This is a genomic window from Pseudomonas sp. IT-P258 (assembly GCF_949767825.1).
In the GTDB taxonomy this organism is placed as follows: Bacteria; Pseudomonadota; Gammaproteobacteria; order Pseudomonadales; family Pseudomonadaceae; genus Aquipseudomonas; species Aquipseudomonas monachiensis.
In genome coordinates, this window is record NZ_CATKPU010000015.1 from 56799 (window position 1) to 113632 (window position 56834).

Consider the following 56834-nt stretch of genomic DNA (forward strand, 5'->3'; position numbering starts at 1 on the left):
CCCGAAGGACGAGGAGTGCATGGCCTATGCCGAGTCGATCCAGGGTAGCGGCCGGATGGTCGCCGCCGAGGCGCTGGAATCGGTGCAGACCGCCACCACCGTGCGCATGCGCAACGGCAAGATGTCGATCACCGATGGGCCATTCGCTGAAACCAAGGAGCAGTTGGCCGGTTTTTATCTGATCGATGCCAAGGACCTCAACGAAGCCATCCAGGTCGCCGGGAACATTCCGGCGGCCCGGGTCGGCAGTGTCGAAGTGCGCCCCGTTCGGCAGTTGAATCCTTAAGATGCCGGGGCTGCCGGTTCAGGCGCAGGTCGAGCGGGTCTATCGCGAAGACTCGCGGCGCATTCTTGCGACCCTGATTCGCTTGCTGGGGGATTTCGACCTCGCCGAAGAGGCCTTGCACGAGGCGTTTTTCATCGCGGTCGAACGTTGGCAGCGTGACGGCGTGCCGGACAATCCGCGGGCCTGGCTGGTGTCCACCGGGCGCTTCAAGGCCATTGATGCCCTGCGCCGGCGCGCGCGTTTTGCTGCGTCGCAGCCTTTGCTGATCGCGCAACTGGAGGCGCTGGAACAGGCCGACTGGAGTGATGAAGACGTGGAAGACGATCGCCTGCGGCTGATCTTCACTTGCTGCCACCCGGCCCTGGCGGCCGACGCACAAGTGCCACTGACGCTGCGGGAGGTCTGCGACCTGACCACGGAGGAAATCGCCCGGGCCTTTCTCTCGGCCCCGGCCACCATCGCCCAGCGCATCGTGCGCGCCAAGGCGAAGATCCGCGACGCGAAAATCCCTTATCAAGTGCCGACACTCGCTGAGCTGCCCGAGCGCCTGGACAGCGTATTGCGGGTGATTTACCTGGTGTTCAACGAGGGATACTCGGCGTCCATCGGGGCCGAACTGATCCGCGAGGATTTGACCCGCGAAGCGATCCGTCTCGGCCGGTTGCTGGTGGAGCTGCTGCCGGAGCCTGAGGTGATGGGCTTGCTGGCGTTGATGTTGCTGCACGAGTCGCGCCGCCCGGCCAGGACCTCGGTCAGCGGCGAGCTGATTGTGCTGGACGAACAGGACCGTTCGCTGTGGGACGCCGGGTTGATCAGTGAAGGCTGCACGCTGGTCGAACAGGCGCTGACCATGGGGCGATTCGGACCCTATTGCCTGCAAGCGGCGATCGCGGCGGTACACGCCGAAGCCCCGACGGCGGGGGAAACCGATTGGCCGCAGATTGTCGGTCTGTATGACGTCTTGCTGCGAGCGGTGCCGTCGCCGGTGATCGAGTTGAATCGTGCCGCGGCGATATCGCAACGCGATGGTCCACTGGCGGGGCTGACCTTGGTCGACGCCATCCTGGAGCGGGGAGAACTGCTCGACTACCATCTGGCGCATTCGGCGCGGGCGCAGTTCTGTCGGCAATTGGGCCGCAAGCAAGAGGCGCGGGCTGCGTGGGAGCGGGCGCTGGCGTTGACCCGACAAGAGCCGGAGCGGCGGTTTATCGAAGAGCGGCTCAAGGCACTGGATTGATGTGTCCTTGCTGGCCTCTTCGCGATCCGACTTGCTCGCGAATGGCCGCGCCGCTATTCCAGCATCTTGCCCAACAACCAGCTACCCGCCGGCCCCGGCGGATTCAGCCGCGACCACAACGCATCCACCGACACCATTTTCGGCCAGCCGCGCACCACCAGTTCCCGCAGCGTGTCGGGCCCGAACCGCTCGACCAGCCAGCGGGGCAGCGGCGCCCAGCCGAATCCGCCCTGGGCCATTTCCAGCAGCATCAGATAACTCGGCGCCGACCAGACGCGGCCCTTCGCCCGACTTTCATAGGGATTGATGATGGTGGCCAGACGCAGTTCGCGGTGTAGCTGCAGTACGTCCCGGTCGACGTAGTCCAGCGTCGCCAACGGATGAGTCGGGGACACGAACAAGGCGATTTCCGTGCGCTCGTCCACCGTTGAACTGACCAGGTCCGGCGGGTAGCTGTCCTGCATTTCGGCGAAGGCAATTTGCGCCCGACCGCTTTGCACCAGGGACATCAGGTCATCGCATTCGGCAATCAGGCATTCGAGTTCCAGGTCCGGGTAACGCTGCTCGAAGGCACTGAGCGCGGCTTCGAAGCGGTCCGACTGATAGGTATCGGACAGCGCCACCGTCAGCTTCGCTTCCACCCCTTGGGACAGTTGGCTGGCGGCTATTTCCAGGCGACTGGTGGCGGCCAGGATCTCTTCGGCCCGTTGCAGCATGACGTGCCCGGCCGGGGTCAGCCCGGGCTTGCGGCTGCTGCGGTCGAACAGGGTCAGGTTCAGGTCGATTTCCAGGCTGGCCACCGCCGCGCTGATGGTCGATTGACTGCGGCCCAATTTACGCGCCGCGGCGGAAAACGAGCCTTGGGTCGCGGCTTCGACAAACGCCAGCAACACTTCGTGAGAGGCCATGAACTATCGCCCTGATCGATGGTTATTGGTTATGAAGTATCGGCTGGAAGACGGATCATGGCAATCATCGTCACCCAAGGGAGTTCGGCCATGAGCGCCAACAAATCCATTACTGAACGTATTTTCCAGGCCATCGGCTTCGAACTGCTGGCCATCCTGATCTGTACCCCGTTGCTGGCCTGGATCATGGACAAACCGATGTTGGACATGGGCGCTGTGACCATCGCCATGGCTGCCCTGGCCCTGGCCTGGAACGTGGTGTTCAACGGTATGTTCGACCGGATGCTCAAGCGCTTTTCCATCGTCCACAACGCCTGGGTCCGTGTGGTGCATGCGCTGTTGTTCGAAGGCGGTCTGGTCGCCCTCGGCGTGCCGCTGATCGCCTGGTGGCTGAATGTCAGCCTGTGGCAGGCGTTCGTGCTGGATATCGGTGTGTTGCTGTTCTTCCTGCCGTACACCTACGTCTACCACTGGGCGTATGACGTGGTTCGGGAGCGGATGCTGGTGACTCGCGAGGTTTGCTGAGTCGTGTTTTTGCGGCGAGGGGGCGGGTCAGAGGTCTGAGACCTGCCCTTGTGGGAGCGAGCAAGCTCGCTCCCACAGGTATTGCATCAGATTCCAGGTCTTTGGATCAGACGTGGAAGTAACCCACGCACGAATCGAACGGCAGGCGCTTGAGTTCGATCTTGTTCAGGTCGAGCACTTCACGCAGGGCCTTGGTTTCGCCCGGGAAGTTGCGGTAGGCGACTTCGTCGAGCACCACGATCGCGCCTTTGGGCATGTACGGCAGGAAGGTTTCCAGCGCGACTTTGGTCGACTCGTACAGGTCGGTGTCGAGGATCAGCATGGCCACGACCAGGTCCGGACGAGTCTTGACCCACTCCGGTACGGTCTTGACGATGTCGCCCTTGACCAGCTCGCAACGCGGAATGCGGTTGACCGGGCGCAACAGGTCGTTGGCGTCGATCATGTCCTGGATCAGCGACTGGTCGGTGTCGGCGAACATGGTCTCGTTGACGTCGGCCGGGTCTTCTTTCTTGTCGATGCTCTGGAAGCCTTCGAAGGTGTCGAAACCCACGATCGAGCGGTTGATCGCATACGGCTCGAGAATCATCGACAGGTGCATGTAGAGCATCAGCGAGTTGCCCTTGTACACGCCGCACTCAATGATCGCGCCCGGTACTTCGGCGACTTTCTTGAACAGTTCCATACGCGACAATGCGGCGGTCACGCCAATGCGGTTGGCGAAGACGAACGGCGCGTCGGCCACGTATTCGGCATCGACCCGTTTCAGGACGTTGGTACGGGTTTCGTTGTACTGGGCTTCGGCGGGCGTGATGCGACGCTTGGTCATTGCGGGATTCCTCGGAAATTCGAAAAGTCGTGGACGTGGAAGTAGTCTTTGAAACCGGCGCCGACATCCGGGCAGGCGCTGTCGACGTTGATCGCGCCGCGCTGCTGCTTGAGGTCGTCGAGGTGCATCAGGCGAAAGTCCACGCTGAAGCGGGTTTGTTGCGTGTAATTGGGCACGGTGCCGTGCAGGTGCGAACCCGAGAACACCAGCATCTCGGCGGTGTTGCCGGCAATGCGCAGCTCAGAGGCGTTGTTGATCGCTTCAGTGGGTACCGGGTGCTGGCGCGCCTCTTCCTTGACGTTGTCCTTGGCGCGCTGGCGTTGCACGTCGATCCAGTCGGACAGGCTCCACTGCGCCGAGGTGTTTTTCACCGGGACGTCGAAGTAGGCCGGGTTGATCATCATGGTCTGCTCGGGCTGGATCGTGTAGACCGGCATCCAGGTATTGATCTGGCAGTCGACACCGCCGTACCAGGTATCGCGATGGGGCTTGTAGGCGTAGCTGACGCCAGCGTGCAGGTAGTCGTAGTTGGGCACGACACGGATGCGCGGTACGTCGAAAATGAATTCCTGCGCAGCGCCACCGATTTCGTCGGTGAAGCTGCGGATCAGCTCCTTGGCGCGCAGGCTGTTGGTGAACTGACCCTTGAGGCGAGTCACCAGCACCACGAACTCTTCCACCGGCATCAGCGTGTGCAGCGCCTGGTGGTTGGTCTCGCCATCGAAGGCGGCGGTGATGCTTTCCTGGGCAAAGGCACAGAGTTCCTTTGCCGCTTTCAGTTCGGTGTTGAGGAAGATGTCGCCAGCGTAGATCGCACTTCTGAAATCAGTGTGTTTGTGCAACTGATTGATGAATAAGTTCACGGTTCTCACCCAGGAATACTTTGGCTCTCTTAAGAGTCGGCAACACGCGGACAAACTGAAGTGCCAACTTTGAACGAAAGCACAATGCCTTTGCCCGCCGCGGTGCGTTCAATAATCCTGCTGCTTGCGAAACGCCCAGCGCCCGGCGATCACGGTAAAGGTTGCGACCAGTGCCACCAGGATCCAGAAACCCTGCGGGTCGCCGGCCAGGGGAATGCCGCCGACGTTCATGCCGAAGAAACCGGCGATGATATTGATCGGCAGCGCCAGCACTGTCACCACCGTCAGGGTGAACAGCGTGCGGTTGGTCTGTTCGTTGATGTTGGCGGCGATCTCTTCCTGCAACAGCTTGATCCGCTCACCCAGTGCCGTGAGGTCGTTGATGATCAGCGCGAACTCCTCGGTGGATTTGCGCAACTCCTTCACGTCTTCCTTTTGCAGCCATTGCGGCGGCCGGTTGAGCAGGCGCAGCAACGAACCCGGTTCCAGCGCCAGCAACCGTTGCAATCGCACCAGCACCCGTCGATTGGCACCCAGCTCGGCGCGGTTGGTCGACAGCCGTGAGGACAGCAATTCATCTTCGATCTGATCCACGCTCTGACTGGTCTTGCGCACGATCTGGGTCAGCACTTCACCCTGGTCGCGGAGCAAATGCACCAGCAACTCCAGCGGGGAGCGAAAGCACTCCCGGGCCTTTACCGACGAGCGCAATTTGTCCACCGAGTGCAGCGGTTGCAGGCGGGCGCTGATGATCAATTGGCTGCGGGCGCACACCCATAGGGTCGAGACATCCGAGGAGACCATGTTGCTGAGGTTGAACACCACGTCGTTGACCACCGCCAGCAATGCGGAGTCGACATGCTCGATACGTGTCGAGCGAGAGCCTTCGTGCAGCGCTTCGAAAAACTCCTCGGGCAACTCCAGATGGCTTTTCATCCAGCGCTCGCACGCGGCGTGGGCGAGGTTCAGGTGCAGCCAGAGAAATTGCTCGTCGCTTTGCGGCTGTTGCAGGTATTGCAAGGCCTCGGCGGAATTGATTTCCCGACCGGCCTCACCGGGGCGAAAGCTGAAACCGTAAAGCAGGCCGAACAGATCCGTGTCGCGATGGCTTTGATCGATGCTGTGGTTCATGAGGACTCGCAAGGGGAGGCGCCTGTCACGTTTTTACAGGTTCACGTGAGCGGCATCATCGCAAGCGCTGATGACTTTTTTGTGACGCTCAAAAAACGCAAAAGCCGCGCGATGTTCCCATCGCGCGGCTTTTATTTGTTTCGGGATTACTTGTCCTGTTTGTTTTCCAGGACCTTGCCGTTGGAGGCATCGATGTCCACATCCCACTCGACGTTCTTGGCGTCACGCAGTTCGACTTCGTACTCGTAACCGTTGAAGTGGTTGTCCAGCTCGGTCTTGGTAATCGTTGCACCCGGGTGCAGATCCAGCGCGATCTTGTTCAGGTCTTCCAGTGGCTTGATCTTGCCGTCCTTGACCAGTTGCGGGATCTGATCGACCCGCACATCGGCCTGGGCCAGGCCGGCGGTGAGGGTCAGGGTTACAGCGGCAAACAAAGCAGTCAGGGTCTTCATGGGCTTCTTTCCTTGGGTGATCCGTTCAAGTGAGATCAGGTTAGCCTGTGTAACTTAATCCACCCTTAAAACCCCCGGCATGTCTTGCATCAATCCCTGGTGGGAGCGTGGCTTGCCCGCGAAAGCGGAGTGTCAGTCAACGTGGATGTTGAAGCTGATGGCCCTATCGCGAGCAAGCTCGCTCCCACAGGTTTTGCGCAATTGTGGATCAATACCCATTGTTCTGTAGCACCTGCGCCACACTCGCCGCCGCCGGGCGTTTATAGAACTTCAACAACTCACTGGCGCGATTGGTGAAGATGCCGTCGACACCGGCGTCCATGACTTTGCGGTAGTCCACCGCATCGTCGATGGTGTAGGCGTGTACCAGCAGGCCCTGGTCGTGGGTGTATTGGTTCATCCAGGGTTGCACCAGATCCGAGTAGCTCTGGTCGCCACCCTGGGTCAGTGCAGCGGACGGGCCGGTGCCGATGGCGCCCTGGGCCTTGGCGTAGTCGACCCATTGCTGGAATTCGGCCTTGTCCTTCGGTTGCTGTCTGGCGTAGTACGCGGCTTTATCCTGTTCGCCGGACTCGGCAAATGTCACCTTTGACTTGGGCTCGATACTGCCTTCACCGACCCACAACAGCAGGATCTTCGGCACCTTCGGCATCTCCTTTTGCAGCAGTTCGAGGCTGCTCTTCTCGAAGGTCTGCAGGACCACCTTGCCTTTGCCCTGGCCGACCGCCAGCTCGCTTTTTGCCAGTTTCGAAGCGGTCGGGCTCAGCCAGCCACGGTCCTGAAGTTTTTCCTTGAGGTCGTGTTCGATGCCGGGAAACTGCTTGGGTTCCTTGGTCTCGATATACAGGCCGGGCTTGTGCAGGCTGTTGCCCTCGGCGATGTCGATGATTTCATCGAGGGTCAGGATCTTCAGGCCCGCGAAGGCGGGACGTGCGCGATCCGGGTACGCGGCATTGAACCAGCTGCCCGCGTCCAGGGTTTTCAGTTCGGCCATGGTGAACGCATTGGCGGGGCTGTCCTTGCGCTCGGGGAATTTGCTGACGACGTCGGTGGTGCGTTGCAGATTGTTGTCGTGCAGGGCGAACAGCACGCCATCCTTGCTGCGCTGCAGATCCAGCTCCAGGTAGTCGGCGCCCAGGTCGCGGGCAGTCCTGTAGGCGGCGGCGGTGGATTCTGGCGCATCGAACGACGCGCCACGGTGGGCGATCACCGCTGGATGCGGAATGCCCAAGCGGGTCGCCAGTACCGAGGGGCCAGGTTCGCTGGCGGCCTGTGCGTGGCCGAGACCGAGCAACAGGCTCAGTAACAGGGCGCTTTTGGTAAAGGTTGCGGGCATGGTCGAGATCCTTTCGCAATAAGTGAGCGGTCCCTTTTAACAATTCATCTTTGCAGGCGCTATCGCCAGGCCGACATAAACCTGTCTAAAGCTGATTTTCGTCAGCGCTTTTGTGCGCCCGTTTGCAGTACGCTGGGGCCCTGCAATTTCCCCGACAGAGGGAAACGCAGGCCCTGCGTGCAAACCAATGATCACCATTGCGGGGTTTACCATGCGCATCACTTCCCAGCTCATCTGCCAGGCTGCCGACCAACTCAAAGGCTTTGTCGGCCTCAACCGCAAGACCGGGCACTACATCGTGCGCTTCAGCGAAGACTCGTTTGGCATGGACGTGGCGGACGACGGCATCATCCCGACCAGCGAATTCGTCTGGGCCGCGGGGCCTGAGCAAACCATGACGCTCAAACGCGAATTGATCCAGTTGTTGCTGGACCAGAACATCGATGACCGGATCAACATCACCGAGCCGTTGCGGGTGTACATGAGCCGGCGGGAAGTGCCGGAGATTTCGGCGGTTCGCAGTTTGGTTCGGGGGTGAGTTTTTGCGGTGACTGTACTGGCCCCATCGCGAGCAAGCTCGCTCCCACAGTAGATCTTTGTCGCGCACAAATGTTGTGACCGACCGGGATCAAAATGTGGGAGCGAGCTTGCTCGCGATGGCGGCCTGAAGAACTCTAAATCAGTTACTGATTGAATCCGTAAGCCCGCTCTACCCGGCACACCCGCGTATGACACCGCGCATACCAGGTCGAGCGCCCACGCTCGCGAATGGCCGCATGCTCAGGATGATGCTTCCACGCCAGAATCGCCGCTTCACTGGCCCAGTACGACACCGTAATCCCAAGCCCATCCTCGCCCCGCGCCGACTCCACTCCAAGAAACCCCGGCTGTTCACGGACCAGTTCCAGCATCCGTGCAGCCGCATCGGCGTAACCCTGGTCACCCTCGGTACGCAGTGAGGTGAAGATCACCGCGTAATAAGGCGCAGCTGGCGTATCGGCGATCATGACGAGCGCCCCGCACAGGCTTCGACAAAGGTGCCAACCAACGGCGGCAAGATGCCCTTGAGCGCTGCCCGCTCGGGCTGGAACAAGGTCGCGACAAAGAATGGATGATCACCGAGTTCGACCGCCCGCAGTCCGTGTTCAGAATCGTGGCCGACGGCGTGAAGTTCGCGCTTGAGCAACTCCTCTTCGAACTGCGGATTCATCCCATAACGACAGCGATAGCCTTCACGAATCTCGGCGTTTTCGTACGCCTGGGCAATCAACGAGCCTTCCTGTAAATGAATGGTATCGACGGCCTCCACCAGTGAGCACGCCAGCGGTGTCAGCAGCGCTCGCGCGGCATCGGGATTTGTCTCGGCGTGTTCGGCATCCGACCAGCCCAGTACATTGCGTGCATATTCCAGCACCGCGTGTTGAAAACCACCGCAGGTGCCGAGGAAAGGTCGCCGTTGTACGCGGGCAAAGCGGATCGCTTTTAATGCGCCGTCCGTGCTGCGGTAAGGGCTGGCCGGTACACACCAGAAACCGTCGAATCTGTGCAACGGTGTCTCGGCGCTGATTTCATCGGTGGCCAGCCAATGCCATTGCACGTTCAGGCCGCTGTGTTCAGCGGCCTTTTCCAGAGCTACAGGAATGGCCTGGTGGGCGGTGACTTGCGGGTCGTAGTCGCCGATCAGGGCGATGCGAATCGGGCGGGTTTCCATGTGGGGCCTCTGCACTTGTTGATTGCCGGTGCCCACTATAGATTGGCGTTCACGCACTCAATATTGGCGTTTATCCAAGTGATCAATGCAGCGACGCACTATCGACTGGACTACCCGGACCTGGCGCTGATCCTCGCCCTGGTGCGCGGCGGCTCTCTGGCCCGGGCCGCGCAACTGCTCAAGGTGGATGTCTCGACGGTGTTTCGAGCGGTGCGCCGGCTGGAGGCTGCGCTGGGCCAGCAACTGTTCGAAAAAAGCCGCGCCGGTTACCTGCCCACCACCCTGGCGCAGTCCCTGGCGGAACAGGCCGAGCGCGCTGAGCAGGCACTGGAGGCGGCGCGCATCGGTGTGGAGCAGGGCGGTGAAGTGATCAGCGGCATCGTGCGCCTGACCTGTACCGATTCGGTCCTGCAAGGTTTGCTGTTGCCGGCGCTGGCGCAGTTCATGCCGAACTATCCGGCGCTGACCCTCGAGCTCAGCACGTCCAATGATTTTGCCAACCTCAGCCGTCGGGATGCCGATATCGCCCTGCGCCTGACCCGCACGCCACCGGAGCATCTGGTGGGACGGCAACTGGCGGATATTTCCTACCGAGTGTGTGCCAGTGAGCGATACCTGCAAACGGTCAATAGCACTGACCTGGCCTCATTGACCTGGATCGCCCCGGATGACTTCCTGCCTGATCACCCGACCGTTACCTGGCGTCGCCAGGCCTTGCCGGGCGTAACGCCGGGCTATCGCTGCAACAGCATGCTGTCGGTGACCGAGTTGGTCAGGGCGGGGCTGGGTGTAGCGGCGTTACCGGACTTCTTGATCGGCGACGGTTTACAGCCGCTGAGCGAACCGCTGCACGGATACGACACTGCGCTATGGCTGCTGACCCGTCCCGACTGCCGCGCCTTGCGCTCGGTGGTTACCTTGTTCGATGAGTTGGGGCGGGCGCTGAAACTGCCGTGAAACCGTTCAAGCCTTCGGCTTATCCTTGCGCACGAACTGCTGGTGCATTTCCGTTGTGAGGTTTTCGATGCGCTCGGTGAGGGTCTTGGTCATCTCTGTGAGACGGGTGTTCTGCTCGAGCAACTCCAGCAGTTGCGCAGAGTTTTTCGCGGCCTCCGCCTGCCGCTCACTGTTGGCGGTCGCCAGCGCTTCGCGGTGCTGCGCATCGGCATCGGACTGGGCTTTGTCTCGCGCGGCCTGACGCGTCTGGGCCAACAGAATCAATGGCGCGGCATAGGCCGATTGCAGGCTGAAAGCCAGGTTGAGCAGGATGAACGGGTACGCATCGAAGTGGGTGAAACCGGAGAGGTTGAGGCACACCCAGATCACCACGATCAGCGTTTGTGCGCCGAGAAAGGTCGGTGTACCGAAGAATCGTGCAAAGGCTTCGGCGCGCAAGGCAAACTTGTCATTGCCAAAGGTCGGTGCGAGGTGGGCATGAGGGCGATGGAAACGCAGGTGATCGACGTGGGCGGCGGTTTCGTGGCTGGTGGTCATGATGCTCTCTGTCTGGCGCTGGGACTGAAGCTCACTATAGCCTCAGCGCCGGTTTCATTCTGAAACACATCGTGCCGTTCAAATCCGAGTCATCAATCCTTCTAACACCACCTTCGACCTTGTCATTTATTGCAACTGATAGCAGGCCAGAAACATGTCCAGCGCGGAATCCGCCACCGTGTGTTGCTCCTTGGCTGACAAGCTGGGTTGCCCCATGGAAATCTGCGGCCAGAATGCAAAAGACTTGAGCAGGCCATGGATCTGTTGAGCGGCGAATTCGGGAGCTACGGCTTTCAAGCGACCATCGGCCTGAGCGGCACGAATCCATACCGTCAACCCTTCTTCGCGTTCGCCCATTCGCGCCACCATATCCTGCGCCCGCTCCGGGGAATGAATCGTCGCCGCTATCGCCACCCGCGCCAGGTCGAGAAAATTGTCATCGCCCAACATTTGCAGCTTGGCCATCAGCAATCCGCGCAATTGCTCGCGCAACGGCAGGTCGGGGCTGTAGGTCGCTTCCTGTTCTGCCGTCACCCGGATCCATAACTGATTGAGGATCTCGGCGAACAACTCTTCCTTGCTGGGAAAGTGGTTGTACACCGTGCGCTTCGACACACCGGCAGTGGCAGCAATCTTGTCCATGCTGGTGATCTCGAAACCGTTTTCACGGAATTCGTTGATCGCGGCTTGAATGATCGCTTGGCGTTTTCGGTCGGTGAGGCGCTGTGGAGCTGTCATAAGTACGCTTCGGCAGGGGAGAAGGTGGGAATTACACTCAGTAGTTTACTTGTCATCGACTTTGATGCAACCTAGAAACTACACTGTACAGTGTAATGTTTTGTTAACCCTGCCCAGCAAAAATAGAACGTCCGGCTGATGCGTGCGTGCCTTGGCCATTTATCGTCCCAAAACGGAAAGTCGCGCGATGCGCGGTTTTTCTGGAGTCATTCAGTCATGGCCAATTCAAACTCCCCGGCGGACAACGCCTCCACACCTGAAGCGTCCCGACAGGCCCAAGGGCAGTATCAAAACTTCACACCGGTTCAACGTTTAAGCTTTGGCAAAACCATGGGCATCCTGTGGACCGCGCTGTTCCACAAACCGCAGAACACCCGCCCAAGCTCACCCGTGCCGGTGCAAGCGCTGACTCAAGCCGCGCTGATCGCAGCGCCCAACCACAGCGTCTATCGTCTGGGCCACTCCACGGTGCTGCTCAAGCTGCGCGACAAATTCTGGATCACCGACCCGGTCTTCGCCGAGCGCGCCTCCCCCGTGCAATGGGCCGGCCCCAAGCGTTTTCATCAGCCACCGATCAGCCTGGAACAATTGCCACCGATCGAAGCGGTGATCCTGTCCCACGACCACTATGACCACCTGGATTATCAGGCGGTGCTCAAGCTCGCGGACAAGACCAAACACTTCCTTACCCCATTGGGCGTAGGCGACACCCTGATCAAGTGGGGCATCGACGCCAGCAAAGTCCGCCAACTGGATTGGTGGCAAGGCACGGAAGTCGATGGCATCCAGTTCATCGCCACCCCGTCGCAGCACTTTTCCGGCCGTGGCCTGTTCGACAGCAACAGCACCCTGTGGGCCTCGTGGGTGATGATCGACGGCGACACACGCCTTTTCTTCAGCGGCGACAGCGGCTACTTCGACGGCTTCAAACGCATCGGCGAACAGTACGGCCCATTCGACCTGACCCTGATGGAAACCGGTGCCTATAACGTCGACTGGCCGCACGTGCACATGCAACCCGAACAAACCCTGCAAGCCCACCTCGACCTCAAGGGCCGCTGGCTACTGCCGATCCACAACGGCACCTTCGACCTGTCGATGCACGCCTGGTACGAACCCTTCGACCGCATCCTGGCCCTGGCCTGGGAGCGCAACGTATCGATCACCACACCGCAGATGGGCGAGGCGTTCAACTTGATGCATCCGCAGCGTGGTGGGGCGTGGTGGATGGCGGTGGAAGGGGAGAGTGAGCGGGTGGTGCAGAACGCGTGAAGTTGTGACCCCGGCCGGTCTGCGGACCGGCTTGGGAGTTCAACTAAATCAGTTAGCCACGCGAGTTCTTTAACTGCTCAAGGAACCCCGAGATCTTTGCCACGCTCAGGTCGCGAAACTTCCCACGAAGTATTTCGTTTAGTTCTTCGACAGATAATCCGAGCTTCTGCGCAGCATCCGTCTTACTCAGCCGGCCGCTTTCCAGCAGAAGGCCAATTTTCATAACGCAATCAGATTTGGCCCGCATATCACCAGCATCGGGAATGCCCAGTGCCTGATAAACGCAGTTATCGCCATCGTCGATTTCGTTCATCTGTTAACCCTCACTCCACCATCGCAAAATCCGCCCGCCCAACCGGATTCGGCGTCGACCCTCTCACATTCATCCCTCGACCCGGTGCAAACCCCGGGAAGAACACCAACCCTTCGGCTTCAAGCCGATAGGCCAGCGCCAGGCGCGTGACATCCCGTACCTCCTGGCGTGCCTCGAAGCGTTGAATGGCATCCACCGAGACCCGGGATTCCCGCGATAGCTCCTCCACGCTCCAGCCCAGCATCGCTCGGGCCTGGGCGCAGTGGGCCGGGGTGAATTGGAAGAGGGCGATACGTTCCAGGGTGATTTTCATCGCTTGAGAGGCCATGGTGTTCTCCGGGCTCGAGAGTGTTGGTCAAAATATACTGTGTTTTTGTACAGTTGTTTTGAGCCCGGATCAAACGCATTTTTTAATTTTTCTTTTCAGACAGACGAACGGCACTGCGCTTATTTACCCGCCAACCCCGGCGCTTCGCGCACAATAAAGTGATCCAGGTTTTCAATGTTGGCGCTGAACACCCCGAACGTTTGCTCGGGGTTTTTCTTGCTCGGCACCTGCTTCAGCTCGGGCGTTACGCCGTAAAAGAAGCAGTACAACGCCCGCCCGCTCTCGATGGCGTGCTTGATCTCCTCCAGGAACGCCTTGCGCTTGCGGTAGCTGTCGATCAGTTTCTTGCTCAGGTAGACATTGACCGAGTAGGGCTTTTTCTCGAACCAGACCTTCTTCTCGAAGTCGATGCGAAAGCTCTGGGTGTAGTCCTTGATCTCCTTGACCTTGCCCCAGTAAATCAGCCCTTTGTTGTCTTGCAGGTATTCGATCTTCTTGAAAAACGACCCGTAAGGCGCGGTGTGTTCGCCAATCTTCAGCGGCACGCGCTTGAGCAAATCCTTGTCGTCGAAGTTCGACACGAAGCACTCCACCGGATGGGCGAAGACGCTGGTCTTGTCCGGGGTCGACTCCTTGCTCGGTTGCTCGACATGACTAGCCACCTTGGGCGCCAATGGCTCATCCCGAACCACATCGGCAATCACCACCGGGCTGGACGGTTTACGCACATATTCGCGCCGAGTCAGTAACAATTCCGATGGGAAATGTTCCTCGCGACTGTCATCCGTTTCCGTCTCATCCACACCCGACGCCGGTGTCTTCAGGCTGACATAAGGACAGCCCTCGACATGCCGCGTACTCGGCAGGTTCTTGAAGTGCGGCGTGCGCACGTAATTCACGTTCTTGGCGTTGAACGTGCCTAGCTCATTGGCCGTATCGAACGCCAGGCGACAGGCATCGTTGGGGCATTGAAAGTGTTCCCTCGCGGAGTCGAAATCCATCGTCTCGTCGAAATTCAGATCCCGCACGTCGTAGATCGACAACTTGTCGTTGAGGCTGAGGCAGTAGGCGAGGTCGAATTTCATGTCGGGTTCCAAGTCCTTTAGATGAACAGCTTCCAGTGATGGCGCATTCGAAGCAATAGCTACACTGAGATCACTTCGATATCCCGGAGTTTGCACAGTCCATCAACGAGGGCGGTTCATGAGCCATTCAGATGCTTCGCCCCCTCTCCCGGAACCGGGCCGCATAGCTCGCCGCGATGAACAGACCGGTTGGCGCCGCTGGCTACCGGGGCTGGGCATACTGCGGGAATACCAACCGGAATGGTTGCGTTACGACATCGTCGCCGGCCTGGTGCTGACCACGATGCTGGTGCCCGTCGGTATCGCCTATGCGGTGGCTTCGGGCGTACCCGGCATTTATGGCCTCTACGCGACCATCGTTCCGCTGCTGTTCTATGCCTTGTTCGGCCCCAGCCGCATTCTGGTGATGGGGCCGGATTCTTCCCTGGTGGCCGTCATCCTTGCCGTGATCATTCCACTCTCCGGCGGCGACCCGCAGCGTGCCGTCGCCCTGGCGGGGATGATGGCGATCGTCTCGGGAGCGGTGTGCATCCTGGCCGGTATGGCACGCCTGGGGTTCATCACCGAGCTGCTGTCCAAACCAATCCGCTACGGCTACATGAACGGCATCGCACTGACCGTCTTGATCAGCCAGTTGCCCAAGCTGTTCGGTTTTTCGATTGAATCCGACGGCCCATTGAGAAACATCGCGGCCATCGCCTCGTCTGTGATGGAGGGAAAGGTCAACTGGACCACCTTCACGGTGGGCGGGCTCACCCTGGCGGCGATCCTGCTGCTCAAACGATGGCCGCGATTGCCGGGCATTCTGATCGCCGTGGTAGGCGCGACAGTCGCCGTGGGTGTGCTCGACCTGGCGACACGCGCCGGTGTGTCGGTCCTCGGCTCGCTCCCCCAAGGCTTGCCCGGCTTCGCCATCCCCTGGATCACCCGCGCCGACATCGTCCCGGTGCTGATCGGCGGTTGCGCCGTCGCACTCGTCTCGTTCGCCGACACCAGCGTGCTATCCCGTGTCTATGCGGCGCGGACCCGCACCTACGTCAACCCGAACCAGGAAATGGTGGGCCTGGGCATCGCCAACCTCGCAGCCGGTTTTTTCCAGGGCTTCCCGATCAGTAGCAGCTCGTCACGAACCCCCGTGGCCGAGGCGGCCGGCGCCAAAACCCAACTGACCGGCGTTGTCGGCGCACTGGCGGTTGCCTTGCTGCTGGTGGTGGCACCGGACCTGCTGCAACATCTACCGTCCAGCGCCCTGGCGGCCGTCGTGATCGCCTCGGCCATTGGCCTGATCGAGATCACCGACCTGCGTCGGATCTACCGCATCCAGCGTTGGGAATGCTGGCTATCGATTGTCTGCACCGTCGGCGTGGCCGTGTTCGGCGCGATCGAGGGCATCGGCCTGGCCATCGTGATTGCCGTCATTGAATTCCTCTGGGACGGCTGGCGCCCGTACTCCGCGGTATTGGGCCGCGCCGACGGGGTCAAGGGCTACCACGACATCAAACGCTACCCCGAAGCGCGCCTGATCCCCGGCCTGGTCCTGTTTCGCTGGGATGCGCCCTTGTTTTTCGCCAACGCCGAACTGTTCAGCGACCGCGTGCTGGACGCCGTGGCAGCATCGCCCACACCCGTGCGCTGGCTGGTGGTCGCCGCAGAACCGGTCACCAGCGTCGACGTGACCTCCGCCGACATGCTGGCCGAACTGGGCGACACGTTGCATGCGGCGGGTATCGAGTTGTGCATTGCCGAAATGAAGGATCCGGTGAAGGACAAGCTGAAGCGGTTCGGGTTGTTTGCACGGTTGGGGGAGACGGCGTTTTTTCCTACGATCGGGACGGCTGTGGATAGTTATGTGGCGAACTATTCGGTGGAATGGGTGGAAGGAAAGGTGCAGCGCTGAGCGATGACTGTCTCTGAGCGCGCCTAAAACGCTTTCTGCGAAATCAATTGTCCAACTTTTGTTAGGCCATTTTTGACAGACGGTCAGCTCGATACCTTGCCTATCGAAAATCTCAGGCTTAGGCTAGCTTAGCTAACTATATGGAGGTGCCCTATGAATGAACTGGTGCAAGTAAACATGCATGAAGCAAAGTCTCAGCTTTCCCAACTTGCTGAACGTGCATGGCATGGCGACAAAGTAGTGATCGCCAAGGCCGGCAAGCCTTATCTGGATCTATTGCCCCATGTTGATACACCTCGGGTGCGTAAGCCTGGGCGGTTGAAGGGGAAAATTCGGCTGTCTGCGGATTTTGACAAAACACCCGAAGACATCATCGATGCATTTGAGGGCAGCCTGTGAGGCGCTTGTTGTTGGATACCCATGCGTTTCTTTGGTGGCTTTCCGATGATCCGGCTCTGGGGGCCGAAGCTCGCCAGATGATGGGTGAACCGCGTAATCAGGTGCTGGTAAGCGCCGCTTCGATCTGGGAAATATCGATCAAGCAGGCCAAAGGGATGCTGGAGGCTCCAGAGGATCTCGAGGCGCTGGTTGAGGACGAGGGTTTTACCAAACTGCCGATTTCGCTATTCCATGGACAACAAGCGGGAAAGTTACCGGAGATTCATCGCGACCCGTTTGATCGGATGTTGATTGCCCAAGCACAGGCGGAAGGGCTGGAGTTGGTCACGGCGGACGGGATTATTCCGCAGTATGGGGTGCGGGTGGTTTCGGCTCGGTTGTAGGCGATTGTGTTTTTTCAAACGTGCCGCCAATCCGCTGTGGGAGATTCTATGGTTGAGGGAAAGTCCTCAACTGGCTTTTGGCTGATATTCGCTTTGCCCTTTCAGCAAGGCGAATATCACCCGAGCAAGCTTGCGAGCCAGCATCACCAGCGCCTGAGTGGTGCTGAAACCCCGAGCTCTTTGTTCTTCGTAATACCCTTTCCAGGCTTTCGTACGGCTAGCCGACATCGTTGCATTGTGCAGAAGTCGGCGGGCCTCGGGGTCACCGCGCTTGGTCAAACTGCGGCGAGCGTCCTTCTGTCCTGATTTCGCCACCCGTAAATCCATGCCCAGGAAGGCGATAAATGCATCCGCGTTTCTAAAATCTCCTCGCTGAAATGCGGTTATCAAGCGGGCCCCAGTCAAAAATCCAATACCTTCAACTTTCAGGCAGCGCTTCAATTGACCGAGCAAGCCGGCTTCTTTGAGCTGATCGTTGATCGTCTTTTCGATCAGCGTCTCAAGCTGCTGCATGGACTTCACTTGCTCGGCAAAAGCCGCCTTGAGCAGCGGCTCATTCGACCAGCTCTGCACCAGGCCGACCCTGGCCTGGACCAAGGCTGCGCGACGGCGGAAAAGGCTCAGGAGCTGACGGTACAGCGGTGAGGGCGGGGTCCAGGGACGCAACTCCTCGGCTTCGTTCTTCAGGTAACGAGCCAGCAGCTTGGCATCCAGTGCGTCGGTTTTGGCGCGGATCTTCACGCCTTCGCGATAATGTTTGAGTTCATAGCCTCCCACCATGTAAATCGTGCAACCGGCCTCATAGGCCAGATCAGCGAAGTCCAGGTGGTAAATGTTGGTCGCCTCAATGGCAATAGCCACCGTCCCCGACAACGCCTTCAGCCACTGCTTGATGGATGTTTTGGTGTTGGGAATCTCTTCAAGCAAATCACCATCAAACTGATAAATCACCAGTTCATTCTTGGCGACATCCACACCCACGATCGATTTTGATAGAGAGACCGGCATTGCCACAGCATTTCCTCCGGGATAAGGTTTGAGCACTTGAAGGGCTCACCCAGAGGCGCAGGCTTGTTCCTATCGTCGGTCCTGGCCAGATGCATTCTTTATCGGCGCTTGGGTGAAAGGAGGAGGGGCGAAATCTCCCACGGTCTGTACTGCGTCAACAGTCAGAATCGAGCCTTGTCCCTCCTCCTCCCTTCAAGTCCTACCATACAAGCGAGCTTGCTCGCGATTCGCAAGACCAACGCAGCAACCAAGCCAGCCACCAACCTTGTGGCGAGGGGGCTTGTCGGAACGCCGAACCGCCCCGTTGGGCTGCGAAGCGGCCCCAAATGCTGAAACTTGGGAGCATCAGACAAATCGAGTTTTGCGGATTTACGACTGCTTTGCAGCCGGTGAAAAAACGGCACCTTCCGGTGCTGTTCGAATTTTGCAGTCCTGCTTTAACTTCCCTTGCCCAGTGTCCCAGTCCTGTCATGAAGATCCACCAGTCTACGACGGGAAATGCCAAGGGCCGTCTTTAGCTTGGAGTATTCGTCCATCCTATAATCTGAATTCCACTAGCAGAGATGCAACCAACAGCCAAACACCGCTACCAACCAATATCACTGCTTTGATTTTCAGAAGACGCTTAAGGTGCGGAGGGAAGTTTTTAATATCCACGGGGTCCAGCTCACCAATCCGGATTGATGCTTTGGGCATCATCACCATCCCGGCGATTTTTGCTACCAGCATGAGGCACCCAAACCATCCCTGATTCCGTAGGCCCGGCCCCCAGATGTAGATATAACGACTGTTTTTCAGGGCTTCCATCATGGCGTCCAGATGACGGCCCAAATAAAGGGAGTACGCGATACCCGCAACTCCCAATAGCAGTGGCCCGCCATTGAAAACGAGAACCGCCCAGACAGGCCAATTGCTGATCAAGGCTGAGCAGCCTCATACAGTGTCTCGCCGATGACCTCTCCCCGTTGAGCACCTCTGGTCGTACCCACCCATGCGCCAACACCAATTACTGTTGCCACACAGATAACTCCTCCCACGCCCGTAGAGAATCCAAGCGCCAAGCAGACAGGGCCGCTTGTATATTTGCCTATCTCACCACCGATAATTCCACCAACAGTAGACCCAGCAAATTTCCCCCCTTCGGTGAACCTGACCTTCTCGCAAGCTGCTCCAGAGTCACCAACACAAACCTCCTGAATAGCCAGCAATGAAGAAACCCCGCCAATACCAATACCGATGTAACCACCGGTGCTCATGTACTTGGCAGCCCGACTGGTTGTCTCCACATGAGTGGCATACCCCGGTATCTGCCCCGGTGCCCCGGCCTTGTCCCAGTGGTGCACCAGGCTGCGACTGGAAATGCCGAGGGCCGTCTTCAACTTGGGGTGATCACCCAGGGTAGTCTGGCCACGCAGGCGAGTGGAGTTCAGCAGATGAGCATCGAGTTGGGCGAGCAGCCGCTGGCGCTCGGCGAAGAACTGCGGCGACCGCAGGTGGCCATGCTGACGATAGCTGTCCTGATGCAGGCGCTCCATGGCTTGCAGGGTGTCGCGCAATCGGGTCAGGTGTTTTTCCATCACCACCGCGCTGACGCCAAGCCAGGTCGAGGTATGGCCGGTAAAACTGGCGATTTCAGCGCCGTGGCGGAACATGAATTCGGCTTCGTCCGGCGTCAGGGGATCGAGGGCCAACTTGACCTGCTGCGCGGCCTGCATCAGCTGCGCTTCCTGGTAGGTGCAGGAGGTGTTTTTCGGGTCGCCCAGCACGATCAACGAGCCGGCTTTGATGTTGTCTGATGCTGGGTTGAGTGCCCGAAATTTGCGCATCACGGCGGCATCGGGCGTGGCGAACAGTGTGGCCTCCAAGGCCTCGCGGGTTATGCTTTTGGGCACCACATAGAAGCCCGGTTCTTGAGGTTCCGCGCGGGCGAATATCGCAGGCGCTGGAGGGTTCGAAGGGGCGAAACCAGGCTGACGTGGCGCGGCCGGTTGACTGGTTGCCGCACTGGAAACGGGTTGCACAACGCTCCTGCCCGTTCGCGGTGCAGAATTGGCGCTGCGATAGGTCGCCGTGACCATCGAAGGGATCAGCCGGGCCTTGCAGGGGCAATCGCTATGACTGTCCAGCGTGCCCGCCACGGCTTTGCCATGACTGATCATGTAGGAAATGCCACCGACGATCTTGTAAGTCTTGCCATCCTTGCCACAGGTGACCCGATCACCTTCGCGGGCATGGGCGATGCCGTACATCATGACGCCGGTATGGCCATCCAGGACCTTACCGCCACAGGTGGTCTTGTCATGCAGGCCAATGAAATGTCCTTCGTTCATTGATGTTCTTCCTCCTTGATGGAAGGCAGAAAGTCCTCGGCCATCGGCACACCTTCACGCCCCACCAACAAACAACCGCCTTGCAAGGTGTTGATGACCTCGTCGCCATTGCAGAGACGGCTGCCGACCAGCGCCACATCGCTATTTTCTTTTCCCGCGCCCGTGACGATCTGCGCCGTACGCCCATCGGCGTACAGGACGTAGTCGCCTTTCTGTGCCGCACGTACGCTCCGGCCGCTCTCAAGGGTGAACTCCAGCGGCGATGTCGCTTGCTGGACTACCCCGCCGTCGCGGGTTTGACTGCCTTCGGTTGCGAACCGATAAACGGCGCGAGCGGGATGAGCCTCCATGTATGCCTGCCCCTGGCGAACAACCGCCAGAGCTTCGTCACAAAAGTGTACAAGCCGCTCTTCAGTAAAGTGGGGGGCGTCAAGACTGCGAAGAAATTCAGCGGAGACTTCGTTGGTATACAAGGGGGGCACAGGTGCATTCATTTGCAACGTCCTTATCGTCATCGGTTTGAGTTGCCTTTCCTTCTCATCTCGGCAGAAGCGCTGAGCAGAGAGAATGGGCGACGACGAATAAGACGGTGGGACGCGTGCTGAAAGCAATCCAATGGCATAGCCAAAATGAACGAATAGGAATTTTCGCAATAACGAACAACCCATTTCCTACAACGGTAGTTACAAGAAGTATTTTTTTGCGCTGTAGGAGCCCGCTGTGTGTGGATATTTCACGTGCGAACGTAGTCTGGAGTATCAGACAAACGGAATTCTGCGAATCCTCTGTGTGAGCGAGCCTCGCGATTCGCAAGACTAACGCAGCAACCAAGCCAACCACCAACCTTGTGGCGAGGGGGCTTGTCGGAACGCCGAACCGCCTCGTTGGGCTGCGAGGCGGCCCTAAATGCTGCAACAAGGAAGTATCAGGCAATCCGAATTGTGCGGATTGACGATTTGCACTCAGAACAAAAAATCCGCTGCCTGTAATTCAGGCAGCGGATTTTTGTAAGGGTGAACAATCAGTACCCACGCATCACTCGTGATGCCTTCCGCCACCACGATTCACGTCGATTGAATGGATCATCCGCCAGAACACTCGGCATATCCCGCAACCGAATCCAGGGTTCATTCTGCCAGTGCAGCATACCGAGCGACATTTGAGGCCAGTCCAGCACACTCAGCGTTGGCCGCTCCACCATTCGCAACGGCCGTGCATCGCGTAGGGCAGGCACCACCTGATGAGTCAGCCACTCTCGCAGAAATCGATTCTCAGGGCAGTAGTGATAAATCAACAACGCATATACACCTGACTCGCTCACCATCAAACGCTCTTGAGTCGCACCATAGAGGTCAATGAGCATCATTTGCCTCTGGTCCGCATCAAGCTTACGCGTCACGCGCTCATCAAGGTGTTTACCCATCAATCGCCCGAGATCATGCGCGCAGAACCAAGCTTGGTTCTCCAAAAGAAGGGCATGCAGTTGGATGTTGTGACGAGTGAACTGGGTGGGTTTGAGTGATTCAGGCATGGCGGGCCTCCTGGAGCGGAAGCGCGTGGCTGGATCTGTGGGCACGGCGAGTCACCTTCATCGTGAAGGTCGGATAGTCAGGCATTTCCTTTACCTCTGGCTGCTTTCTTAGGGCATTCGTTAAGGGTGTCGGGAGCTAAGAAACCCACCAGAGACGGGCCGGACATATTCCCCTTTCGGGTCTTGTATTCGCCCACTCCCGACATAACGGGGATTTTTCGCAGACGTAGAGAAACCGCAGACGAAAAAAAGCCGCATGACTGTCGGGTGCGGAGGACCGCTCTGGTTTAAGGCGTTTCTTAGGCGCCGAATCGAAAGCCTAGAGGCTCAGTGCCGCAGGGTCAACCTTTCAAAATCTGACATGACTTTCCAATCGAAAATATCTAGAGCCTAAGCACTCAAACCGAATATCTTCCGGACTTCAGTACGTAGGAACTCTCTGTTTTTGGTGTGGCATTCCCAAATGATCGCCACTCTCCATCCCCGCGTGTGTAGCGCCTGCAGTGCATCAGCATCTCGCTCCACGTTCTTCGCCAGTTTTGGCAGCCAAAAGTCCAGCCTGCTCTTGGGTGTGTACGCATATTTGCAATCAGGATGTCTGTGCCAAAAGCAGCCATGGACGAATACGCACAATCGGTATTTGGGGAACACCAAGTCAGGTTTTCCCGGAAGATCCTTCCTATGTAGACGATAGCGAAGCCCCATTTCATGGCACACCGATCGCACGACCATTTCAGGCTGCGTGTTTTTGCCCTTGATCATGGACATGATTTTGGAGCGGTGTTCTGGGGAGACTATATCTGCACTCATTCAATGTATGCGTCCGGGCTTGTCCATCTACTCAACTTTTTGATCGAGACTCTCGACACAGCATCAACTGTGTCACCAAGGCGCGCAAACAGATAAGCACAGTACAACAGTACCGCACCAGACACTGCGATCACTTGCATCAGAGTACCGACACGCGGTGTCTCTGACTCAAGATTCTCTCGAACCATGGTCAGTTTTTACTCTGAACCTGCGTCGGCGCCGCTCTTCCTTTACGTGTTTATGACAAGTGGATATTGTGAATGGCGTTGCGCCACTGCAAGCTGCTTCAGTGACAGATCGACATAAGTGGTTTTTGAAAGGTCCCACGCCACATTCAATCACTTTCTCGTTGAGGTCATCTTAATGCCGCCTTTAAGTGGGGGGGCTTGAAATTGCAAGTGGAACATGGACAAGGAGTCGGCCCTGAAAATAGATAGATGCAGAAAACTCATTTCTCGAATCATAGTTGCGGAAGCCACTTGTGAGGCAGGCGCATGGGCATTTGGACTGTGCCGTGGTTAAACTGAATCCATTGCTTCGCATGGCGACTATTGCTGGTGTCGAGGTCGCGGTCAAACTCCACATTGCGCGGGGTGATGATCTCGATGCTCGCGACGGGGGAGGCGCTACTCCGTTGATGCTGGCCTCCGCCCGAAAGAAAAAGGGCATTGTGCAGCTGCTTTTGGACGCTGGAGCAAAGGCAGAGTTGCTCGACCCCGAAGGTAGGAACGCTCTCGCATACGCGGAAATGGGTGAGTGTCCCCAATGTATCGCTCTGTTGAGAGATGCTCTTGGTTTTTCCGACCAAGTAAATGAAAACGACGACAACGATGAAGACTCGTCTCAGTCCGACGTGAAAACGGTGGAGTTCTTACATCCCCCCTTATTGGGTGAGTCGTCATGTCACGATGCGGAGAATGAAACGGCTGAGGTGGCGTCTCAGTTCGATGAAGAAGTAGTTGTGTCCGACGCCCGCCCAGTTCTTGTGCCCGCTATCTGCGAGGAGCAGCCTTGCATCCGATCTGGCGAGAATATTGTCGTGGCCGCCGAGGCGGAGGCGCACTCAAATCTGATCGACCTTGACGACGAGCCACTCGATTGGGGATTCGAAGGTGACTGGGTGGCAGAGTCCGAAGCGGTTGCCCCAGAGGGGGATATAACCGTAGCTGAAGAAATCAGCGCACTTCAAGGAACGATAGGTCGACACAAGGCGATCGACACCGATGTGGAATGGGACGATGTCGATCTGTTTCTTCCAGAAAGGGCTCTTCCCTTAGCGAGTGATGATGGCGGGGGCATCCGTGGCCTGCTCTTCCGGGGGCTGCGCGAGGGTACAGTATCCGAGACAGCTCTTATCGATGTATGTCTAGGCGCTGACATCACCCGCAATGAAGACGCTGAACGTCTTCTGACTTTCGTTTTAGGCGATCTCGGCGTTGTGATTGATGAGTGGGCGGGGTTGGCCGAGCAGTCGGATCTTCTCGAGCCGACAACTGATGAAGAGTTGAGGTTATCAGAGGCCTTGGAGTTCGTAGAAGACCTGGCATCAGGTCGCAACGAGCCGCTGAGGTTTTACGCAAAGGGGTTGAAAAAAAACCTACTCCAGGCAGCAGAGGAAATCGCTTTAGGTCGGGAGATGGAGGTCGCAAGGGGACAGGCGCTGGATGCGCTCTCTTGTTGGCCCTTGGGCCTTGGTGTCGTATTTGAAGCTTCCGACAAGGTAGCTCGCGGGGAAGCAAGTCATGAGGCGTTCACCTCTCGAGATGATCTTGTTGGCGAAGGTGAAGGTAACGAGAACTCAAGTGAGACACCCTCCCGTGAGGAAGTTGAGTACGAGGACGATGAATTCGGACTTGATTCGGTCGCAGCAACCTTTGTGTCTGCAGTTTCAGCTGCACGTTCTGCCGGCAATGACTCCTTGAAAGTCCGTGATGCGCTTGCCGCCGCCAATCTTTCCCGAGTTTTTCTCATCGAGCTTTCGAGAAAGGCAGATTGTGATTTGGCAGGTGCAAGCTTCTCTTCTGCGATTCGACGCCAGGAAGCGGCGCGGGAAAGGATGATTCTTTCCAACCTTCGCTTGGTGCTTTCTATAGCCAATAAGTATCGATGGTCTGAGCTTCCTTTTGATGATCTTGTGCAGGAAGGCAACATAGGTTTGATGAGGGCGGTCGAACGCTTCGACTGGCGCAAAGGGTTCAGGTTTTCCACTTATGCGACATGGTGGATTCGCCAGCAAATTTCGCGTGCAATTGCTAATCAGGAGCGAGCGGTCCGTGTTCCTGTTCACATGCAAGACTTGGCAAGGAGTATTTTACGTGAGCGGGATAAGTTTGAGTTTCAGATGGGGGGGGCTGAAAGCGAACGCGAGACATCCCATCGAACGGGGATAGCCCTCGATAAGCTCAAGCTTCTTTTGACCGTATTCGAGAAGGTCAGCAGTTTGGACGAACGCTTTGGAGGCTCCACAACCTCCTTGCTCGATATCCTCTTGGAGGAGGAGCCATCAGACCCGGCTATTGCAGCAGAAAACGCTTCCTTACGGGCAATTTTGTTAGACATGATTGGAGAACTTGACGAGCGTTCGGCCAAGGTTATCACTCTCCGTTTTGGCTTGGGTCCTGATGACGCCATGACCTTGGAAGAGATTGGGTCCCTATTTGATGTCACTCGTGAGCGTATTCGACAAATCGAGTCGAAGGCACTTAGAAAGCTATGCCATCCGATAAGAATGGAAAAGTTAGCCTTGTATGTGGGCGACTACTTTGAGGTAAAACAGTCCCTGTCCTCAGGGGACCAGCCAGGGGCGGTCACAACTGAATGTGCCAAGCACCACGGTGCAGGTGAGCCTCGTCAATCAGTAGCTGAGGGTTTGGAGAACGTTCATCAGGTCTTAGATGAATCTGCTTTGTCCGAGCCTCCTGCGGAGACAAGTGTCATTCCTCACGAGCGACGTTTATTCGATCCTTTAGAAGAAGCTAGGGCTCTTGGCCTTCGCGTTGAAGAGCAACCTTCTGGTGATGGCTGAACTCACGTATTACTGCCAGCACAGCCGGATGCTTGGGTTAGTAAAGTAGCTCGCCGGATGGTTGATATCGGTTTCACACTTCTTTCTGGGACTACTTACGTCAAATGAACGAACGCACCAGGTATGCCCCACCGCGAGCCGGCGCGATGCTGGAAGCCCTACGTGGCCTCGGATATTCGACCGCCGCAGCTTTAGCTGATGTGATTGACAATGGTGTTTCCGCCGGAGCATCAGAAATTCATGTGACGTTTGCTTGGGATGGTGAGAGAAGTCGGATTTCCATCTTGGACAACGGGCGAGGCATGGACGACTCTGAGTTAGAGGCAGCAATGACTCTTGGGGCTAAGAGTCCCCTCGATGACCGTGCGCCTAGTGATCTCGGTCGATTTGGGATGGGCTTAAAAACCGCTTCTTTCTCTCAATGCCGCTGTCTCACTGTTGCGTCTAGACGGATGAATGGTTCAGTTTCCTGCCTGCGTTGGGATCTCGATGCCATTGCGGCATCGACGGATGTTGGTTGGAGGATGTTTGAAGGGCCAGCCCGAGGCTCTGAAGCTTTCGTTAAGCCAGCCGATGCACTTCACTCCGGAACAATAGTCCTCTGGGAGCAGTTGGATCGAATTGTCACGCCTGGCTATACCCTCGACCACTTTGCCAACTTGGTAGACGATGTGGAGCTACGTCTGGCAATGGTTTTCCATCGCCTGTTAGAAGGTGCGAGCCCGATTTTCTGGCTGTTCCTCAACGACAAGTTGGTTAGACCGTGGGATCCCTTTATGACAGGGCACCCTGCGAAACCTTGGCATTCTCCAGTCGCCCGAATCTTCACGCCATCAGGCATCGTGGAGGCTCAATGTCATGTTCTACCACACAAAGATCGGCTTTCCGAAGAGGAATTCCTTAGGGCGGGGGGAGCAGAAGGGTGGACCTCTCAACAAGGATTTTACGTATATCGGAACCATCGTTTGCTTCTGGCAGGCGGGTGGCTTGGGATTGGGCAGGGACGCGCATGGAATCGAGAGGAGCCTCACCGGCTTGCCAGGATCAGATTGGACATTCCTAATACTGCCGACTCCGCTTGGAAGATCGACGTCAAGAAGTCCACTGCTCGACCTCCCGTAACCGTGCGTCCATGGCTTACGAAGTTGGCCGAGGATACGAGAGAAAGAGCCAGACGAGTCTTTGCTTATCGTGGTACGCCAATACCCGGGCCGGGAGGGCTCAAGATTGAGCACCAGGCATGGCGTGTCGATAGGCTCAAGGATGGTGTTCGGTACCGCATCGACGAGAGGCATCCAGCGGTGGCTGCGGTAATTGAGGCGGTTGGCGGTAATGCTGACCTTGTTCGGGCCATGTTACGTGTCGTCGAGGAGACAGTGCCTGTCCAGCGGATATGGCTCGACACAGCTGAAAACAAGGATACCCCAAAGACCGGCTTTTCAGGAGAGCCCGAGACGGCTCCCGATGGCGTCAAAACGGTCCTTCTGACGCTCTTTCGAGATATGGTCGGGCGACGAGGAATGAGCCCCGAGATGGCTGTCACTTCCCTGTCCTTGACGGAGCCTTTTCAGAACTACCCCAATCTTGTCGCGTCCCTTCCGAGTCTCGCGGCGATACCTGACGAAGGGAAAGCAGAATGACGGAAGAGCAGAACAAGGTATTTCAGCGAGTCGTCAGCGTCACTCAGACCTTCTTGGTTGAGGCTATGGAGAAGGGCTCGGTCACGCCCACGCTCATCGCCGAGAAAGTCGACTTTGTCGCGACTCATATGGTCCCGGGCGAAAACGTTGACCGGAAAAAGGCCGTCGCAGAACTCATTCGTCGATTCAGCCTCTGGATCGGCGGAGCGTCCACACTATCAGACAAGACTGGTCATAAGGACTGGCTTATCGCCGCCCGCAGAAAAGACTGGCGCTACTGGCAGCGCTACCGCGATTTCCTTGAGAGCCAGATCTCCGTCAAGGCTGTGGACGCCCTGGACGATGCGACCAACAAAATCCTCGAACTGCTTGAGGATCCTCTTCGCGAGGAGGGCTGGGACAGGCGCGGACTCGTCGTCGGACATGTCCAGTCCGGTAAGACGGGTAACTACACGGGGCTGATTTGCAAAGCGGCCGACGCGGGCTACAAGATCATCATTGTGCTTGCAGGCCTCCATAACAATCTGCGTTCCCAGACCCAGATTCGCCTAGAGGAGGGCTTCCTCGGCTACGAGACCTCGGCGAAGAACGACGTCGTCCGCTACATCGGGGTCGGCGAGAACGGGCGCGACTCTGAGATCCGCCCCAACTGCGCGACGAACCGCTCGGACAATGGCGACTTCAACACTAAGGTCGCGAAACACCTAGCTATCTCCCCGGAGCAGAGGCCTTGGCTATTCGTCGTCAAAAAGAACAAGACGGTGCTAGATCGCCTCCTCAAATGGATTCGCAATCATGTCGCGGACTCTAAGGACGCGGACGGCCGTCCGCTAGTATCAGGCTTTCCTCTGCTTTTGATCGACGACGAGGCCGATCACGCCTCGGTCGATACCGGGGACCAAGTGGTAAGCAAGGACGGCTCCGTGGACGACGAATACCAGCCGAAGGCCATCAATAGCCGCATCCGAAAAATCCTCCACTCCTTCTCCCGAAAAGCCTATGTGGGATACACCGCTACTCCGTTCGCTAACATCTTCATTGATCGGCGCAAGGCGACCAAGGAGGAGGGGGCTGACTTGTTCCCGCAGTCTTTCATCATCAACATCTCTGCACCATCGAATTACGTCGGCCCTGCCCGTGTCTTCGGACTGCGCGCGACAGAGGGCAGAGCTGGAGGTCTACCCTTGACTCGCGAGGTTGACGATCAGGCGGCCGAGACAGGAGAGGGCGGCTGGATGCCTCCGCGGCACGATAAGAACCACGTTCCCTTGTTCAAAGGGCGCGACGAAGTACCCCCATCCCTTAGGGAGGCAGTCTCGGCTTTCGTTCTGGTCTGCGCTGTCCGGGTCCTACGTGGACAGGGTCGCAGACACTGCTCGATGTTGATTCACGTAACTCGCTACACCGCCGTTCAGGAGGAGGTCCGTCGCCAGGTCGAGAATCTAGTGAGGGGCTATCGCCAGCAGATAGAACGCGGCTTCGAGAAAGACAAATTAATGGCGGAGTGGCGGGAGCTCTGGGACTCCGACTTCGCTCCGACGTCGGCCGCCGTAGCAACGGCCATGGGTGAGACGGGCGGTGAGTTCGACCTCCCGGAATGGGAAGACGTAGAAGCTGTTCTGGCGGATGTCCTGGGAGACTTGGCGAGCAGCGTCAGGGCGATCAATGGTTCGGCGGGGGACGTCCTCGATTATGCGGAACGCGAAGAGACCGGGCTGAAGGTCATCGCTGTCGGCGGCGACAAACTCGCGCGAGGCCTGACCCTCGAGGGGCTCTGCGTCAGTTACTTCGTGAGAACCACGAAGATGTACGACACCCTGATGCAGATGGGCCGTTGGTTCGGCTACCGTCCCGGATACCTCGATATCTGCCGCCTCTATACGACCTCTGACCTCGTGGAGTGGTTCGGACACATCACAGATGCAGCGGAGGAGCTTCGTCAAGAGTTCGACACCATGGCTAAGGTACATGCCACCCCCGAGAATTACGGTATGAAGGTTCAGTCGCACCCCGTTCTTATGGTTACCTCGCCTATCAAGATGCGCAGTGCCAAGAGTCTGCAAGTCTCCTTCTGCGGATCGGTACTTGAGACCGTCGCCTTTCATCGTGACTCCTCTGTCATCGAGAAGAATCTAGTAGTCATGGAGAGGCTCCTCGACGCTGCCGGAACTCCTGCGGAGAGTGGCTCAATCGTCCGGAAGCGAGGCGAGAACACTCAAGAGTGGAAGGGGTTTCTCTGGAGTAACGTTCCGGCCGAGCACGTGATCGAGTTCTTCTCTGGGTATCTGACTCACCCTGCCGCGCGGAAGGTAAACAGCGCCGTGCTGGCCGACTTCGTGAAGGTGATGGCAGGAAGGGGGGAACTCACGTCTTGGACCATTGCACTTGTAGGCGGTAGCGAAGGAGCGGATTGCGTAATCTGCGGAAAATATGCGCTAGGAAACATGATTGTTCGAAACCAAAATCCAAGTTCGAAAGGGGAGCATTACTCCATCGGGCGCCTTCTATCACCCAGAGACGAGTCGATCGATCTCGATGAGGACGCTTGGATGGCCGCTCTGAATCTCACAGTCGAAGATAGGATGATGGACCCTGCGCGAAGGACGGAAGAGACAGGCAAGGAGCCGCCTAAAGCCCCGAGCGGGGGCTTCGTTCGACAGGTTCGAGGGTTAGGTGCGAAAGGAGTTCTTGGCCATCCCGAGCGAGGCCTTCTACTTATATACCCCATTGACCCTTGCGGTGCAGGACTCCCGGTGGACGCTCATCCCGTCATTGGCTTCGGAGTGAGTTTCCCCGCGAGCCGTTCGACGACAACCGTCAAGTACGAAGTGGATCACCTGCTCTGGGAGACTGAGTATGCGCCGGCCGATTGACGAGTTCGTCGCAGCTTGGGACGCACTCTCCGGGAGTCGAGGGGAGGAGGGGGGCTGGCTTGGCATCGCAGTGACTTCCGTCGGTAAGTGCGAACTCATGGCGGCCCGGCGCTGCCCGGGCAACGAAGAGTCTCTTCTTGTTCGCTTCCCGACGGCCCGCCTAGGATCGTCCGAACGACTGCCCGAGGGCAGGGGGTTCGAGGTCGTTCGGGCGGATCCTCGTGGTGACGGCAAGACTTGGATAGCCCTGTCGCGCAAGGAGTCCGGCAGCCCCGAGCTGTTCTCAGAGATGGTCGGTGATGTCGCCGGAGCTATGGACGCTTCCACTGGAGAGGGCGAGGATGCCGTTTTGCGGACAATGTTGCGCAGGGTTCGCATGTGGCAGCAGTTCATGTCCCGTGGGGCGGTTCCTCTCAGTCCCGAGGCGGAGCTTGGTCTGGTGGGCGAGCTCGTCTTTATGGTCGCTCTAATGGATTCGGGAATTTCGACTGAGGAAGTGCTCAGAGGCTGGGTTGGGCCCGACGACGCTCTGCAGGATTTTCTGTTGGGTGACGGAGCGATTGAGGTAAAGGCGACGATGTCCTCGTCTGGCTTCCCAGTGAAGATAGCCTCCCTGGAGCAGTTGGACGACTCGGTGGCATCGCCACTCTTTCTCGCTGCCGTCCGGTTCGCTCGTGAGGATGATGGGCTTACCCTCCCTGAAATTGTTGCGGAGGCCGAGCAACGCCTCGGCGGCGAGCCAGGATCGGTCGATTTCCTCAAAGAAAGATTGATGGTTGCCGGTTACACCGAACTCCACTCGAGGCATTACACCCGGAGGTTCAAGCGGAAGGAAATGCGAGTTTTCTCCATGTCTGAGGGCTTCCCTCGGTTGACTACAGGGACCGTCCCTGTCGGTGTAACGCGAGCCCTATACGAAATCAATTTGGATCACGCTGGGGACTTCCTGTTAGATCTCGAGGCGGCTCTCAAACTATTAGGAGTAAATGGATGACGCTTGATGATTTTTTCACTGAGACCCGGGGCGAGATAGCGACGCTTATGTCTGACGGCCCCCCCTTCGGCGAACTCGTTTTTTCCGAAGTGGTGATGCAGCACCTCGTTGATGCGGGAATGACTTTCGACCCAGTTGTCTGCCACTTTCAGGGGAAGGTCGGAAATGCGAATTTGCGTTTGAGCGGTTATGCCATGTCTGAAGACGCTGACCAGCTTGACCTGTTCGTAAGTCTGTACGAAGGCTTCGAAAGCCTGAGCCCGATTCCCGATCAAGACGTCAAGACAGCGGCGGCCCAATGTGTTCGCTTCTTGGAGCTCTGTGCAGCTGGCCGCATTGCCGAAAAGCTTGATCCGTCAAGTGACGTCCATTCCCTGGCGCTGACGATTCGAGAAATTTACGACGGGCTTGAACAGGTACGTGTTTACGTACTTACGGACGGTATAGCCAAATCGAAGAGCTTCAAAGCCCGAGACGTTGGCGGAAAGCACGTGAAGCTTGAAGTCATGGATATTGAGCGACTTTTTCGCCATCGTTCTGAAGGTAAGCCACGTGATGAGCTTGTCGTTGACTTCAATGAGGTGTCAGGTTCTCCACTGCCGTGCGTTTTCGTACCAGGCGAAACAGGGGACTATGACTATGCACTTACCGCAATCCCAGGTGAGGCGCTTCGGTTCGTTTATGAAAAGTTTGGACCTCGCCTGCTTGAGGCCAATGTGCGCTCATTCTTAAGCGTGAAGGCCAAGGGCGTGAATGCGGGACTCCAGAATACTTTGCGGAGTGCCCCGGAAAGATTCATGGCCTATAACAACGGGATAGTATTGGTCGCAGATGAGATGCGACTGGATCGTACCGTAGATGGATCGCCAGGTATCGCTTGGTTGCGTGGCATGCAAATCGTTAATGGTGGCCAAACTACAGCTTCAATTTTCTTCGCCAAGAAAAAATATGCAGAAACGGATTTGAGCAAAGTTCGCGTTCCAGCCAAAATCATCGTTATGAAAGAGCAAGATCCTGCAAAAGAGGAGGCTCTTGTCTCCGATATTTCGCGCTATGCCAACAGTCAAAATGCTGTTCGGCAATCAGATCTATCAGCCAACAAGCCATTCCATGTTGATATTGAGCGGTTATCGCTTTCGGTTTATTGCCCTGATGGCATGGGCCGATGGTTCTACGAGAGGGCTGCGGGCAGTTACAACACTCTACTCTCACGTGAAGGCGTCACTCCAGCTAAGCTTCGCGCCCTGAGGGAGTCTGTACCAACCTCGAGGAAAATAACAAAAACTGAGTTGGCAAAGTACTCTGCTGCGTGGGATGGCCAAGCTGATGTTGTCAGTCTTGGCGCACAGAAGTGCTTTGACCGGTTCATGTCTGGTATGACTGACGTTGAAGCTAAAGGTACAGTTTTTACTCCGGATGTTTCTTATTTTAAGGCAATTGTCTCGAAAGCTCTGTTATTCAAGGCAGTCCACAAGACTGCGCGACCATTAGTGCCTGCCTTTCTCGCGAACGTTGCGGCTTACACTGTTGCATTAATTTCTCAAGCTTATGGCAAGTCCTTTAACCACGAGCGTGTCTGGAGTAGACAGGGTATTTCTCCTCAGCTTGTTAAGCAGATCGAAATTTGGGCTCGGGAGGTCAATGATCGTCTTCATGAGACAGCAAACGGGAGGATGATCTCTGAATGGGCAAAGCGTCCAGAGTGTCTAGAGGCAATGTTCTCTCGACCGTTCTCTCCTCCCTTGGCAGATATTCCTGAGGCGCTTTGACATCCCATGACTCAGACAGAACGCTCAAAACTATGGGCGCAGGCTTAGTAAGTCGCGAATTTTCATTGGCTGAGGTTGGCTGAAAACTCGCCAGATAGTTTCGGGGCGGGAGGGCTGTCTGCCCCCCCCTTAAACTACCCAACGCAGATTGCGTTGCTCGATAGTCTGTCTTGTTCGATCAAATGCTAAGTGAGGCTTGGTGGTTTTTTCCTGAACGATAGGAGTCGATGATTTCAGCAACAACAGCTGCGATCTTTCTAGCAAGAAGCGGCGGGACTGCGTTTCCGATTTGTGTGTACTGCTGTGTTCTATTTCCCTCGAAGAAGTAATTGTCAGGAAAAGTCTGCAGTCGCGCGGCTTCGCGAACAGTCAAACTGCGGCACTGGCTTGGGTCCGGGTGAATGTAATAATGACCATCTTTAGCTATGTGGGCGACAACTGTGGTAGACGGACCATCTTCCATTTGAACTCTGAAACGGTCACTAAAGGGAACGGAGTCGGAAGACACGTTTTCATGAGCTGGCAGAAGTTGGGCGGGGAATTGGTGTATTTTTGGTGAGGTGCCTTTCAACCGTGCATAGCTTGCTGCAAAAATATACCTATGCAGGTCAGAGCGCATATGGCTCCGAGCCTCATGCTGTAGCACCCCATTTAGTCTGGGGTCGAGAAACCACTCACGTTGCTTGGCACTCATTTCTGGAGCTACTTTCCAGGGTATGAATCCACTGCCATTAGATTTCAGCCGCTGTGCATTAACAGCCGCATCTTTCATCGTATCTATTAAATCCCCCCAGCCAGCCACATAAGGCCGTAAAAGCATAGAGCTGGCCTCATCTAAGGCTGAGAGCCAGGCTTCGAGGGAATCTCCTCCCCTTGAAATTTTGCTCCGTATTGGAGGGAGTCCTGATAAAGCCTGTCCAACTGTGAAAACCGTTTTGCTGGGCTCCATTACAAGCTTTTGCGGACGCTCCAATAAAGCAGGACAGCTCGAAGCAACGTCAGAGCGAACCCCAAGCAGGATAACCCTGTGTCGAGCCTGGGGAAGACCGTGACGTTCCGCTTGAATGACAAAGTCATGTGGATCTGGTTTCTCCACATCTTTAGGGACGACTAAGGAACGGATGTTGTACGAAAGATCGCCACCAGGAGTCGAGAGGTCCTCGAGAATTTGCTGGAAAATGTTCGAGCCGCTGTGTTTCGAGGACAGTATGCCTTTCACGTTCTCCATGACGAAGATCGTCGGTTTGAACTCGCGAATAATCCGCAGATACTCTTTGTAGAGAAAGTGCTTCTCGTCGCTTTCAAACTCCTCTTGGCTCTCGCGTGTTCGACGGGCACGTCCTGCTACTGAGTATGCTTGGCACGGCGGGCCGCCAATGAGTACCCATTCATCTGCGCCTATCAGAGCTTCCCTGATCCAATTGTCGACCTCATCGGGCGAAATTTTACCAAGCTCTGCGAGCTTAGCTTCTTGTGCCGCCTCCACTGCTTCTGCCGGTACGTCTGGATGCTTGAAAAGCTCTTCACGAGTAATTTCGCCCCGGACGTATTGGTAGTAAGCCTCCGGTGCTTCGCCTTTTGGAAAAGCGCGAAACAATGCGCGGAGGGATAAAGTCGCGTGAGCGACAGGATCTTTCTCGATCGAGACACGTAGCTGAAACTTACGCACTCCCTTCTCAGGGCCACCGATTGAAGAGAATCCCTCCCCTAGTCCGCCCGGGCCGGCAAAGAGGTCGATGACCGGGATAGAATCCTTATATTTCATTGGTTTAGTTGATGCGCCTAAGACGAAAATAAAAAAAGCGCACTGTAGCGCTCAGGTGAGTTGCGGCCCAGAAGTGACACGCCCTATGTGCGATAAATGGTAACGGTTCACTAGGTACCGGGCAAGAAATGAACTTGAAGTTGAGGTGCTGAATTCCACCGAATGTAGGTACGCGGTAAGGCTTCCGACCCAGTTCATTTTGTAGCAAAGGCCTCAACGGTCGGGCTGTCATAACGGTTAGGAGTTTTGGGTGGCCATTGAGGTGGAAGCTGCTGTAAGTGTTGTAGGTATTTTCTAAGCGTGAGGGGGGAATATCCATGGCCGAACAAAAAAAGCCCCGATCAGATCGGGGCTTTCAGTTTTTTGATTTTTCGATGTATGACGCCATCGTCAAATCGCGGAGAAACTAGGGAATCAATCCCAGCTCAAAGCCCCACCAGTCTGATACTCAATAACCCGCGTCTCAAAGAAATTCTTCTCTTTCTTCAAGTCCATAATCTCGCTCATCCAAGGGAACGGGTTAGTCGTCCCCGGATACTCTTCCTTCAACCCAATCTGCGACAGACGACGGTTAGCGATGAACTTCAGGTAGTCCTCCATCATCGCCGCGTTCATGCCCAGCACGCCGCGAGGCATGGTGTCACGAGCGTATTCGATCTCCAGCTGAGTGCCCTGCAGAATCATCTGCGAAGCTTCTTCCTTCATTTCAGCATCCCACAAATGCGGGTTTTCGATTTTGATCTGGTTGATCACGTCGATGCCGAAGTTCAGGTGCATGGATTCGTCGCGCAGGATGTACTGGAACTGCTCGGCGACGCCGGTCATTTTGTTGCGGCGGCCCATGGAGAGGATCTGGGTGAAGCCGCAGTAGAAGAAGATGCCTTCCAGGACGCAGTAGTAGGCGATCAGGTTGCGCAGCAACTCTTTGTCGGTTTCGACGGTGCCGGTTTCGAACTTCGGATCGGAGATCGAGCGGGTGTATTTGAGGCCCCAGGTGGCTTTTTTCGCGACCGATGGGATCTCGTGGTACATGTTGAAGATTTCGCCTTCATCCATGGCCAGCGATTCGATGCAGTACTGGTAGGCGTGGGTGTGGATCGCCTCTTCGAAGGCCTGGCGCAGGATGTACTGGCGGCATTCCGGGTTGGTGATCAGGCGGTACACGGCCAGGACCAGGTTGTTGGCAACCAGGGAGTCGGCGGTGGAGAAGAAGCCGAGGTTGCGCATCACGATGCGGCGCTCGTCGTCGGTCAGGCCTTCCGGGTTTTTCCAGAGGGCGATGTCGGCGGTCATGTTGACTTCTTGCGGCATCCAGTGGTTTGCGCAGCCGTCCAGGTACTTCTGCCAGGCCCAGTCGTACTTGAAGGGTACGAGTTGGTTGAGGTCGGCGCGGCAGTTGATCATGCGCTTTTCGTCAACGGCGACACGGGCGGAGGCGCCTTCGAGTTCGGCGAGGCCTTCGGCGACGTCGAGGGAGTCCAGGGCGGCTTTGGCGCGGGCAACGGCGGCGGAGTCAGCGGCGGTCACGGCACGGGCTTCCAGGGCGGCGGCACCGCCGGCGCTGTCGAGACGGTCCATGTTGGCTTCGGTGGCGTGGCCAGCGTTGGCGCTCTTGACTGCTACTTCCGTGTCTTCTTTGTCGAATTCGTCCCAGCTCAGCATGACGTGTCGTCTCCTGCGTGAGGGCCAGTGTGCCCGTGTGAAATTGGATGGTCGGTTTTTCACACGGCCTTACTGGCCGCGTTGGATCTAAAGGAATCGTTTTTTGCGGCAGCTATACGCAGGCATCAAACAGAATTTTGTACGGGGTTCCGAGAGCCACTGATGGGCGCAGCAAGCGTTGATCGCATGTGCGGGGCTTCAGACTGGCTTTTCGTCCCTGTAAGGGAATATTGCAGGCCCGTTTAAGGCCGCATTATAGGGAAGTTTTGCGTGCTGTGGTGCGGCGAAATGGCTCACGGATCGGTCGACGGGGGCCGTTTTTCGGTTGGAGTGAGGGTTTACAGGGCTTTGAAGGGCGTTGGCGGGGGAAGATTTTTTTTCCTGATTTTTTGCCCCGGATTATTTTTGTTCAAGAAATAACCAAAAAAGGCTTTTTTCACTACATCTTGTGTTTCGGTGGGGTTTTCTCAGGCTCCAGACACAACTAAGCCCGACCGAAGTCGGGCTGTGAAGTCACGCTGGCGGATCAGCTCAGGCGAGCGGCACCGACGTGATCAGCGCCATCGGCAGCGAGGCGGGCGGCACCGGTGTGGTCGGCACCATCGGAAGCCAGTTTGCCTGCACCAACGTGATCGGCACCATCGGCGGCGAGGCGGGCAGCGCCGGTGTGGTCAGAACCGTCGGAAGCGACAGCGGCTTCAGTGGTGTAAGCCGCCGAGCCGGTGCGGTCGTAACCATCGGCGGCGAAGGTGTTGGCAGCCAGTACGGAGAGGGTCAGGGCGAGGATCAGTTGGGTTTTCATGGTCGTTACTCCAGTTTCGCAGGTGTTGTTTGTCTTGGGTTGCATTCAATACTACGCCGACTATTTCGATTAAAAAGCGCAAATAAATGCTTAAAACAATCGAACTAATCGATCATTAAGGTTCGACGCTTCATCTGCCTGATCGCGGCGGGTGGCTCGAACCTTATTGGGGGTGAAGCAGGAGGTCAGCCGTTAGAGCAGCCGTTGCCCATGGCGCTGTAACGCAGGATGTGTCGTTGGCCGTGAGAGTCTTCGTATTCCATTTTCATCGGTACAACTTCACACACGTTCGGCGCTTCGCTCATGGAGATCACTTTGGCGATGTCCAGATGGGTGGAGTAGGTGTATTCCTCTATTGCCGGTTGTTGCTGCGCGACATCAGCCGGGACCTCGTTTGCCATGGCGGTTGCGCACAGACTGCTGAGGGCCAGAACTAATAAAGCTTTCATTTCGGATTTACCTTTTGGAGGTCGAAAGGGGGCACGCAATCTTGTTGGGATTGCGCGTGGAGCTTCGGTATCAGGGTTTTGATTAACTGCCTTCGTGGGGGCTGCAACTGGGTTAATCAGGTTGCCTTGTTGGCGTGGCTGATTTTAGGTGTACGCGCCTCGTTCATATAGCCGTGGATTTGATAAACACTTTTGACGTATTTCGTAACAATCCCCGAAAACTGGGTAATTACGCCCTGTGTAGGAGCTGGCGCAGGCTGCGATCTTTTGATCCCGTTTTTTAAGAGCAAGGTCAAAAGATCGCAGCCTGCGGCAGCTCCTACCTCGTTTGGGGGACGACGAAACGTCTGCGGTTTGGCAGGCTGGGGACCTATTTACGACAATTTGTAGGGGCTTGTTACTACCATCGTCGAATGGTTCTATAGCCCCGGCCCGGCTAAAACAGGGTCATACAAAAACAACTATTCCACCGAGGTAAGAAAGATGAGTGCGGCTTCCCTGTATCCCGTTCGTCCCGAGGTTCTGGCTAACACGCTGACCGACGAGGCGACCTACAAGGCCATGTACCAGCAGTCGGTCGTCAACCCGGACGGCTTCTGGCGCGAGCAAGCCAAGCGCCTCGACTGGATCAAGCCTTTCACCACGGTGAAGCAGACTTCCTTCGACGATCACCATGTCGACATCAAATGGTTCGCCGACGGCACCCTGAACGTTTCCTACAACTGCCTCGACCGTCATCTGGCCGAGCGCGGTGATCAGGTCGCGATCATCTGGGAAGGCGATGACCCTGCCGAAAGCCGCAACATCACTTACCGCGAACTGCACGAGCAAGTGTGCAAGTTCGCCAACGCCCTGCGTGGCCAGGACGTACACCGCGGCGACGTGGTGACTATCTATATGCCGATGATCCCCGAAGCCGTGGTCGCCATGCTGGCCTGTACCCGGATCGGCGCGATTCACTCGGTGGTGTTCGGCGGTTTCTCGCCGGAAGCCCTGGCCGGTCGTATCATCGACTGCAAATCCAAAGTGGTGATCACGGCCGACGAAGGCATTCGTGCCGGCAAGAAGATCCCGCTCAAGGCCAACGTCGACGACGCGCTGACCAACCCGGAAACCAGCAGCATCCAGAAAGTCATCGTGTGCAAGCGCACCGGCGGCGACATCAAGTGGAACCAGCATCGCGACATCTGGTTCGAGGACCTGATGAAAGTGGCCGGCACCGTGTGCGCGCCGAAAGAAATGGGCGCCGAAGAAGCGCTGTTCATCCTTTACACCTCGGGTTCCACCGGCAAGCCGAAGGGCGTGCAGCACACCACTGGCGGCTATCTGCTGTACGCAGCCATGACCCACGAGCGCGTGTTCGACTACCGCCCGGGTGAAATCTACTGGTGCACCGCCGACGTCGGCTGGGTCACCGGCCACAGTTACATCGTCTACGGCCCGCTGGCCAACGGCGCGACCACGCTGCTGTTCGAAGGCGTGCCGAACTACCCGGACATCACCCGGGTGGCGAAGATCGTCGACAAGCACAAGGTCAACATCCTCTACACCGCACCGACCGCGATCCGCGCCATGATGGCCTCGGGCACCGCTGCCGTTGAAGGTGCTGATGGCAGCAGCCTGCGCCTGTTGGGTTCGGTCGGCGAGCCGATCAACCCGGAAGCCTGGGACTGGTACTACAAGAATGTCGGCAAGTCCCGTTGCCCGATCGTCGATACCTGGTGGCAGACCGAGACCGGCGGCAACATGATGAGCCCGCTACCGGGGGCGCACGCGCTCAAGCCCGGCTCTGCGGCGCGTCCGTTCTTCGGCGTGGTGCCGGCCCTGGTGGACAACCTGGGCAACATCGTCGAAGGCGAGGCCGAGGGCAACTTGGTGATTCTCGATTCGTGGCCAGGTCAGGCACGTACGCTGTTTGGCGACCATGACCGCTTCGTCGACACTTACTTCAAGACCTTCCGTGGCATGTACTTCACCGGTGACGGTGCGCGTCGTGACGCTGACGGTTACTACTGGATCACCGGTCGCGTGGACGACGTGCTCAACGTATCCGGCCACCGCATGGGCACCGCCGAGATCGAAAGCGCGATGGTCGCTCACCCGAAAGTCGCCGAAGCCGCAGTGGTCGGTGTGCCGCACGACATCAAGGGGCAGGGCATTTATGTTTATGTCACTCTTAAAAACGGTGAAGAGCCGAGCGAGCAGCTGCGCCTGGAACTGAAAAACTGGGTGCGCAAGGAGATCGGTCCGATTGCTTCGCCGGATGTGATCCAGTGGGCGCCGGGGCTGCCAAAGACTCGTTCGGGCAAGATCATGCGCCGGATTCTGCGCAAGATTGCGACGGCTGAGTACGATGGGTTGGGTGATATTTCCACCCTGGCTGATCCGAGTGTGGTGCAGCATTTGATTGATACGCACAAGACGATGAATGTCGCGTAAGCGCGGGTTCTGAGTCACTGAAAGCCCTGTCAGGTGTTGAGCCTGGCGGGGCTTTTGTTTTTGAAGATCAAATGATCGCAGCCTTCGGCAGCTCCTACAGAGGAACGCGATTCATGTAGGAGCTGCCGAAGGCTGCGATCATTTGATCTTCAACCAATAATTATCGGCTTCCTCTGTGGGCGGTTTCCTACTGTTACCTGCGTTCTTTCAGGTTACTGAATGTGTAACCGCGTCGCGCCAATGCGGGGCATTGGGAAACGTCGGTACTCAAATCCGGTCCTTAAATGCCCTTGAAAAAAATAAGCCATTACACTGCGCTTGCCGGATTAGAAGGGTTTGCCAATAATAGGCCCGCAATTTGCAATATAGATCGGTTCAATATCTTTTGCTCTTGCATGATTTTGCAGGGCTGTCAACGTGCTAAAACGGCTTTCTCAGTGCTTCTGTAATTAGTTGTCGCATTGAAGAAATATCGGCCTCGGGCCTGTCGTTAGAATGCCGATCACTCGCTCGTCGTTGCTCGTGTTGAATTTCAACACCCGCTTCCCAGGACGCAGCACTGCTTTCCGGTTCCACTCACTCGCATATTGGGCTGTTGCTCACTCTGCCGTTTTTGCCCTTTACCGATGGAGTCCCAAGATGAAGAAACTCGTGCTGCTTGGCGCCCTGGCACTGTCCGTGCTGTCCTTGCCAACCTTCGCCGATGAAAAACCTCTGAAAATCGGTATCGAGGCGGCTTACCCTCCGTTCGCGTCCAAGGCACCGGACGGCAGCATCGTTGGTTTCGACTACGACATCGGCAACGCCCTGTGTGAAGAAATGAAGGTCAAGTGCGTGTGGGTCGAGCAAGAGTTCGACGGTCTGATCCCTGCGCTCAAGGTGCGCAAGATCGACGCGATCCTGTCGTCCATGTCGATCACTGAAGATCGCAAGAAGTCCGTGGACTTCACCAACAAGTACTACAACACCCCGGCTCGCCTGGTCATGAAAGCCGGCACTCAGGTCAGCGAAGGCCTGACCGAGCTCAAGGGCAAGAACATCGGTGTGCAGCGTGGTTCCATCCACGAGCGTTTCGCCCGCGAAGTCCTGGCCCCGCTGGGTGCCGAGATCAAGCCTTACGGTTCGCAGAACGAGATTTACCTCGACGTGGCCGCCGGCCGCCTCGACGGCACCGTGGCAGACGCTACGCTTCTGGATGACGGCTTCCTGAAAACCGACGCCGGTAAAGGTTTCGCCTTCGTCGGCCCTGCGTTCACCGACGTCAAATACTTCGGCGACGGCGTAGGCATCGCGGTTCGCAAGGGTGACAAGGAAGATCTGGACAAGCTCAACAATGCTATCGCGGCCATCCGTGCGAACGGCAAATACAAGCAAATCCAGGACAAGTACTTCGCCTTCGATATCTACGGCAAGTAACTCGTCCCAGCGACAAGTCCGAAATGGCGCAAGCAACAGGATCTCTGAGGTTTGCGCCATTTTTTCATCCCAACTTTCGAGGACCTGAATCATGTTGAAAGGCTACGGGGCTGTCATCCTCGATGGCGCTTGGCTGACGCTTCAGCTCGCCTTGTCGTCCATGGCCATGGCCATCGTTCTGGGCCTGATCGGCGTGGCACTGCGTCTGTCGCCGGTGCGCTGGCTGGCCTGGCTGGGCGACCTGTATTCCACGGTGATCCGCGGTATTCCCGACCTGGTGCTGATCCTGCTGATTTTCTACGGTGGCCAGGACCTGCTCAACCGCGTCGCACCGCTGCTCGGCTTTGACGAGTACATCGACCTGAACCCGTTGGCGGCCGGTATCGGCACCCTGGGCTTCATCTTCGGTGCGTACCTGTCGGAAACCTTCCGTGGCGCCTTCATGGCGATCCCCAAGGGCCAGGCCGAAGCCGGCATGGCTTACGGCATGAGCAGTTTCCAGGTGTTCTTCCGGGTGTTGGTGCCGCAGATGATTCGTCTGGCGATTCCGGGTTTCACCAACAACTGGCTGGTATTGACCAAGGCTACCGCGCTGATTTCGGTGGTGGGTCTGCAAGACATGATGTTCAAGGCCAAGCAGGCGGCCGATGCCACCCGCGAGCCTTTCACCTTCTTCCTCGCAGTGGCGGCGATGTACCTGGTGATCACCAGTGTGTCGTTGCTGGCATTGCGTCACCTTGAGAAGCGCTACTCGGTAGGCGTAAGGGCGGCTGATCTATGATCTTCGACTACAACGTCATCTGGGAGGCCATGCCGCTGTACCTCGGCGGCCTGGTGACCACCCTCAAACTGCTCGCGCTGTCGCTGTTCTTCGGCTTGCTGTGCGCCTTGCCGCTGGGCCTGATGCGCGTCTCGAAGAACTCGGTCGTCAACATGTCGGCCTGGCTCTACACCTATGTGATCCGCGGCACGCCGATGCTGGTGCAGCTGTTCTTGATCTACTACGGTCTGGCGCAGTTCGAAGCGGTGCGTGAAAGCTTCCTCTGGCCGTGGCTGTCCAGCGCAACGTTCTGTGCGTGCCTGGCGTTCGCGATCAACACCAGCGCCTACACCGCCGAAATCATCGCCGGCAGCCTGCGTGCCACGCCGAACGGCGAGATCGAAGCGGCCAAGGCCATGGGCATGTCGCGGGTCAAGATGTACAAGCGCATCCTGCTGCCGTCGGCCCTGCGCCGTGCGCTGCCGCAGTACAGCAACGAGGTGATCATGATGCTGCAGACCACCAGTCTGGCGTCCATCGTGACCCTGATCGACATCACCGGTGCCGCGCGCACGGTCAACGCCCAGTTCTACCTGCCGTTCGAGGCGTACATCACGGCCGGCGTGTTCTACCTGTGCCTGACCTTCATCCTGGTGAAGCTGTTCAAGATGGCCGAGCGCCGCTGGCTGGGCTACCTGGCCCCGCGCAAGCACTGAATACCACTGACTGACTGTTTTTGTGAGAACCGACAGCATGTACAAACTTGAAGTCCAAGACCTGCATAAACGCTATGGCAGTCACGAAGTGCTCAAGGGCGTGTCCCTGAAAGCGGCAGCCGGCGATGTGATCAGCATCATCGGTTCCAGTGGCTCCGGCAAAAGTACTTTCCTGCGCTGCATCAACCTGCTGGAGCAGCCGCACGCGGGCAAGATCCTGCTCAACAACGAAGAGCTCAAGCTGGTGGCGAACAAGGACGGCGCGCTGAAGGCTGCCGACCCGAAACAGCTGCAACGCATGCGTTCGCGCCTGTCGATGGTGTTCCAGCATTTCAACCTGTGGTCGCACATGACCGCGCTGGAAAACATCATGGAAGCGCCGGTGCATGTGCTGGGCATGTCCAAGGCCGAGGCCCGCGACAAGGCCGAGCACTACCTGAACAAGGTAGGCGTGGCCCATCGCAAGGATGCTTACCCTGGGCACATGTCCGGCGGCGAGCAGCAGCGCGTGGCCATTGCCCGTGCGTTGGCGATGGAGCCGGAAGTGATGCTGTTCGACGAACCGACTTCCGCCCTCGACCCGGAGCTGGTCGGCGACGTGCTGAAAGTCATGCAGGCCCTGGCCCAGGAAGGCCGGACCATGGTCGTGGTGACCCACGAAATGGGCTTTGCCCGTGAAGTGTCGAACCAGTTGGTGTTCCTGCACAAAGGTGTGGTCGAAGAAAGCGGCAACCCGCGCGAAGTGCTGGTGAACCCGCAATCCGAGCGTTTGCAGCAATTTCTCTCGGGTAGCCTGAAGTAATCAGGGCTGCCGTTGTGCACCTTGTAGGAGCTGCCGAAGGCTGCGATCTTTTGATCTTGATTTTTCGAGTCAAAAGAGTCGCAGCCTCGTTTCACTCGACAGCTCCTACAGGTTTGATCTCTGCTGGTTTTAAGATTTGCGTTCATTTACGGGCTAGCATTGGCCCATGCCTTCATCACTGTTCTCCGCTTCGGATTGCCCACCATGACTGCCCATCGAATTGGTTTCCTGATTTGGCCCAGCACTAAAGCACTGACGCTTGCGCTGGCTGAGGAGGCCTTGCGTGTTGCCCAGCGTGTGCATCCGGACGTGGTTTACGAGTTGTCGTTCCTGCAGGCCGAACCGCCGGCCGAAAGCGCCTGGCAATTGCCGGGCGAGGCGTGGGCCGGCAAGCTCGAAAACTTCCAGAAACTGTTCCTGCTCGCTGACGAACCACCGACCGCACTGGCGCCGGCGCTCAGCAGTGCGCTCAAGCAACTGGTGCGTTCCGGTTGCGTGATCGGCGGTCTGTCGGCCGGTGTTTACCCGTTGGCACAGTTGGGTTTGCTCGACGGTTATCGCGCGGCGGTGCATTGGCGCTGGCAGGACGATTTCGCCGAGCGCTTTCCGAAGGTCATTGCCACCAGCCACCTGTTCGACTGGGATCGCGATCGCCTGACGGCGTGCGGCGGCATGTCGGTGCTCGACTTGTTGCTGGCGGTGCTGGCCCGCGACCACGGTGCGGAACTGGCCGGGGCGGTGTCCGAGGAACTGGTGGTCGAGCGCATCCGTGAGGGCGGCGAACGCCAGCGTATTCCGTTGCAGAACCGCCTCGGTTCCAGCCATCCGAAGCTCACCCAGGCGGTGTTGCTGATGGAAGCCAACATCGAAGAGCCGCTGACCACCGACGAAATCGCCCAGCACGTGTGCGTGTCCCGTCGGCAACTGGAGCGCATTTTCAAGCAATACCTCAACCGTGTGCCGAGCCAGTACTACCTGGAACTGCGCCTGAACAAGGCCCGGCAGATGTTGATGCAAACCAGCAAGTCGATCATCCAGATCGGCCTGTCCTGTGGCTTCTCCTCGGGGCCGCATTTCTCCAGCGCCTATCGCAATTTCTTCGGTGCCACGCCGCGGGAAGATCGCAACCAGCGGCGCAGCAGCAGCCCGTTCGAGTTGTCATCGGTGCCGCCGGAGCGCGGTTGATCCGCGCCTGATACCGATCAGTCTTCCGGTTCGGACGCCTCGGAAGTCGACATCTCCAATTCTGCCCGATCAATCACTTCCTGAACCCCGAAGTCGACGCTGGTCAACCTGAAGTACTCAAGCAGGATTTGCAGGCTTTCTTCAGAGAGCGGATTACCCCGCAGGCTGATGCTTTCGGCGACCTCCAACGGCATTTCGAGGAGGTCGGCGGGTATCTGGCTGATCGTGTTGCCGCTCAGGTCTACGATTTCCAGGCTCTTGAGTTGCATCAGTCCGGCGGGTAATTCGGGGAGCCCGCAGTTGTCCAGTTGCAGGGTTGCCAGGTCCGTCATCTGGCTGATATCCGGAGCCAGCCCCAGCGGATTGTTTCTCAAATCGATGAATTCCAGGCGGGCCATCTCGGCCAGGTTCAGGACCGACTCCGGGGACAGGGTGATGTTGCAGTCAGGGAGATTGAGCGAGCTCAAATCGCTCATCCGGAAGATCGCCTCCGGGATATTGCCCAGCCTGAAGTCGTTGATAACGAGGGTCTTGAGTTTGGGGAAACACTCCAGGAACCCCGTGACACCCGAAGTCAGGCCACTCTCGCTCTCCAGGTAGACCAGAGAAACGTGGCTGAAATCTGCGCTAAGTGTCGGAAGGTGACCGGTAATCCACGTGTTCAGGCTCAGGTCATAAGTAGTCGCTTGCAGCGAGTCGTTGAGGTTCACTGGATCGGTTTCCCGGCGCCAGCAGCGCAGTACGGACTCTCTGAATGCGTCCCGCGTCGAATGTTCGATCAGCAGTTGCTGGGCAGTGAACGGTTGATTGCTGTGGGGGTGGACGGCTGGAATATTGCCGGTCCAGGCCGACAGGTCGTGTTCAAGGGTGGTGAGTTCGGCTTCCAGGCGGGTCAATGCGATTCGCCCCTCGTCCAGTGTACCGGGGAGCAGGAACACGAATTTGCTGGCGTCCTCCTGGTCCATCATGGGGTACAGCGCCTGGGTGCGGTCGATATCTGCTTGCTCGGCAAAGATACCGAAGTCCTGACGGGTCTGTTGGAAGTGCTGTTTGAGGCGTTCACGGGTTGCGCTGGAAAACGGATTGTTGGCCAGGTCGAAACCCTCCTGGGTGCGTTGTTGCAGCGTGAACAGTGCGCTGGGCAACTCTTTGATCTGGTTATCATTGAGTAGGGCGGTGCGCAGGCGCGGACGAGTCAGCAAGTTGCGCGGTAGTTCAGTGATGCCCGTCTGCGATAAATCGATGTAGTTCAAGTCCGGCATGCTGCCGAAATCGGGTGTCAGGCCCAAGGGGTTGTTGTACAAGTCCAAAGTGGTCAACTGATGCAGGCCCTCGAGCCCGAGCTGGCTTTCGGGGCTGAGGGTGATCGAGCAATTGCTCAGAATGAGCTCTTCGAGTCGCAGCGATGGAAGGGTGTCTGGCAAGCGGCCAAGGTTGAAGTCTCGCAGTTTCAGGATGCGTAGGCCGGTAAAGCCGCGCAGAAACTCGTGCAGGCCCCGCGTGGCGCTACCACCATCGAGCCTTAGCATTGTGACGCCGCTGAAGTCGGTGTCCAGTGTTGGCAATTGGCCAATGATGGCTTGGGAGAAGTTGAAGTCGACTGTTTCAAGAGTCGTTTCGGGAAGGGTCCATTGCTGGCGCCAACAGTCGGCCAGATCGATAGTGAATTGACGGCGGACCTGCTGTTGCGCAGCGAACTGCCCGGGCGTGATCCTGATTTGCGTGTCTGGAATAAACAGCGGAATTTCATCGCGCCAGGATGAAAGTGCCTCCAGCAGTTGCGTGTGTTGAGTCATGAGTCGACTCAGCTCTGCTCGCGGTCCGCCGGGATGCAGTTGCAAGCGTTCGATGAAGGCGTCGAGTTCTTCGGCGGATAGATGGGGAAACAGTGTCTGTGCCCGACCTTGCAAGGTGGGTGTGTTGCGTGGCATTTGACGATACCCGTCACCGCCACCGAGCAAGCGCATCACTTTTGGGTCGTAGGTGGGTTTGAGGTCGGGGTGTTGAATCAGCAGTGCGCGCAATGCATCGCGGCTCAAGGCGTGCTGGCGAATCAGCTGCTTGAGCCGTTCACCTTCACCGATATTCAGATTCAAGGCCGTCCGTTCGCTGTCCGGCATGGCCTGTAGCAGGCAGGTGTAGAGCGAGCCCATGCCGCTGAGTTCTTCGCCGTCATGATCGAAGGGCTGATAGGAACCCTCTTCTCCGAGCACCAGCACTTTACGCAGGGGCGCGTCGATACGGCCAAGGCTGTCGATCAGCGGACCCTCATGGGCGTACTGGCGGATTTCCAGTCGTAGCTCTGCCGTCCAGCCCGGCAGTTTTTCCAGGGTGTGCAAGGCCAGCCGGTCGGTGTCGAGGTTGTTCTCGGTCGATGGCAAATCAAGCCCCTCGTAGGCGCGTGTCACCCGTACTTGCAATCCGGCCTCCCGGCTCAACTCGACCAGGCGAGGGGCAAGGATTGAGTTTTTCAGCTGCTGCAGTTCCTGATCGCTTGCCGTGTCCACAATCGCTTGTGCAACGCTGCGTGGCAATCCGGGCTCGGCATCCATGACCACTTGTATGGCCGCGCGAGCGCCACGTTCGAGTCTGCGGTAACGTTGATCGAACAGGCTTTGCCGTTTCTGTTCGGCAAGCCGCGCGAGTATCTTGCGCAATCGCTGCACCCGCTTTTCCAGGCCTGGGGAGGGGTGGCCGAATTCTTCGCTCATCAGCGTTCTGGCTTCGCTGTCCGACAGGGTCTGGAGAAAGGTTTTCAGCAGGTCGCCGTCGGTGAGGCGGGTGGTATCGATATGCACCACGGGTACATCGGGCGCCGGGCTTTGCCAAAGGGTTTGCGCTTTTTTGTCGATCAGTCGCAGGCCTTTGTTTGCCGGCCAGTAACCGTTTTCATTGAGCAGTTCCAGCTGTGTCACCGGATCCGCCTTAAGGAAGTGCTCCGGCTGGTCACTGCCGATCTGATCGATAAAGGTCTGTATGTCCTGATCGATCCCGAAGCGTTTGAGTGTGTCGGCCAATAGCGGCGGTACCCGCCCGGTATTCACGTGCATCTTGCGCAGGACATCTTCGTGGCTGCCGCTGATGCTGAGGATGCGTTCGCGAGTACTGGCCGAAAATCGCTGCATGTCCGGGCCGACACGGTGCAGTACGGTGGCCTGGTCCCAGCTCAACGGCTGGTCGAGTTCGGTTTGCCAGGCACCGGCACCGTTGTGTCGCAGTTTTGGTTTGTAGGCGTCAGGGCGGGAGGGGTGGTCGATGTGGTACCCGCCGGTTAGTGGATCCTTGCTCACGGCGTAGTGCTTGTTTTCCAGGAGTAGCAGGTTTTTGCCCTGATACGGGTGCTGGCCCAGTTCATTCGGTTTTGCATCCTTGGGTAACGCCGAGGGGTGTTCATAGCCGGTCAGGTCGGGCTGCCAGTAGCGGGTGTCGCCGTTTGGCCGTTTTACCGTATTGAAGCCGTCGATGAATTCAACGATCTCCCGGGGCAATACCGAGCGAAATTCGCCGGCGGCGATCGCCCCTCCTGCGGCAAAGGTCCCCAGTTGCACTGCGGACTCCACCACACCCATCAAGTGCCCGAAGGCCTCGCGACTCCGCCCCTCGGCCCAGTCGACCACGCTTTCGAAGGTTTCGTCGAGCAACTGGTAGGCCATGTAGCCGAGCATCAGTTCGCCGAGAAACGGCACGAATGGCAGTGCCACGAAAGCGGCGATGTTCAGCAGTGCCGAGGCGATCTCCGTGAAGGAATCCCACAGTGCCCAGCGAGCTTTCTGGTCGACCGTTGCAGTGGACACCGCGATCACCCGCGCATCGTTGAGGATTTTGTTGAGCTTGCTCTGGTAGAGGTGAGTCCACAGTTCTGCTGTGACAGGCGTTGCCACGATCTTCAGGTCCGCGCGCGGGTTGGGCTGTTGCCGCCAGGTCGGACGAGGATCGCCTGGCCGGACCGGTTGCCAGGTGATCGGGACAAGCAGTTGGTTCAGCTGTGCGAAAAAGTGACCGCGATCTTCATGGTTAATGAAGCGACTGAAAAACTGTTGATAGGCGGGGTCGAGCAGACGCCGGGCCAGTTCTTCGGCGAAGGCCGCAGACGAGGGGTATTCCTTGATCGGCTGTTCGGGGTCGCCCGGTATATAAGCCACCACGCGAACCACTTCCCGGGCGCGGTCCAGGTCCGGGGCAAACAGCAGGATGCCGGTGAGGCTCGCGTTGAGGATCTTCAGGTCATGACAGCGCCATGGCTGCTTGTGCTGCGGCAGGTTGTCGAGCAGGCCGAGAATAAGGCTGTGGGTGTCGCTGCCCAGGTTTTTTTGCATCTGCGCCAGATGCAATGCAGCGGTGATTGCGGATTTCTGGCTGTCGCGGATTTTCCCTCGCAGCAGCGCCGAGTCCACCGGATTGCCGATACTCAGATTGTCTTCCAGATAGGTTTTATAGCGCTGGCCGATGTCCAGCTCCCGGCACATGGCGGTAAAGACCGTGACAGGCATCTTTTCCAGGATCTGCGGCAAGGTCAGGAATTGCCCGTTGGAGGATGGCGCGGTGATGTACGTCGAGGCGGGTTCGAAGGCATCTGCAAGGGTCTCGGCACTTTCGAAATTGTGCAGTGCGGCATCCAGCAGCGATACCGTCCAGGTGCGCGCAGCGCCTGACTTCAGGCGTAACCACGGCAGGTGATCAGGCAGGTAGAGGCGCAAAAACGTTTCGCGCACATTCAGATCCAGGCCGAAGCGGCGCTTGATTTCGGCCTGGAGCAGCGGCTTGGCGAAATCCGCGGGGTTTTGCAGGTTGGCCAGTGCCTTGTCGACCTGATTCTGGCTGGAGATCTGTCGGGCGATCAGCCTGGCGAGTTTCGTGTGGTGATGTTTCGATGCCGCCTTTAGTCCGGCGGGCAGAGTGGGAGTGATGTTGCGCAGCGCCTCGCGTCTGTGAGGCGCCGCCTGGCGCAGCCAAGGGGGGATCACATTCTGCAGATGCTGGAAATGAGCGTCCGGCCTGAAAGCGTCGCAGGCAATAGTGGCAGTGGATTCGGTAATCATGGGGGCAGTGGCCGTTGGTTTTGAAAGGCCACTAGGAAAACCCGCGAACCTGGACGCTGTGCGGTACATATTTACCGCACTCGGGCCATTGGCAGGCGTTACAGCGCAGCAAGCCTGCCGCAAACGTCCGCCGCCAGTTAAACTGCGCCTTTGCGACCCTATATGTCGCATTGCCGTAAACCCGGGAAAATCCGGGGTTTGCGCTATAAGAAGTTGTCGCTTGGCGGCAAGGCCGGGCTGAAAACTGTCCTTACAATCCTCACCAAGCTCGCCAGTTTCAGGCGAGTGTTTTCTCTTCAGGAGACTCCGATGTCCGTTGAGCACGCTGCGGTACAACGCGCCGATTTCGATCAGGTAATGGTTCCCAACTATGCGCCTGCCGCATTCATTCCTGTGCGTGGCGCCGGTTCCCGCGTTTGGGACCAGTCCGGCCGCGAGCTGATCGACTTTGCCGGCGGGATTGCCGTCAACGTATTGGGTCACGCCCATCCGGCGCTGGTCGGTGCCTTGACCGAGCAGGCGAACAAGCTGTGGCACGTGTCCAACGTGTTCACCAATGAGCCGGCCCTGCGCCTGGCACACAAGCTGGTCGACGCCACCTTTGCCGAGCGCGCTTTCTTCTGCAACTCCGGCGCCGAAGCCAACGAGGCCGCTTTCAAGCTGGCCCGTCGTGTCGCGTTCGACCGTTATGGCAGCGAGAAGTACGAAATCATCGCCGCGCTCAACAGCTTCCACGGCCGTACCTTGTTCACCGTGAACGTCGGTGGCCAGTCGAAGTACTCCGATGGCTTCGGTCCGAAGATCACCGGCATCACCCACGTGCCGTACAACGATCTGGCCGCGTTGAAAGCTGCCGTTTCCGACAAGACCTGCGCCGTGGTCCTGGAGCCTATTCAAGGTGAGGGTGGCGTTCTGCCGGCCGAACTGGCCTACCTGCAAGGCGCCCGCGAACTGTGCAACGAGCACAACGCGCTGCTGGTGTTCGACGAAGTGCAAACCGGCATGGGCCGTACCGGCCACCTGTTCGCCTACCAGCATTACGGTGTGATCCCGGACATCCTGACCAGCGCCAAGAGCCTGGGCGGTGGTTTCCCGATAGCCGCCATGCTGACCACCGAAGACCTGGCCAAGCACCTGGTCGTCGGCACCCACGGCACCACTTACGGCGGCAACCCGCTGGCGTGTGCTGTCGCCGAAGCCGTGATCGACGTGATCAACACCCCTGAGGTGCTGGCTGGTGTCAACGCCAAGCATGACAAGTTCAAGGCCCGCCTTGAGCAGATCGGCGAGAAGTACGGCCTGTTCACCCAGGTCCGTGGCCTGGGCCTGTTGATCGGCTGTGTGCTGAGCGATGCCTGGAAAGGCAAGGCCAAGGACATTTTCAATGCCGCTGAGCAAGAAGGCCTGATGATTCTGCAAGCCGGCCCGGACGTGGTGCGTTTCGCCCCGAGCCTGGTGGTGGAAGACGCCGATATCGATGCCGGTCTGGACCGCTTCGAACGTGCCGCGGCAAAACTGACGCAAGCCTGATAGACCCTTCGACGCCTGCAAGTCAGGCGTCGAACCCAATTTTTGTTCCGGGCCGGATCAAATGTGGGAGCGAGCAAGCCCGCTCCCACAGTCTCCTGCGGAGATGGCCCGGGATTTTTTTCTGTAAGTTCTGAGATTAAGGAGTGACACCATGCTGGTGATGCGCCCCGCGCAAATGGCTGATCTGGGCGAGGTACAGCGTCTGGCTGCGGACAGTCCGATTGGTGTTACTTCCTTGCCGGATGACGTTGAACGCCTGAGCGACAAGATCGCGGCAAGCGAAGCCTCGTTCGCCGCCGAAGTGAGTTTCAACGGTGAGGAAAGCTATTTCTTCGTCCTCGAAGACTCCGCCACCGGCAAGCTGGTCGGTTGCTCGGCCATCGTGGCGTCGGCCGGTTACTCCGAGCCGTTCTACAGCTTTCGCAACGAAACCTTCGTGCACGCTTCCCGCGAGCTGAAGATTCACAACAAGATCCACGTGCTCTCGCAGTGCCATGACCTGACCGGCAACAGCTTGCTGACCAGTTTCTATGTGCAGCGCGAGCTGGTGGGTTCGCCGTGGTCGGAGCTCAACTCCCGTGGCCGCTTGCTGTTCGTGGCCAGCCATCCGGAGCGTTTTGCCGATTCCGTAGTGACCGAGATCGTCGGTTACAGCGATGAAAACGGCGACTCGCCATTCTGGGATGCCATCGGTCGCAACTTCTTCGACCTCAACTACGCCGAGGCCGAGCGTCTGTGCGGGCTGAAAAGCCGTACGTTCCTCGCCGAACTGATGCCGCATTACCCGATCTACGTGCCACTGCTGCCGGACTCCGCTCAGGAAGCCATGGGCCAGGTGCACCCGCGGGCGCAGATCACCTTCGACATCCTGATGCGCGAAGGCTTCGAGACCGATCACTACATCGACATTTTCGACGGTGGCCCGACCCTGCATGCCCGTGTCTCGGGGATCCGTTCGATCGCCCAGAGCCGTGTGGTGCCGGTGAAGATCGGCGAACCGGTCAAAGGTGTCGGTCGCCAGTATCTGGTGGCCAATGCCCAGTTGCAGGATTACCGCGCTGTGATGCTCGAGCTCGATTACGCGCCGGGCAAACCGGTGACCCTGGACCTGGAAGCGGCCGAAGCCCTGGGCGTCGGCGAGGGTGCCAGCGTGCGCCTGGTGGCGGTTTAACAGCGGCCTGGCCTGATTGCTTGTTTAGAAAGCAGCGAAGTTTCACGGGTGGCGCAAGCGGCCCGTTTGAGGAGATAGCATGATCGTTCGTCCCGTACGCAGCAGCGATTTACCCGCTCTGATCGACCTGGCCCGCAGCACCGGCACCGGCCTGACCACCTTGCCGGCCAACGAAGAGCGGCTGGCCCATAGGGTCGGCTGGGCCGAGAAGACCTTTCGCGGCGAAGCCGGGCGGGGCGATGCGGACTACCTGTTCGTGCTCGAAGATGACGACGGTCGCGTGGTGGGTATTTCCGCCATTGCCGGCGCCGTCGGCCTGCGTGAGCCCTGGTACAACTTCCGGGTCGGTCTGACGGTCAGCGCTTCGCAAGAGCTGAACATCTATCGCGAAATCCCGACGCTGTTCCTGGCCAACGACCTGACCGGCAACTCCGAGCTGTGCTCGCTGTTCCTGCACGCCGATTATCGTACCGGCCTCAACGGCCGCATGTTGTCCAAGGCGCGGATGCTGTTTATCGCCGAATTCCCGCAACTGTTCGGCAACAAGATCATTGCCGAAATGCGCGGTGTTTCCGACGAGGCCGGGCGTTCGCCGTTCTGGGAAAGCCTGGGGCGGCACTTCTTCAAGATGGAATTCAGCCAGGCTGACTACCTGACCGGTGTCGGCAACAAGGCGTTCATCGCCGAACTGATGCCGAAATTCCCGCTGTACACCTGCTTCCTGTCGCCGGACGCGCGCAACGTGATCGGTCAGGTTCATCCGGACACCGAGCCGGCGCTGGCCATGCTCAAGAGCGAAGGTTTCAGCTACCAGGGCTACGTCGACATTTTCGACGCAGGTCCTGCGATCGAGTGCGAAACCGGCAAGATCCGCGCCGTGCGTGACAGCCAGGCACTGGTGCTGGCCGTCGGCACGCCGGGTGACGATGCCACGCCATTTATCATTCACAACCGCAAGCGCGAGGACTGCCGGATCACTGCTGCGCCGGCACGTCTGGCCGCCGGTACCCTGGTGGTCGATCCGCAGACCGCCAAACGTCTTCAACTCAACGCTGGCGACCAAGTACGCGCCGTGGCGTTGTCCGCTGCTCGGGAGTCGAAATAATGAAGTCGCTTTACATTGCAGGTGAATGGCTATCCGGCCAGGGCGAAGCCTTCGAATCGCTGAACCCGGTGACCCAGCAGGTGCTGTGGTCCGGCGTTGGCGCCACCGCCGGTCAAGTCGAGTCGGCTGTGCAAGCTGCGCGTCAGGCGTTCCCGGACTGGGCGCGGCGTACCCTGCAAGAGCGTATCTCGGTGCTGGAAGCCTTTGCCGCCGCGCTGAAGAATCACGCTGACGAACTGGCTCATACCATCGGCGAAGAAACCGGCAAACCCCTGTGGGAAGCGGCGACCGAAGTCACCAGCATGGTCAACAAGGTTGCCATCTCGGTGCAGAGCTACCGCGAACGTACCGGCGAGAAGAGCGGCCCGCTGGGTGACGCCACCGCAGTGCTGCGCCACAAGCCCCACGGTGTGGTGGCGGTGTTTGGTCCTTACAACTTCCCGGGTCACCTGCCGAACGGTCATATCGTGCCGGCACTGCTGGCCGGTAACAGCGTGCTGTTCAAGCCAAGCGAACTGACACCGAAAGTCGCCGAGCTGACGGTCAAGTGCTGGATCGAGGCTGGCCTGCCAGCAGGCGTATTGAACCTGCTGCAAGGCGCTCGCGAAACCGGCATCGCCCTGGCGGCGAACCCGGGTATCGACGGTCTGTTCTTCACCGGTTCCAGCCGCACCGGCAATCACCTGCACCAGCAGTTCGCCGGTCGTCCGGACAAGATCCTCGCGCTGGAAATGGGCGGTAACAACCCGCTGGTGGTCGATCAGGTCGCTGACCTCGATGCCGCGGTGTACACCATCATTCAGTCGGCGTTCATCTCCGCTGGCCAGCGTTGCACCTGTGCCCGCCGCTTGCTGGTGCCGCAAGGTGCCTGGGGTGATACGTTGCTGGCGCGCCTGGTGGCGGTCAGCTCGACCATTGAGGTCGGTGCTTTCGATCAGCAACCGGCGCCGTTCATGGGCTCGGTGGTTTCCCTCGGTGCGGCCAAAGCGTTGATGGATGCGCAAGAACATCTGCTGGCCAACGGCGCCGTGGCGCTGCTGGAAATGACTCAGCCTCAGGCTCAATCGGCCTTGTTGACCCCGGGCATCCTGGACGTGAGCGCCGTTGCCGATCGTCCTGACGAAGAGCTGTTCGGCCCGTTGTTGCAGGTGATCCGCTACGCTGATTTTGCAGCGGCGATCGCTGAAGCCAACGACACCGCCTACGGTCTGGCCGCCGGCCTGCTGTCGGATTCCGAAGCGCGTTACCAGCAATTCTGGCTGGAAAGCCGTGCCGGTATCGTCAACTGGAACAAGCAACTGACCGGCGCCGCGAGCAGCGCGCCATTCGGCGGCGTCGGCGCCTCGGGCAACCACCGCGCCAGCGCCTACTACGCGGCTGATTACTGCGCGTACCCGGTGGCCTCGCTGGAAACGCCGAGCCTGGTGATGCCGTCGGCCCTTACGCCTGGCGTGAAAATGGCGTAACGCCCATTCGCGGGCAAGCCCGCTCCCACAAGGACTGCGTCGAACACAAAATTTGTGAACACTGCTGAACCTGTGGGAGCGGGCTTGCCCGCGAAGGCCGCGACTCGGTCGCACTGAACAGTTAGTTACTGAAGCCTATAACAACAGATTCTCGTGGAGCCTCGCTGATGAAATCCTATGAAGTCAATTTTGACGGTCTAGTGGGGCCGACCCATAACTACGGCGGCCTGTCCTACGGCAACGTCGCGTCCCAGAGCAACAGCCAGCAGTCTTCCAACCCCAAGGAAGCGGCGCTGCAAGGCCTGGCAAAGATGAAAGCGCTGATGGAAATGGGTTTCCAGCAAGGCGTACTGGCACCGCAAGAGCGCCCGGATGTGGCCGCACTGCGTCGCCTGGGCTTTGGCGGCACCGACGCTCAAGTGATCGAGCGCGCCGCCAAATACGCGATGCCGCTGCTGGTGGCCAGTTGCTCGGCCTCGAGCATGTGGGTGGCCAACGCCGCCACGGTCAGCCCGAGCGCCGACACCGCTGATGGTCGCGTGCATTTCACCGCCGCCAACCTCAACTGCAAATACCACCGCAGCATCGAACACCCGACCACCAGCCGCGTGCTGGGGGCGATGTTCGCTGACCAGCAACACTTCGCCCACCACGCCGCCTTGCCGGCCGTGGCGCAGTTCGGTGACGAAGGTGCGGCCAACCACACGCGTTTTTGCCGTGAATACGGCGAAGCCGGCGTCGAATTCTTCGTGTTCGGTCGCAGCGCGTTCGATACCCGCTACCCGGCACCGCAGAAGTACCCGGCGCGCCAGACCCTCGAAGCGTCCCAGGCCGTTGCCCGTTTGCACGGCTTGAGCGATGACGGCGTGGTCTACGCCCAGCAGAACCCGTCGGTGATCGATCAGGGCGTGTTTCACAACGACGTGATTGCGGTCGGTAATGGTGAAGTGCTGTTCTATCACGAGGACGCGTTCCTCGAGACCGAGAAGATGCTCGCTGAATTGCAGAGCAAACTCGCCAAGGTCGGTGGGAAATTTCAGTCCGTCTGCGTACCGCGCTCCGCAGTAAGCGTGGAAGACGCCGTTCGTTCCTACCTGTTCAATAGCCAACTGCTGTCGCGTCCTGACGGCTCCATGCTGTTGATCGTGCCGGAAGAATGCCGTGGCAACGAGCGTGTCTGGCAGTACCTGCAGGGTTTGACCGGCTCCGGCGGCCTGATCCGCGAAGTGAAGGTCTTCGATCTCAAGCAGAGCATGCAGAACGGCGGTGGCCCGGCTTGCCTGCGGTTGCGTGTCGCACTCAACGAAACCGAACTGGCGGCCGTCAACCCAGGGGTTATCATGACCGCACCGTTGTACGG

General features: G+C 58.1%; 49 protein-coding genes (2 of these 49 cut by a window edge). 25 read left to right on the plus strand and 24 right to left on the minus strand.

Annotation, left to right across the window (positions count from 1 at the left end; translation table 11 throughout):
• Both ACM6G4_RS05010 and ACM6G4_RS05015 read left to right on the plus strand, forming a co-directional pair.
• On the plus strand, nucleotides 1–286 hold the 3' portion of the coding sequence (locus ACM6G4_RS05010) for a YciI family protein (protein ID WP_057713581.1). It extends 59 nt beyond the left edge of the window; 286 of the gene's 345 nt are visible here — the last part of the coding sequence; its start codon lies beyond the left edge, outside the window; its stop codon occupies nucleotides 284–286.
• A gap of 1 nt (nucleotide 287) precedes the next feature.
• Nucleotides 288–1523 (plus strand): RNA polymerase sigma factor, encoded by a 1236-nt coding sequence (locus ACM6G4_RS05015; protein ID WP_056725902.1) that lies wholly within the window; start codon nucleotides 288–290, stop codon nucleotides 1521–1523.
• Between the two features lie 53 nt (nucleotides 1524–1576).
• On the opposite strand, the gene ACM6G4_RS05020 is transcribed toward ACM6G4_RS05015, so the two are convergent.
• Entirely contained in the window at nucleotides 1577–2431 is an 855-nt protein-coding gene (locus ACM6G4_RS05020; RefSeq protein ID WP_056725899.1) for a LysR family transcriptional regulator, read from the minus strand.
• A 90-nt stretch (nucleotides 2432–2521) separates the two neighbouring features.
• Between ACM6G4_RS05020 and ACM6G4_RS05025 the strand changes: the two genes are divergently transcribed.
• Complete coding sequence (locus ACM6G4_RS05025; RefSeq protein ID WP_056726323.1) at nucleotides 2522–2956, plus strand: multidrug/biocide efflux PACE transporter; 435 nt, start codon at nucleotides 2522–2524, stop codon at nucleotides 2954–2956.
• Between the two features lie 106 nt (nucleotides 2957–3062).
• Here the strand turns inward: ACM6G4_RS05025 and ACM6G4_RS05030 are convergent, their stop codons facing one another.
• The 5 genes from ACM6G4_RS05030 to ACM6G4_RS05050 form a co-directional block, all read right to left on the minus strand.
• The gene (locus ACM6G4_RS05030; protein WP_056725897.1) at nucleotides 3063–3785 is read right to left on the minus strand and encodes a TylF/MycF/NovP-related O-methyltransferase; all 723 of its coding nucleotides are present in this window, start codon (nucleotides 3783–3785) and stop codon (nucleotides 3063–3065) included.
• Entirely contained in the window at nucleotides 3782–4648 is an 867-nt protein-coding gene (locus tag ACM6G4_RS05035) for a hypothetical protein (protein ID WP_056725895.1), read from the minus strand. The genes ACM6G4_RS05030 and ACM6G4_RS05035 overlap by 4 nt, the downstream gene beginning before the upstream one ends.
• 108 nt (nucleotides 4649–4756) lie before the next feature.
• Entirely contained in the window at nucleotides 4757–5779 is a 1023-nt protein-coding gene (locus ACM6G4_RS05040; RefSeq protein WP_056725893.1) for a transporter, read from the minus strand.
• A gap of 146 nt (nucleotides 5780–5925) precedes the next feature.
• On the minus strand, nucleotides 5926–6231 hold the full coding sequence (locus tag ACM6G4_RS05045) for a PepSY domain-containing protein (protein ID WP_414913173.1): 306 nt from the start codon (nucleotides 6229–6231) through the stop codon (nucleotides 5926–5928).
• A gap of 208 nt (nucleotides 6232–6439) precedes the next feature.
• On the minus strand, nucleotides 6440–7567 hold the full coding sequence (locus ACM6G4_RS05050) for a glycerophosphodiester phosphodiesterase (protein ID WP_414913174.1): 1128 nt from the start codon (nucleotides 7565–7567) through the stop codon (nucleotides 6440–6442).
• Nucleotides 7568–7778: 211 nt separating this feature from the next.
• Here ACM6G4_RS05050 and ACM6G4_RS05055 point away from each other — a divergent pair, with 211 nt between their 5' ends.
• Nucleotides 7779–8105 carry a DUF2025 family protein gene (locus ACM6G4_RS05055; protein ID WP_223541263.1) on the plus strand — a complete coding sequence of 109 codons (327 nt, stop codon included), beginning with the start codon at nucleotides 7779–7781 and terminating at the stop codon, nucleotides 8103–8105.
• A 145-nt stretch (nucleotides 8106–8250) separates the two neighbouring features.
• Here ACM6G4_RS05055 and ACM6G4_RS05060 read toward each other — a convergent pair whose 3' ends face one another.
• Entirely contained in the window at nucleotides 8251–8574 is a 324-nt protein-coding gene (locus ACM6G4_RS05060; RefSeq protein WP_414913175.1) for an antibiotic biosynthesis monooxygenase family protein, read from the minus strand.
• Nucleotides 8571–9278 (minus strand): CTP synthase, encoded by a 708-nt coding sequence (locus tag ACM6G4_RS05065; RefSeq protein ID WP_414913176.1) that lies wholly within the window; start codon nucleotides 9276–9278, stop codon nucleotides 8571–8573. The genes ACM6G4_RS05060 and ACM6G4_RS05065 overlap by 4 nt, the downstream gene beginning before the upstream one ends.
• Nucleotides 9279–9293: 15 nt before the next feature.
• Here ACM6G4_RS05065 and ACM6G4_RS05070 point away from each other — a divergent pair, with 15 nt between their 5' ends.
• Complete coding sequence (locus ACM6G4_RS05070; protein WP_414913199.1) at nucleotides 9294–10235, plus strand: LysR family transcriptional regulator; 942 nt, start codon at nucleotides 9294–9296, stop codon at nucleotides 10233–10235.
• A gap of 6 nt (nucleotides 10236–10241) precedes the next feature.
• Here the strand turns inward: ACM6G4_RS05070 and ACM6G4_RS05075 are convergent, their stop codons facing one another.
• Both ACM6G4_RS05075 and ACM6G4_RS05080 read right to left on the minus strand, forming a co-directional pair.
• The gene (locus ACM6G4_RS05075; protein ID WP_409078362.1) at nucleotides 10242–10772 is read right to left on the minus strand and encodes a DUF1003 domain-containing protein; all 531 of its coding nucleotides are present in this window, start codon (nucleotides 10770–10772) and stop codon (nucleotides 10242–10244) included.
• 126 nt (nucleotides 10773–10898) lie between these two features.
• A complete protein-coding gene (locus tag ACM6G4_RS05080) occupies nucleotides 10899–11510 on the minus strand; it encodes a TetR/AcrR family transcriptional regulator (protein WP_056725879.1) in 612 nt (203 codons plus the stop codon).
• 216 nt (nucleotides 11511–11726) lie between these two features.
• Between ACM6G4_RS05080 and ACM6G4_RS05085 the strand changes: the two genes are divergently transcribed.
• A complete protein-coding gene (locus ACM6G4_RS05085; RefSeq protein WP_414913177.1) occupies nucleotides 11727–12782 on the plus strand; it encodes an MBL fold metallo-hydrolase in 1056 nt (351 codons plus the stop codon).
• Between the two features lie 52 nt (nucleotides 12783–12834).
• Here the strand turns inward: ACM6G4_RS05085 and ACM6G4_RS05090 are convergent, their stop codons facing one another.
• From ACM6G4_RS05090 to ACM6G4_RS05100, 3 genes are all read right to left on the minus strand, one after another.
• A complete protein-coding gene (locus ACM6G4_RS05090; RefSeq protein WP_414913178.1) occupies nucleotides 12835–13095 on the minus strand; it encodes an XRE family transcriptional regulator in 261 nt (86 codons plus the stop codon).
• Nucleotides 13096–13105: 10 nt separating this feature from the next.
• Nucleotides 13106–13423, minus strand: a complete 318-nt coding sequence (locus ACM6G4_RS05095) for a helix-turn-helix transcriptional regulator (protein WP_056725875.1) — start codon at nucleotides 13421–13423, stop codon at nucleotides 13106–13108.
• 119 nt (nucleotides 13424–13542) lie between these two features.
• A complete protein-coding gene (locus tag ACM6G4_RS05100; RefSeq protein WP_414913179.1) occupies nucleotides 13543–14508 on the minus strand; it encodes a hypothetical protein in 966 nt (321 codons plus the stop codon).
• Between the two features lie 118 nt (nucleotides 14509–14626).
• On the opposite strand from ACM6G4_RS05100, the gene ACM6G4_RS05105 reads away from it, so the two are divergent.
• From ACM6G4_RS05105 to ACM6G4_RS05115, 3 genes are all read left to right on the plus strand, one after another.
• Complete coding sequence (locus ACM6G4_RS05105; RefSeq protein WP_414913180.1) at nucleotides 14627–16405, plus strand: SulP family inorganic anion transporter; 1779 nt, start codon at nucleotides 14627–14629, stop codon at nucleotides 16403–16405.
• A gap of 153 nt (nucleotides 16406–16558) precedes the next feature.
• Nucleotides 16559–16804, plus strand: coding sequence for a type II toxin-antitoxin system Phd/YefM family antitoxin (locus tag ACM6G4_RS05110; protein ID WP_414913181.1), 246 nt, complete (start codon nucleotides 16559–16561; stop codon nucleotides 16802–16804).
• 11 nt (nucleotides 16805–16815) lie between these two features.
• Nucleotides 16816–17187, plus strand: a complete 372-nt coding sequence (locus ACM6G4_RS05115) for a type II toxin-antitoxin system VapC family toxin (protein WP_414913182.1) — start codon at nucleotides 16816–16818, stop codon at nucleotides 17185–17187.
• Between the two features lie 66 nt (nucleotides 17188–17253).
• On the opposite strand, the gene ACM6G4_RS05120 is transcribed toward ACM6G4_RS05115, so the two are convergent.
• The 6 genes from ACM6G4_RS05120 to ACM6G4_RS05145 form a co-directional block, all read right to left on the minus strand.
• Nucleotides 17254–18195: an IS110 family transposase gene (locus ACM6G4_RS05120; protein ID WP_414913200.1), complete on the minus strand. Its 942-nt coding sequence runs from the start codon at nucleotides 18193–18195 to the stop codon at nucleotides 17254–17256.
• Between the two features lie 537 nt (nucleotides 18196–18732).
• Nucleotides 18733–19002, minus strand: coding sequence for a hypothetical protein (locus tag ACM6G4_RS05125; RefSeq protein WP_414913183.1), 270 nt, complete (start codon nucleotides 19000–19002; stop codon nucleotides 18733–18735).
• A 110-nt stretch (nucleotides 19003–19112) separates the two neighbouring features.
• A complete protein-coding gene (locus ACM6G4_RS05130; protein ID WP_414913184.1) occupies nucleotides 19113–20525 on the minus strand; it encodes a PAAR domain-containing protein in 1413 nt (470 codons plus the stop codon).
• On the minus strand, nucleotides 20522–21019 hold the full coding sequence (locus ACM6G4_RS05135; protein WP_414913185.1) for a hypothetical protein: 498 nt from the start codon (nucleotides 21017–21019) through the stop codon (nucleotides 20522–20524). The genes ACM6G4_RS05130 and ACM6G4_RS05135 overlap by 4 nt, the downstream gene beginning before the upstream one ends.
• A 527-nt stretch (nucleotides 21020–21546) precedes the next feature.
• Nucleotides 21547–22056 carry a Bro-N domain-containing protein gene (locus ACM6G4_RS05140; protein ID WP_414913186.1) on the minus strand — a complete coding sequence of 170 codons (510 nt, stop codon included), beginning with the start codon at nucleotides 22054–22056 and terminating at the stop codon, nucleotides 21547–21549.
• A gap of 390 nt (nucleotides 22057–22446) precedes the next feature.
• On the minus strand, nucleotides 22447–22866 hold the full coding sequence (locus tag ACM6G4_RS05145; protein ID WP_414913187.1) for a very short patch repair endonuclease: 420 nt from the start codon (nucleotides 22864–22866) through the stop codon (nucleotides 22447–22449).
• Between the two features lie 514 nt (nucleotides 22867–23380).
• On the opposite strand from ACM6G4_RS05145, the gene ACM6G4_RS05150 reads away from it, so the two are divergent.
• From ACM6G4_RS05150 to ACM6G4_RS05170, 5 genes are all read left to right on the plus strand, one after another.
• Complete coding sequence (locus tag ACM6G4_RS05150) at nucleotides 23381–25891, plus strand: sigma-70 family RNA polymerase sigma factor (RefSeq protein WP_414913188.1); 2511 nt, start codon at nucleotides 23381–23383, stop codon at nucleotides 25889–25891.
• A 146-nt stretch (nucleotides 25892–26037) separates the two neighbouring features.
• Nucleotides 26038–27531 carry an ATP-binding protein gene (locus ACM6G4_RS05155; protein WP_414913189.1) on the plus strand — a complete coding sequence of 498 codons (1494 nt, stop codon included), beginning with the start codon at nucleotides 26038–26040 and terminating at the stop codon, nucleotides 27529–27531.
• Complete coding sequence (locus ACM6G4_RS05160) at nucleotides 27528–30404, plus strand: Z1 domain-containing protein (RefSeq protein ID WP_414913190.1); 2877 nt, start codon at nucleotides 27528–27530, stop codon at nucleotides 30402–30404. The genes ACM6G4_RS05155 and ACM6G4_RS05160 overlap by 4 nt, the downstream gene beginning before the upstream one ends.
• Complete coding sequence (locus tag ACM6G4_RS05165) at nucleotides 30388–31398, plus strand: PD-(D/E)XK motif protein (RefSeq protein ID WP_414913191.1); 1011 nt, start codon at nucleotides 30388–30390, stop codon at nucleotides 31396–31398. Before ACM6G4_RS05160 ends, ACM6G4_RS05165 begins: the two co-directional genes overlap by 17 nt.
• Nucleotides 31395–33167 carry an AIPR family protein gene (locus tag ACM6G4_RS05170; protein ID WP_414913192.1) on the plus strand — a complete coding sequence of 591 codons (1773 nt, stop codon included), beginning with the start codon at nucleotides 31395–31397 and terminating at the stop codon, nucleotides 33165–33167. Before ACM6G4_RS05165 ends, ACM6G4_RS05170 begins: the two co-directional genes overlap by 4 nt.
• A gap of 178 nt (nucleotides 33168–33345) precedes the next feature.
• Here the strand turns inward: ACM6G4_RS05170 and ACM6G4_RS05175 are convergent, their stop codons facing one another.
• From ACM6G4_RS05175 to ACM6G4_RS05190, 4 genes are all read right to left on the minus strand, one after another.
• Nucleotides 33346–34932, minus strand: a complete 1587-nt coding sequence (locus ACM6G4_RS05175) for a DNA cytosine methyltransferase (protein ID WP_414913193.1) — start codon at nucleotides 34930–34932, stop codon at nucleotides 33346–33348.
• A 414-nt stretch (nucleotides 34933–35346) separates the two neighbouring features.
• Nucleotides 35347–36594 carry a ribonucleotide-diphosphate reductase subunit beta gene (locus ACM6G4_RS05180; RefSeq protein WP_007978181.1) on the minus strand — a complete coding sequence of 416 codons (1248 nt, stop codon included), beginning with the start codon at nucleotides 36592–36594 and terminating at the stop codon, nucleotides 35347–35349.
• Nucleotides 36595–37120: 526 nt separating this feature from the next.
• On the minus strand, nucleotides 37121–37396 hold the full coding sequence (locus ACM6G4_RS05185; RefSeq protein WP_150726075.1) for a hypothetical protein: 276 nt from the start codon (nucleotides 37394–37396) through the stop codon (nucleotides 37121–37123).
• A 185-nt stretch (nucleotides 37397–37581) separates the two neighbouring features.
• Nucleotides 37582–37845: a DUF2790 domain-containing protein gene (locus tag ACM6G4_RS05190; RefSeq protein ID WP_056725860.1), complete on the minus strand. Its 264-nt coding sequence runs from the start codon at nucleotides 37843–37845 to the stop codon at nucleotides 37582–37584.
• A gap of 483 nt (nucleotides 37846–38328) precedes the next feature.
• Between ACM6G4_RS05190 and acs the strand changes: the two genes are divergently transcribed.
• From acs to argR, 6 genes are all read left to right on the plus strand, one after another.
• The gene (acs, locus tag ACM6G4_RS05195) at nucleotides 38329–40284 is read left to right on the plus strand and encodes an acetate--CoA ligase (RefSeq protein ID WP_409078348.1); all 1956 of its coding nucleotides are present in this window, start codon (nucleotides 38329–38331) and stop codon (nucleotides 40282–40284) included.
• Nucleotides 40285–40923: 639 nt separating this feature from the next.
• The gene (locus ACM6G4_RS05200; protein WP_056724133.1) at nucleotides 40924–41700 is read left to right on the plus strand and encodes an ABC transporter substrate-binding protein; all 777 of its coding nucleotides are present in this window, start codon (nucleotides 40924–40926) and stop codon (nucleotides 41698–41700) included.
• 91 nt (nucleotides 41701–41791) lie between these two features.
• Nucleotides 41792–42481 carry an ABC transporter permease gene (locus tag ACM6G4_RS05205; RefSeq protein WP_015096506.1) on the plus strand — a complete coding sequence of 230 codons (690 nt, stop codon included), beginning with the start codon at nucleotides 41792–41794 and terminating at the stop codon, nucleotides 42479–42481.
• The gene (locus tag ACM6G4_RS05210) at nucleotides 42478–43176 is read left to right on the plus strand and encodes an ABC transporter permease (RefSeq protein ID WP_056724135.1); all 699 of its coding nucleotides are present in this window, start codon (nucleotides 42478–42480) and stop codon (nucleotides 43174–43176) included. Before ACM6G4_RS05205 ends, ACM6G4_RS05210 begins: the two co-directional genes overlap by 4 nt.
• 37 nt (nucleotides 43177–43213) lie before the next feature.
• A complete protein-coding gene (locus tag ACM6G4_RS05215; protein WP_056724137.1) occupies nucleotides 43214–43978 on the plus strand; it encodes an ABC transporter ATP-binding protein in 765 nt (254 codons plus the stop codon).
• A 204-nt stretch (nucleotides 43979–44182) separates the two neighbouring features.
• Nucleotides 44183–45163: a transcriptional regulator ArgR gene (argR, locus tag ACM6G4_RS05220; RefSeq protein WP_056724139.1), complete on the plus strand. Its 981-nt coding sequence runs from the start codon at nucleotides 44183–44185 to the stop codon at nucleotides 45161–45163.
• A 17-nt stretch (nucleotides 45164–45180) separates the two neighbouring features.
• Here the strand turns inward: argR and ACM6G4_RS05225 are convergent, their stop codons facing one another.
• Nucleotides 45181–50202, minus strand: coding sequence for a dermonecrotic toxin domain-containing protein (locus ACM6G4_RS05225; protein WP_414913194.1), 5022 nt, complete (start codon nucleotides 50200–50202; stop codon nucleotides 45181–45183).
• 309 nt (nucleotides 50203–50511) lie between these two features.
• Between ACM6G4_RS05225 and ACM6G4_RS05230 the strand changes: the two genes are divergently transcribed.
• The 5 genes from ACM6G4_RS05230 to astB form a co-directional block, all read left to right on the plus strand.
• Nucleotides 50512–51732, plus strand: coding sequence for an aspartate aminotransferase family protein (locus tag ACM6G4_RS05230; RefSeq protein ID WP_056724143.1), 1221 nt, complete (start codon nucleotides 50512–50514; stop codon nucleotides 51730–51732).
• Between the two features lie 151 nt (nucleotides 51733–51883).
• Nucleotides 51884–52903 (plus strand): arginine/ornithine succinyltransferase subunit alpha, encoded by a 1020-nt coding sequence (aruF, locus tag ACM6G4_RS05235; RefSeq protein WP_046042322.1) that lies wholly within the window; start codon nucleotides 51884–51886, stop codon nucleotides 52901–52903.
• Between the two features lie 79 nt (nucleotides 52904–52982).
• Nucleotides 52983–54008, plus strand: a complete 1026-nt coding sequence (gene astA / locus ACM6G4_RS05240) for an arginine N-succinyltransferase (protein WP_056724145.1) — start codon at nucleotides 52983–52985, stop codon at nucleotides 54006–54008.
• Nucleotides 54005–55474, plus strand: coding sequence for a succinylglutamate-semialdehyde dehydrogenase (gene astD, locus ACM6G4_RS05245; protein WP_414913201.1), 1470 nt, complete (start codon nucleotides 54005–54007; stop codon nucleotides 55472–55474). Before astA ends, astD begins: the two co-directional genes overlap by 4 nt.
• Before the next feature lie 167 nt (nucleotides 55475–55641).
• Nucleotides 55642–56834, plus strand: the 5' portion of a protein-coding gene (gene astB, locus ACM6G4_RS05250; RefSeq protein WP_414913195.1) for an N-succinylarginine dihydrolase. It continues 154 nt past the right edge of the window; 1193 of the gene's 1347 nt are visible here — the first part of the coding sequence; the start codon lies at nucleotides 55642–55644; its stop codon lies beyond the right edge, outside the window.

Excerpts from the sequence above, each read along its gene's own strand:
- ACM6G4_RS05015 (WP_056725902.1), top strand. The coding sequence starts at position 288 with ATGCCGGGGCTGCCGGTTCAGGCGCAGGTCGAGCGGGTCTATCGCGAA.
- ACM6G4_RS05020 (WP_056725899.1), bottom strand. The coding sequence starts at position 2,431 with ATGGCCTCTCACGAAGTGTTGCTGGCGTTTGTCGAAGCCGCGACCCAA.
- ACM6G4_RS05025 (WP_056726323.1), top strand. The coding sequence starts at position 2,522 with ATGAGCGCCAACAAATCCATTACTGAACGTATTTTCCAGGCCATCGGC.
- ACM6G4_RS05030 (WP_056725897.1), bottom strand. The coding sequence starts at position 3,785 with ATGACCAAGCGTCGCATCACGCCCGCCGAAGCCCAGTACAACGAAACC.
- ACM6G4_RS05040 (WP_056725893.1), bottom strand. The coding sequence starts at position 5,779 with ATGAACCACAGCATCGATCAAAGCCATCGCGACACGGATCTGTTCGGC.
- ACM6G4_RS05045 (WP_414913173.1), bottom strand. The coding sequence starts at position 6,231 with ATGAAGACCCTGACTGCTTTGTTTGCCGCTGTAACCCTGACCCTCACC.
- ACM6G4_RS05050 (WP_414913174.1), bottom strand. The coding sequence starts at position 7,567 with ATGCCCGCAACCTTTACCAAAAGCGCCCTGTTACTGAGCCTGTTGCTC.
- ACM6G4_RS05055 (WP_223541263.1), top strand. The coding sequence starts at position 7,779 with ATGCGCATCACTTCCCAGCTCATCTGCCAGGCTGCCGACCAACTCAAA.
- ACM6G4_RS05060 (WP_414913175.1), bottom strand. The coding sequence starts at position 8,574 with ATGATCGCCGATACGCCAGCTGCGCCTTATTACGCGGTGATCTTCACC.
- ACM6G4_RS05065 (WP_414913176.1), bottom strand. The coding sequence starts at position 9,278 with ATGGAAACCCGCCCGATTCGCATCGCCCTGATCGGCGACTACGACCCG.
- ACM6G4_RS05075 (WP_409078362.1), bottom strand. The coding sequence starts at position 10,772 with ATGACCACCAGCCACGAAACCGCCGCCCACGTCGATCACCTGCGTTTC.
- ACM6G4_RS05080 (WP_056725879.1), bottom strand. The coding sequence starts at position 11,510 with ATGACAGCTCCACAGCGCCTCACCGACCGAAAACGCCAAGCGATCATT.
- ACM6G4_RS05085 (WP_414913177.1), top strand. The coding sequence starts at position 11,727 with ATGGCCAATTCAAACTCCCCGGCGGACAACGCCTCCACACCTGAAGCG.
- ACM6G4_RS05090 (WP_414913178.1), bottom strand. The coding sequence starts at position 13,095 with ATGAACGAAATCGACGATGGCGATAACTGCGTTTATCAGGCACTGGGC.
- ACM6G4_RS05095 (WP_056725875.1), bottom strand. The coding sequence starts at position 13,423 with ATGGCCTCTCAAGCGATGAAAATCACCCTGGAACGTATCGCCCTCTTC.
- ACM6G4_RS05100 (WP_414913179.1), bottom strand. The coding sequence starts at position 14,508 with ATGAAATTCGACCTCGCCTACTGCCTCAGCCTCAACGACAAGTTGTCG.
- ACM6G4_RS05105 (WP_414913180.1), top strand. The coding sequence starts at position 14,627 with ATGAGCCATTCAGATGCTTCGCCCCCTCTCCCGGAACCGGGCCGCATA.
- ACM6G4_RS05110 (WP_414913181.1), top strand. The coding sequence starts at position 16,559 with ATGAATGAACTGGTGCAAGTAAACATGCATGAAGCAAAGTCTCAGCTT.
- ACM6G4_RS05120 (WP_414913200.1), bottom strand. The coding sequence starts at position 18,195 with ATGCCGGTCTCTCTATCAAAATCGATCGTGGGTGTGGATGTCGCCAAG.
- ACM6G4_RS05125 (WP_414913183.1), bottom strand. The coding sequence starts at position 19,002 with ATGGAAGCCCTGAAAAACAGTCGTTATATCTACATCTGGGGGCCGGGC.
- ACM6G4_RS05130 (WP_414913184.1), bottom strand. The coding sequence starts at position 20,525 with ATGAACGAAGGACATTTCATTGGCCTGCATGACAAGACCACCTGTGGC.
- ACM6G4_RS05135 (WP_414913185.1), bottom strand. The coding sequence starts at position 21,019 with ATGAATGCACCTGTGCCCCCCTTGTATACCAACGAAGTCTCCGCTGAA.
- ACM6G4_RS05140 (WP_414913186.1), bottom strand. The coding sequence starts at position 22,056 with ATGCCTGAATCACTCAAACCCACCCAGTTCACTCGTCACAACATCCAA.
- ACM6G4_RS05145 (WP_414913187.1), bottom strand. The coding sequence starts at position 22,866 with ATGAGTGCAGATATAGTCTCCCCAGAACACCGCTCCAAAATCATGTCC.
- ACM6G4_RS05155 (WP_414913189.1), top strand. The coding sequence starts at position 26,038 with ATGCTGGAAGCCCTACGTGGCCTCGGATATTCGACCGCCGCAGCTTTA.
- ACM6G4_RS05160 (WP_414913190.1), top strand. The coding sequence starts at position 27,528 with ATGACGGAAGAGCAGAACAAGGTATTTCAGCGAGTCGTCAGCGTCACT.
- ACM6G4_RS05165 (WP_414913191.1), top strand. The coding sequence starts at position 30,388 with ATGCGCCGGCCGATTGACGAGTTCGTCGCAGCTTGGGACGCACTCTCC.
- ACM6G4_RS05170 (WP_414913192.1), top strand. The coding sequence starts at position 31,395 with ATGACGCTTGATGATTTTTTCACTGAGACCCGGGGCGAGATAGCGACG.
- ACM6G4_RS05175 (WP_414913193.1), bottom strand. The coding sequence starts at position 34,932 with ATGAAATATAAGGATTCTATCCCGGTCATCGACCTCTTTGCCGGCCCG.
- ACM6G4_RS05180 (WP_007978181.1), bottom strand. The coding sequence starts at position 36,594 with ATGCTGAGCTGGGACGAATTCGACAAAGAAGACACGGAAGTAGCAGTC.
- ACM6G4_RS05185 (WP_150726075.1), bottom strand. The coding sequence starts at position 37,396 with ATGAAAACCCAACTGATCCTCGCCCTGACCCTCTCCGTACTGGCTGCC.
- ACM6G4_RS05190 (WP_056725860.1), bottom strand. The coding sequence starts at position 37,845 with ATGAAAGCTTTATTAGTTCTGGCCCTCAGCAGTCTGTGCGCAACCGCC.
- acs (WP_409078348.1), top strand. The coding sequence starts at position 38,329 with ATGAGTGCGGCTTCCCTGTATCCCGTTCGTCCCGAGGTTCTGGCTAAC.
- ACM6G4_RS05200 (WP_056724133.1), top strand. The coding sequence starts at position 40,924 with ATGAAGAAACTCGTGCTGCTTGGCGCCCTGGCACTGTCCGTGCTGTCC.
- ACM6G4_RS05205 (WP_015096506.1), top strand. The coding sequence starts at position 41,792 with ATGTTGAAAGGCTACGGGGCTGTCATCCTCGATGGCGCTTGGCTGACG.
- ACM6G4_RS05210 (WP_056724135.1), top strand. The coding sequence starts at position 42,478 with ATGATCTTCGACTACAACGTCATCTGGGAGGCCATGCCGCTGTACCTC.
- ACM6G4_RS05215 (WP_056724137.1), top strand. The coding sequence starts at position 43,214 with ATGTACAAACTTGAAGTCCAAGACCTGCATAAACGCTATGGCAGTCAC.
- argR (WP_056724139.1), top strand. The coding sequence starts at position 44,183 with ATGACTGCCCATCGAATTGGTTTCCTGATTTGGCCCAGCACTAAAGCA.
- ACM6G4_RS05225 (WP_414913194.1), bottom strand. The coding sequence starts at position 50,202 with ATGATTACCGAATCCACTGCCACTATTGCCTGCGACGCTTTCAGGCCG.
- ACM6G4_RS05230 (WP_056724143.1), top strand. The coding sequence starts at position 50,512 with ATGTCCGTTGAGCACGCTGCGGTACAACGCGCCGATTTCGATCAGGTA.
- aruF (WP_046042322.1), top strand. The coding sequence starts at position 51,884 with ATGCTGGTGATGCGCCCCGCGCAAATGGCTGATCTGGGCGAGGTACAG.
- astA (WP_056724145.1), top strand. The coding sequence starts at position 52,983 with ATGATCGTTCGTCCCGTACGCAGCAGCGATTTACCCGCTCTGATCGAC.